36 protein-coding genes, 1 rRNA gene, 2 pseudogenes and 1 riboswitch are annotated in these 42117 nt (G+C 72.8%); of the genes and pseudogenes, 31 read left to right on the forward strand and 8 right to left on the reverse strand.

The window, feature by feature from the left end; all coding sequences use genetic code 11:
• Positions 1-97: ribosomal RNA gene (rrf, locus tag ACEZDE_RS33205) — 5S ribosomal RNA — on the forward strand; the annotation flags it as partial.
• Between the two features lie 490 nt (positions 98-587).
• On the opposite strand, the pseudogene ACEZDE_RS33210 reads toward rrf, so the two are convergent.
• Positions 588-1241, reverse strand: a pseudogene (locus ACEZDE_RS33210) (maleylpyruvate isomerase N-terminal domain-containing protein).
• A 62-nt stretch (positions 1242-1303) separates the two neighbouring features.
• Positions 1304-1389: riboswitch (ZMP/ZTP riboswitch) on the forward strand.
• 19 nt (positions 1390-1408) lie between these two features.
• Between ACEZDE_RS33210 and ACEZDE_RS33215 the strand changes: the two are divergent.
• The 3 genes from ACEZDE_RS33215 to ACEZDE_RS33225 all read left to right on the forward strand — a co-directional run bounded on the left by ACEZDE_RS33215 (position 1409) and on the right by ACEZDE_RS33225 (position 3001).
• Positions 1409-2317: a bifunctional 5,10-methylenetetrahydrofolate dehydrogenase/5,10-methenyltetrahydrofolate cyclohydrolase gene (locus ACEZDE_RS33215; protein WP_380544743.1), complete on the forward strand. Its 909-nt coding sequence runs from the start codon at positions 1409-1411 to the stop codon at positions 2315-2317.
• A gap of 88 nt (positions 2318-2405) precedes the next feature.
• Entirely contained in the window at positions 2406-2624 is a 219-nt protein-coding gene (locus ACEZDE_RS33220; protein ID WP_123494149.1) for a toxin-antitoxin system HicB family antitoxin, read from the forward strand.
• Entirely contained in the window at positions 2621-3001 is a 381-nt protein-coding gene (locus ACEZDE_RS33225) for a hypothetical protein (protein ID WP_380544746.1), read from the forward strand. Before ACEZDE_RS33220 ends, ACEZDE_RS33225 begins: the two co-directional genes overlap by 4 nt.
• Positions 3002-3074: 73 nt before the next feature.
• Here the strand turns inward: ACEZDE_RS33225 and ACEZDE_RS33230 are convergent, their stop codons facing one another.
• Positions 3075-3674, reverse strand: a complete 600-nt coding sequence (locus ACEZDE_RS33230) for a TIGR03086 family metal-binding protein (protein ID WP_380544749.1) — start codon at positions 3672-3674, stop codon at positions 3075-3077.
• 338 nt (positions 3675-4012) lie between these two features.
• Here ACEZDE_RS33230 and ACEZDE_RS33235 point away from each other — a divergent pair, with 338 nt between their 5' ends.
• Both ACEZDE_RS33235 and ACEZDE_RS33240 read left to right on the forward strand, forming a co-directional pair.
• The gene (locus ACEZDE_RS33235; RefSeq protein WP_380544835.1) at positions 4013-5323 is read left to right on the forward strand and encodes a hypothetical protein; all 1311 of its coding nucleotides are present in this window, start codon (positions 4013-4015) and stop codon (positions 5321-5323) included.
• A 313-nt stretch (positions 5324-5636) separates the two neighbouring features.
• Positions 5637-7418, forward strand: coding sequence for a phosphatidylglycerol lysyltransferase domain-containing protein (locus ACEZDE_RS33240; RefSeq protein ID WP_380544752.1), 1782 nt, complete (start codon positions 5637-5639; stop codon positions 7416-7418).
• Positions 7419-7433: 15 nt separating this feature from the next.
• Here the strand turns inward: ACEZDE_RS33240 and ACEZDE_RS33245 are convergent, their stop codons facing one another.
• Positions 7434-8582: a sensor histidine kinase gene (locus ACEZDE_RS33245; protein WP_380544755.1), complete on the reverse strand. Its 1149-nt coding sequence runs from the start codon at positions 8580-8582 to the stop codon at positions 7434-7436.
• Entirely contained in the window at positions 8579-9238 is a 660-nt protein-coding gene (locus ACEZDE_RS33250) for a response regulator (protein WP_380544758.1), read from the reverse strand. Before ACEZDE_RS33250 ends, ACEZDE_RS33245 begins: the two co-directional genes overlap by 4 nt.
• A 207-nt stretch (positions 9239-9445) precedes the next feature.
• Between ACEZDE_RS33250 and ACEZDE_RS33255 the strand changes: the two genes are divergently transcribed.
• Complete coding sequence (locus ACEZDE_RS33255) at positions 9446-10951, forward strand: DUF2079 domain-containing protein (RefSeq protein WP_380544761.1); 1506 nt, start codon at positions 9446-9448, stop codon at positions 10949-10951.
• A gap of 13 nt (positions 10952-10964) precedes the next feature.
• Here the strand turns inward: ACEZDE_RS33255 and ACEZDE_RS33260 are convergent, their stop codons facing one another.
• Complete coding sequence (locus ACEZDE_RS33260; protein WP_380544763.1) at positions 10965-13526, reverse strand: DEAD/DEAH box helicase; 2562 nt, start codon at positions 13524-13526, stop codon at positions 10965-10967.
• 143 nt (positions 13527-13669) lie between these two features.
• Between ACEZDE_RS33260 and ACEZDE_RS33265 the strand changes: the two genes are divergently transcribed.
• Together ACEZDE_RS33265 and ACEZDE_RS33270 are read left to right on the forward strand one after the other, a co-directional pair.
• Entirely contained in the window at positions 13670-14395 is a 726-nt protein-coding gene (locus tag ACEZDE_RS33265) for a molybdopterin-dependent oxidoreductase (RefSeq protein WP_380544765.1), read from the forward strand.
• Positions 14376-15029 (forward strand): cytochrome b/b6 domain-containing protein, encoded by a 654-nt coding sequence (locus ACEZDE_RS33270; protein WP_380544768.1) that lies wholly within the window; start codon positions 14376-14378, stop codon positions 15027-15029. Before ACEZDE_RS33265 ends, ACEZDE_RS33270 begins: the two co-directional genes overlap by 20 nt.
• On the opposite strand, the gene ACEZDE_RS33275 is transcribed toward ACEZDE_RS33270, so the two are convergent.
• A complete protein-coding gene (locus ACEZDE_RS33275) occupies positions 15015-15776 on the reverse strand; it encodes a TetR/AcrR family transcriptional regulator (protein WP_380544771.1) in 762 nt (253 codons plus the stop codon). The genes ACEZDE_RS33270 and ACEZDE_RS33275 overlap by 15 nt on opposite strands.
• 177 nt (positions 15777-15953) lie before the next feature.
• Here ACEZDE_RS33275 and ACEZDE_RS33280 point away from each other — a divergent pair, with 177 nt between their 5' ends.
• The 12 genes from ACEZDE_RS33280 to ACEZDE_RS33335 all read left to right on the forward strand — a co-directional run bounded on the left by ACEZDE_RS33280 (position 15954) and on the right by ACEZDE_RS33335 (position 30568).
• Complete coding sequence (locus tag ACEZDE_RS33280) at positions 15954-17621, forward strand: amidohydrolase (protein WP_380544774.1); 1668 nt, start codon at positions 15954-15956, stop codon at positions 17619-17621.
• 95 nt (positions 17622-17716) lie between these two features.
• Complete coding sequence (locus ACEZDE_RS33285; RefSeq protein ID WP_380544777.1) at positions 17717-19369, forward strand: ABC transporter substrate-binding protein; 1653 nt, start codon at positions 17717-17719, stop codon at positions 19367-19369.
• Entirely contained in the window at positions 19369-20316 is a 948-nt protein-coding gene (locus ACEZDE_RS33290) for an ABC transporter permease (protein ID WP_380544780.1), read from the forward strand. The genes ACEZDE_RS33285 and ACEZDE_RS33290 overlap by 1 nt, the downstream gene beginning before the upstream one ends.
• A complete protein-coding gene (locus tag ACEZDE_RS33295) occupies positions 20313-21257 on the forward strand; it encodes an ABC transporter permease (RefSeq protein WP_380544783.1) in 945 nt (314 codons plus the stop codon). The genes ACEZDE_RS33290 and ACEZDE_RS33295 overlap by 4 nt, the downstream gene beginning before the upstream one ends.
• Positions 21254-22243 carry an ABC transporter ATP-binding protein gene (locus ACEZDE_RS33300; RefSeq protein ID WP_380544786.1) on the forward strand — a complete coding sequence of 330 codons (990 nt, stop codon included), beginning with the start codon at positions 21254-21256 and terminating at the stop codon, positions 22241-22243. Before ACEZDE_RS33295 ends, ACEZDE_RS33300 begins: the two co-directional genes overlap by 4 nt.
• Positions 22240-23019: an ABC transporter ATP-binding protein gene (locus ACEZDE_RS33305; RefSeq protein WP_380544789.1), complete on the forward strand. Its 780-nt coding sequence runs from the start codon at positions 22240-22242 to the stop codon at positions 23017-23019. Before ACEZDE_RS33300 ends, ACEZDE_RS33305 begins: the two co-directional genes overlap by 4 nt.
• 94 nt (positions 23020-23113) lie before the next feature.
• Complete coding sequence (locus ACEZDE_RS33310; RefSeq protein ID WP_380544792.1) at positions 23114-25417, forward strand: molybdopterin-dependent oxidoreductase; 2304 nt, start codon at positions 23114-23116, stop codon at positions 25415-25417.
• Between the two features lie 148 nt (positions 25418-25565).
• Positions 25566-25838: a hypothetical protein gene (locus tag ACEZDE_RS33315; RefSeq protein ID WP_380513340.1), complete on the forward strand. Its 273-nt coding sequence runs from the start codon at positions 25566-25568 to the stop codon at positions 25836-25838.
• Between the two features lie 184 nt (positions 25839-26022).
• Complete coding sequence (glgA, locus tag ACEZDE_RS33320; RefSeq protein WP_380544838.1) at positions 26023-27195, forward strand: glycogen synthase; 1173 nt, start codon at positions 26023-26025, stop codon at positions 27193-27195.
• A gap of 32 nt (positions 27196-27227) precedes the next feature.
• Positions 27228-28445 carry a glucose-1-phosphate adenylyltransferase gene (glgC, locus tag ACEZDE_RS33325; protein WP_380544795.1) on the forward strand — a complete coding sequence of 406 codons (1218 nt, stop codon included), beginning with the start codon at positions 27228-27230 and terminating at the stop codon, positions 28443-28445.
• Between the two features lie 112 nt (positions 28446-28557).
• Entirely contained in the window at positions 28558-29112 is a 555-nt protein-coding gene (locus ACEZDE_RS33330; RefSeq protein WP_380544798.1) for a hypothetical protein, read from the forward strand.
• A 37-nt stretch (positions 29113-29149) separates the two neighbouring features.
• On the forward strand, positions 29150-30568 hold the full coding sequence (locus ACEZDE_RS33335; RefSeq protein WP_380544801.1) for a glutamate decarboxylase: 1419 nt from the start codon (positions 29150-29152) through the stop codon (positions 30566-30568).
• Between the two features lie 36 nt (positions 30569-30604).
• Here the strand turns inward: ACEZDE_RS33335 and ACEZDE_RS33340 are convergent, their stop codons facing one another.
• Complete coding sequence (locus ACEZDE_RS33340; protein WP_380544804.1) at positions 30605-31285, reverse strand: pyridoxine/pyridoxamine 5'-phosphate oxidase; 681 nt, start codon at positions 31283-31285, stop codon at positions 30605-30607.
• A 99-nt stretch (positions 31286-31384) separates the two neighbouring features.
• Here ACEZDE_RS33340 and ACEZDE_RS33345 point away from each other — a divergent pair, with 99 nt between their 5' ends.
• Positions 31385-31891, forward strand: coding sequence for a lipopolysaccharide assembly protein LapA domain-containing protein (locus ACEZDE_RS33345; RefSeq protein WP_380544807.1), 507 nt, complete (start codon positions 31385-31387; stop codon positions 31889-31891).
• Between the two features lie 7 nt (positions 31892-31898).
• Here ACEZDE_RS33345 and ACEZDE_RS33350 read toward each other — a convergent pair whose 3' ends face one another.
• Positions 31899-32540, reverse strand: a complete 642-nt coding sequence (locus ACEZDE_RS33350) for a TetR/AcrR family transcriptional regulator (RefSeq protein WP_380544810.1) — start codon at positions 32538-32540, stop codon at positions 31899-31901.
• A gap of 148 nt (positions 32541-32688) precedes the next feature.
• On the opposite strand from ACEZDE_RS33350, the gene ACEZDE_RS33355 reads away from it, so the two are divergent.
• The 9 genes and pseudogenes from ACEZDE_RS33355 to ACEZDE_RS33395 form a co-directional block, all read left to right on the forward strand.
• Entirely contained in the window at positions 32689-33585 is an 897-nt protein-coding gene (locus tag ACEZDE_RS33355) for an ABC transporter permease (RefSeq protein ID WP_380544841.1), read from the forward strand.
• Entirely contained in the window at positions 33578-34438 is an 861-nt protein-coding gene (locus ACEZDE_RS33360) for an ABC transporter ATP-binding protein (protein ID WP_380544813.1), read from the forward strand. The genes ACEZDE_RS33355 and ACEZDE_RS33360 overlap by 8 nt, the downstream gene beginning before the upstream one ends.
• Before the next feature lie 179 nt (positions 34439-34617).
• The gene (gene hpnC / locus ACEZDE_RS33365) at positions 34618-35577 is read left to right on the forward strand and encodes a squalene synthase HpnC (RefSeq protein WP_380544816.1); all 960 of its coding nucleotides are present in this window, start codon (positions 34618-34620) and stop codon (positions 35575-35577) included.
• 8 nt (positions 35578-35585) lie between these two features.
• Positions 35586-36488 (forward strand): presqualene diphosphate synthase HpnD, encoded by a 903-nt coding sequence (gene hpnD / locus ACEZDE_RS33370; protein WP_380544819.1) that lies wholly within the window; start codon positions 35586-35588, stop codon positions 36486-36488.
• A gap of 139 nt (positions 36489-36627) precedes the next feature.
• The gene (gene hpnE / locus ACEZDE_RS33375; protein WP_380544822.1) at positions 36628-38016 is read left to right on the forward strand and encodes a hydroxysqualene dehydroxylase HpnE; all 1389 of its coding nucleotides are present in this window, start codon (positions 36628-36630) and stop codon (positions 38014-38016) included.
• 21 nt (positions 38017-38037) lie between these two features.
• Positions 38038-39180 (forward strand): polyprenyl synthetase family protein, encoded by a 1143-nt coding sequence (locus ACEZDE_RS33380; RefSeq protein ID WP_380544825.1) that lies wholly within the window; start codon positions 38038-38040, stop codon positions 39178-39180.
• 4 nt (positions 39181-39184) lie between these two features.
• Positions 39185-41299, forward strand: a complete 2115-nt coding sequence (gene shc / locus ACEZDE_RS33385) for a squalene--hopene cyclase (RefSeq protein WP_380544829.1) — start codon at positions 39185-39187, stop codon at positions 41297-41299.
• A gap of 18 nt (positions 41300-41317) precedes the next feature.
• Entirely contained in the window at positions 41318-41989 is a 672-nt protein-coding gene (locus tag ACEZDE_RS33390) for a 5'-methylthioadenosine/S-adenosylhomocysteine nucleosidase family protein (RefSeq protein WP_380544832.1), read from the forward strand.
• A gap of 5 nt (positions 41990-41994) precedes the next feature.
• Positions 41995-42117, forward strand: a pseudogene (locus ACEZDE_RS33395) (flavodoxin-dependent (E)-4-hydroxy-3-methylbut-2-enyl-diphosphate synthase); the annotation flags it as partial.

The following is a 42117-nucleotide window of genomic DNA, read 5'->3' on the forward strand; positions in this document are numbered from 1 at the left end:
GGAAACGCCCGGTTACATCCCGAACCCGGAAGCTAAGCCTCACAGCGCCGATGGTACTGCAGGGGGGACCCTGTGGGAGAGTAGGACGCCGCCGAACAACCATTACAGGTAACCCCCCTGACCACACGTCAGGGGGGTTACTTGCGTTCCAGACACAAAACAGACGGGTTGGTGGGGTCGGCCCTCACCGTAGAACACCTGGCGGCGCCGTCTCGCGCCTCCGGCGCACAGCAGCAACCACAACAAGGCAGGGCCCGGGGTGGTTCGGGTTGGTGAGTATTCACTCGCCGACCCGGCGGCCAGGCACCAACCCGAGCCCCGCCCCGGCTCCCGCGTCGTTGCTGCAGTGCGCCGGAGGCGCGAGACGGACCCGACACCGCAGCAACGGCGAAGGCCGACCCCACTCTCGTATGCCGGGGGTGCGCTTTCGTTCACAGGTCGACGGCAGGCCGCCGCGCGTGGTGGGGGTTGGATTGCGGACGGCTTCGCTGTGGTGGTGACTTCCGAGCTGGCGCGGGCGGCTGGGAGACTGCGCGGGTCGCTTTCAAGGAGAGAGGGTGGCTACCTACGTAGTCCCCCCGGGAAGGTCAGCCACGGGGGGTTCCGTGCCAGCGCCAGTTGGTTAGTTGGGGTTGGCCGGGGAGGTCAGTTCGGCCGGTGGACCAGAGGAGGGTGGGCCAGGGGGCGGTGTCGGTCGGGGCGTCCGGGAAGAGGCGGTGCAGGACGCGGGTGCAGAGGTCGGACGGTGGGTTTCAGGACAGGCCCAGGCCCTTGGCGATGTCCTGGGTGTGGACCAGGGTCTCGACGATGCCCATGGCGGCGAAGCCCTCGGGGTCGGACACGCCGAAGACGTGGTGGGCCCGTGCGGTCGGCGGTGTGGTGCGGACGACTGCGGTGAGCAGCGTGCCGGTCGCCTCCAGCACCTGCATCAGCCCGGCCGGGCCGGCGGCGCGGTCGGCCCAGATGCTGTTGGCCGGGCCGCCGGGACGCTTCCGCTCCCACCCGAACGGCACATGGGTGTCCAACGGAGGTTTGGCGGGGCCGAGTTGTACGGCGTAGGCGAACAGGTCGTCGGCGAGGTGCTGCGCGGTCTCCCAGCAGTCCCAGTCCAGGGAGCCCGCCTTTGCGCTCCAGTTCGCGTCCTCGGGCGCCGTGCTCAGCGTGGCGACCGCTGATCTGACAGCGTGTGCGACGTCGTCGGCGGTGATCGGCGGGTGCGGGGTGCTGCTGGTCGTGGTCATCGAGGGGAGGGTAGCAACGGTCGGGGCCGTTCGGGCACGGGTTTTCGGCGCCGGTAGGGTGGTGGGGCGGACGTGACTGGCGCTTGGGTGGGGTACCACCGGGGAGCGATCCGCCTTCGGACAGAAGCCGTGCGCCTGGGCGATCCACCACTACCTGAGGGTTGCCCATGTCTGTTGTCGAACCGGCGTCCGCCCAGCTCATGAACGGTACGGCGCTCGCCCGCGAGACCCTGGACCGCACCGCCGAACGGGCCCGGAAACTGCTGGCGGAGACGGGTGTGCGGCCCTGCCTCGCGACCGTGCTGGTCGGTGACGACCCGGCCTCGGTCACCTATGTGGCGATGAAGCGCCGCCGCAGCGCTGCCGCGGGCATCGAGTCGCGGCATCTGCCGCTGCCGGGGCGGACCACGACGGCGGAGCTGGTCGCGGCGATCCGGGCGCTGTCGGACGATCCGACCGTGCACGGCATCCTGCTCCAGCACCCGGTGCCCGCGCACATCGACGAGCGGGCCGCGTTCGAGGCGATCGCCCCGGCCAAGGACGTCGACGGGGTGACCATGTGGTCGTTCGCCGCGATGGCCTTCGGCCGCGACGACGGGTTCGTCTCCTGCACGCCCGGCGGGATCATGCGGCTGCTGGACGCGTACGGGGTGGACCCGGCCGGGAAGCGGGCCGTAGTGGTCGGGCGCAGCCCGATCCTGGGGAAGCCGATGGGGATGCTGCTGCTGGCCCGGGACGCCACGGTCACCTACTGCCACTCGCGGACGGTCGACCTGTCCTCCGTTGTGGCGACGGCGGACATCCTGGTCGCCGCGGTCGGTCGGCCGGAGTTCATCCGGGGTGCGGACATCAAGCCGGGGGCGGTCGTCATCGACGCTGGCTACAACCCCGGCAACGTCGGGGACGTCGACGCCGCAGGCGCGGGGGAGCGGGCGGGGCTGCTGACGCCGGTTCCGGGCGGAGTGGGTCCGATGACGATCGCGGTGCTGCTGGATCAGACGGTGCTGGCGGCGGAGCGGGTGGCCGCAGTGGCGGCGTCCACGGCGGTGACGTCCACGGCGGCGGCAGCGAGGTAGCGGCGACGGCGCCCGCGCCCCGGCCGCCTCCCCCGGGTCTCACGGCGAAGGCGTCGCCTGTACAGCGCCGTCGCTGTACGCTGATGGCATGTCGAAGCACATCACCATTCGGGTGGACGAGGAGTTCCACGCCCGGCTGGCGGCGCGGGCGGCGGCCGAGGGAACGACGATCACGGCGCTGGTGACCGAGGTGGCCAAGCGCGAGCTGGACGCCGACCGTCAGCGGTCCCTGGACGCCGCCGCCGAGTTCAACACCGAGGAGAACTGGGCCTACTTCCAGGAGCGGTTCGGGCGGAAGAGCGCGTGAAGGCTGATGAGGCCTGGGCCTGGAACGTTCTGGCACACCACCTTCCCTCCGATCCGACCGTCTGGGACCCCTCGGGGATCAGTGCCGCGATAGCGCGGCACGCGAGCGACATCGTGCTGGTCGCCGACGAGGAACCGCGCGACATCTGCTGGCGGGCGGCGGCGCTGCTGCACACCCTCGCGGTGTGCCCGCCGCTCGACAGCCCGATGAACGAGTTCTACGCGGCGACGCTGACCCGCTCCTATCTCGCGATGGCGGGGATCAAGCACCTGCCCAACAGCTTCGCGCTCGCGGACCTGGTCGAGCACGCCAAGGAGCGCCGCGCGGACATCTTCGCCACGGCGGAAGCACTGCGGCAGCTCACCGACCTGAACTGAGCCCGGGACCGGCCTGGGCTCGGCACTGACCGGCCCGGACCGACGGGCCCCGGACCGGGCAGCTGTCGGGCCGTCAGGCGCTCCACTGCGGTGAGCGGCCGAGCAGGGCGAGGATCCGGTCCAGGGTCGGGCCGCCGGGCTCGGACCCGGACGCGATGGCGGGACGGAACGCCGCCCCCGGCGCGAGTCGGCTCTCGCCGTCCGGGACGAACTCGGCGATCGGGAGTGCGGCGTCCAGCAGGTCCTGGTCGAAGGCGAGCGGCGCGCCGATGGCCGCGGCCACGTCCCAGGCGTGGACGACGGTGTCGATGTAGTGGAAGCCGATCGCCTGCGCCGCCGGGAAGCGGAACCGCGGGTGGATCTCCGGCAGCCAGAGCGTGCGCTCCAGGGTCAGGTCCGCGGCGAAGGCGGCGGTGACGTCGGCGGCCGAGGCCGCGAAGACTCCGGCCGGGTCGGCGTCGACCTGGCGGTCCTCCCAGATCGAGAGGTCCTCGGACTCGCCCCGGGCGGAGGCGGCGAAGCCGTGGTTCTGGCCGGTCATATGGGCGAGCAGCCGCCCCAGCGTCCAGGCCGAGCAGGGGGTGGGCAGGTCCAGCCGGTCCGGGTCGACCTGGTCGACGACGGACTGAGCGGTAGTCAGGGCGCGCCGGTGCAGCTCTCGTATGTCGCTCACGGTGCCTGACCCTAGTCCGGCCCGGTGAACCCCGGATCACGAAGGGCGGAACTCCCGTCCCGGGACCCCGGGACGCAGAGGCCCGCCGACTGCCGTGGTCGACTCGGGGACTGTCGCCCAGTCAGGTGCGGGGACATGGTCGCGAGGTGGGCCGTAGCTCGTTCGGGTGACCGCCGAACGTGACGGGACACCGTGACCCCGGAAGAAAGATCACATGAGGTGCTTGCGATGCCGGGGCCCGCGTTGCTATGTGCGTACTGTGGGAGGCGAACCGCTGGGATGTGTCAGTCGTCCCAGTATCAGTACAGATGTACACGTCGAAGTTCGGGAGACATGCCATGGGCTCGCTGTCCCGCAGGAACGTACTCGCCGGGGGCGCCGTCGCAGCCGTCGGTGCGATGGGGATCACCGGTTGCGCGGACGGTGGGAATCAGGCCGGTGCTCCGTCCGGCGACGGGCACACGGTGGCCGGCAAGCCCGTGCACAGTGCGCCGCCGGGGGCGGCCGGGTCGCCGGTCGCGGCGAGCGCCCGGCTGATCGGTGACGGTTCGACCTCCGACAGCGGGGCGCAGCCGCACCAGCCGGTGCCGGAGAGGCTGGAGCCGGGGCAGCGTCCGCCGCAGTTCGTGGTGTTCTCCTGGGACGGGGCGGGGGAGGACAGCAAGAAGCTGTTCTCGCACTTCCGGCAGGTCGCCCAGGAGACCAAGGCGACCATGACCTTCTTCCTCTCCGGGATCTACCTGCTCCCGGAGAGCAAGCAGGACCTCTACCTGCCGCCGGGGCACAAGCCGGGCGCCTCCGACATCGGCTACCTCAAGGACGAGCACATCAGGGCGACGCTGCAGCAGGTCGGTCCGGCCTGGCTGGAGGGGCACGAGATCGGCACCCACTTCAACGGCCACTTCTGCAGCCCGAGCAGCGGCGTCGGGACCTGGTCGCCGTCGCAGTGGCGCAGCGAGATCGAGCAGGCCGTCGGCTTCGTCACCAAGTGGCGGACCCACACCGGGTTCCACGACCTGCCGGCGCTGCCCTTCGACTACTCCAAGGAGCTGATCGGCTCCCGCACCCCCTGCCTGCTCGGCCGGGACAACCTGCTGCCCACCGCCAAGGCGCTGGGCTGGCAGTACGACGCCAGCTCACCCGGCGGCAACCAGGTGTGGCCGGGCAAGCGCGGCGGACTGTGGGAGTTCCCGCTGCAGTCGATCCCGTTCCCCGGGCACAGCTTCCAGGTGCTGTCGATGGACTACAACATGCTCGCCAACCAGTCCAACGCCAACATCAACGGCGACCCGGCGCAGCGCCCGTACTGGCAGCACCAGTCGTACGCCTCGTACATGGCCGGGTTCAACCGGACGTACACCACCAACCGGGCGCCCTACTTCATCGGCAACCACTTCGAGAGCTGGAACGGCGGCATCTACATGAAGTCCGTCGAGCAGGCGCTGCGGGAGATCGCGGTCCAGCCGGACGTGCGGCTGGTGTCGTTCCGTCAGCTGGTGCAGTGGCTGGAGGCGCAGGACCCGGCGGTGCTGGCCAAGCTGCGGACGCTGGACGTCGGCCAGAAGCCGGCCGACTGGCGCGACTACACCGGCGGCAAGCCCGCTGCGCGGACCGCCCCGGCGAAGGCGCCCGCGACCGCCTCGGCCTGAGCGGTCCTAGGCCACCGGCCGCCGCCGCAGCCGCTTCCGCTGCGGCAGCCACCCCCGCGGCAGCCCCCCGCCGCAACCGCGGTTCCGCCGTGCGGGCTGCTGGGACGCGGGGGACCGCGTCCCGGTTCCCGCCGCGGTGGCGACCGGCCCCGGGTCCACCCGATTCCCGCCGACCGGCGGGGGACGGTCAGGACCCTGGGCGTACGCGGAGCCCCGCGCCCGCGGCCATCCTGGTAGTGCTGGTAAGTGAGTGCCCACCCACTCCGCACCGGCCGCCCACCCCTGTCGTGTCGGTCCCACGGAGCCGTTGCAGATGTCTCGAACCGAAGCCGAAGCCGAAACCGTGTCGCGGGTCCAGCACGTCAGCGCCCGCGCTGTCGTCTGGTACCTGCGGACGGTCGCCTGCCTGGACATCCTCGGGGCGGTGTCGGTCTCGCTGCGGGACCGGATCCGGCACCACGGCGCGGTCGACTTCTACACCCCTTACCTGCTCACCGCCGGCTTCGCCTCGGGCCTGTTCGCGCTGGTCCTGGCGGTGATGATGAACCGTCACAAGCGGGCCGCCTGGATCGCCAACGCGGTGCTCAGCACCCTGCTGACGCTGGACCTGGCGCTGTCCATGGTGCTGCACCCGGAGATCAGGCAGCACCCCTTCAACTGGCTCAGCGCGGGCGTCGGGGTGCTGTTCGCGGCGGCGCTGGTGCTCGGCCGCCGCGAGTTCCGGGCCAAGGGCGACCCGTCCAACCCCCGGCTGGCGCTCGGCGTGCTGGCCGGCGGCGGCCTGCTGACCCTGCTGGCCGGGGTGCTGCTGGTGGGCGCGACCAACACCGAGGCCGGGGCCGGTCTGCACGACCGGCTGCGCTATGTGCTGCTGCGGGTGGTCACCCTCGGCTTCGGCAGCCCGAACGCGCTCCATGTGGTGGTGCCGCGCTGGGTGGACGTGTCGATCAACGTGCTCAGCGTGGGCGTGCTGCTGCTGGTGCTGTTCGCGATGTTCCGCACCTGCCGGGGCAAGGAGTTCCTCGGCGACGAGGACGAGACCCGGCTGCGGGCGCTGCTGGAGCGGCACGGCGACCGGGACTCGCTGGGCTACTTCGCGCTGCGCCGGGACAAGTCGGTGGTGTTCTCCCCCTCCGGCAAGGCGGCGGTCGCCTACCGGGTGCTCGGCGGGGTGTCGCTGGCCTCCGGCGACCCGATCGGGGACGTGGAGGCCTGGCCCGGCGCGATCGAGCGCTGGCTGGAGCAGGCCCGCGAGCACGCCTGGGTCCCCGCCGTCACCGGGGCCAGCGAGGAGGGCGGCACGGTCTACGCCCGGCACGGCCTGGACGCGCTGGAACTGGGCGACGAGGCGATCGTCGAGGTCGCCGGGTTCAGCCTGGAGGGGCGGGCGATGCGCGGAGTGCGGCAGGCGCACAACAAGGTCCGCCGGGCCGGGTACACGGTGGCGCTGCGGCGGCACGGCGAGATCGCCGACGCCGAGATGGAGACCCTGGTCGGCCTGGCCGACCAGTGGCGCGACGGCGAGACCGAGCGCGGTTTCTCGATGGCGCTGGGACGGCTCGGCGACCCGGCCGACGGCCGCTGCCTGATGCTGGAGTGCCGGGACGGCGACGGTGGGCTGCGGGCGCTGCTCAGTTTCGTCCCCTGGGGCGAGCACGGGCTCTCCCTGGACCTGATGCGGCGGGACCGCGGGTCCGACAACGGGCTGCTGGAGTTCATGGTGATCGAGCTGCTGCAGGGTGCGGGGCAGCTGGGCATCGAGCGGGTGTCGCTGAACTTCGCGGTGTTCCGCGCGGTGTTCGAGCGCGGCTCCAAGCTGGGCGCCGGGCCGTTCCTGCGGGGCTGGCGCTCGGTACTGATGTTCTTCTCGCGGTGGTGGCAGATCGAGTCGCTCTACCGGGCCAACGCCAAGTACTGCCCGCAGTGGGAGCCGCGCTACCTGCTCTTCGAGCGGAGCCGCGACCTGCCCAGGATCGCGCTGGTCAACGCGTGCGCGGAGGGCTTCATCGCGGCGCCCCGGCTGCCCTCGCTGCTCGGACGGCGGCGGCGCGGCGCGGCGGTGGCCGAGAAGCCCGCGCTGGAGCGAGCGGCGTAGCGGCGGGCGGGGCCGCTATTCGCGGGCGGTCTGGGTCGGGATCAGCGGGAGGCTGGCGCTGACCAGGTAGCCGCCGTCCTCGGTGCGGCGGGTTTCCAGGGTGCCGCCCAGCTGCTGGGCCCGCTCGCGCAGGCCGATCAGGCCGTGGCCGCCGCTGGGCAGCAGCAGCGGTTCCGCGCCCGGCGCGGCCGGGCCGTTGCGGACCTCCACGTGCAGCCGCCCGCCGCCGGACCGCAGCCGCACCGCGACCGTCGAGCCGGGAGCGTGCTTGCGGATGTTGGTCAGCGCCTCCTGGACGGTGCGGTAGGCGGCCCGCTCCACCGGTTCCGGCCAGTGCCTGCGGGTGCCGAACTCGGTGTCCAGCACCGCGTCCAGGCCGCTGCCGGTGATCAGTCCGGGCAGGTCGGCCAGGGTCGGCTGCGGGGTCGGGCCCTGCCCGTCGCCGCCCGCCGCGCGCAGCACGCCGACCAGCTGCCGCAGTTCCTCCAGGGTGCGCACCGACAGCTGACGGATCGTCCGGGCGCTCTCGGCGGCGGCCTTCGGGTCGTCCGAGCGGACCTGCAGCACCGCGGCCTGGATCGAGATCAGGCTGACCTGGTGGGCCACCACATCGTGCATCTCCCGGGCCAGCCTGGCCCGCTCGGTGGAGAGCACGCTCTGTTCGAGCAGCTGCCGCTCCCGATGCTGACCCCGGGTCAACTCGTCCAGCCGAAACGCGAGTTCGTGCCGGGTCTGGACCAGCAGGCCGAGCGCGACCGGGGCGGCGGCGGTCATCAGCGAGTACATCGCGGCCAGCGCGGTGGTGCGGTCCCAGGCCACCCCGTCGTAGGGCCAGGGCAGGAACTGGGCCAGCGCCACCAGCACCGCCCCGGTGGCCAGCACCGGGCGCCGCCGCTCGGTGGCGGCGACGGTGTAGAGGGCCAGCATCGGCGCCAGCCAGATGTAGCCGACCTGCAGCCCCGGCAGGGTGAGCAGCAGCACCGGCACCGGCCAGCGGCGGCGGAACAGCAGCGCTGCCGCCGCCAGCAGCGAGGCGGACAGCTGCGGCGGTGAGCCCAGGTCGTCGGCGAGCAGCGCGTCCAGCACGGCGGGCAGCACCGGTGCGGTGAGCAGTACCCAGGGGCGCTGGTACCAGTGCGCGGGCCCGGCCGACGCGTCGCTCACCGGGGCGGCTCCCCGCCGTCGAGCAGTCCGGCCTGGTGCGCGAAGACCGCGGCCTGGACCCGGTTGGAGGTGCCCAGTTTGGCCAGGATCGCGCTGATGTGGTCCTTCACCGTGCCGGTGCTGAGGAACAGCCGTCCGGCGATCTCCGCGTTGGACAGGCCCTCGCCGAGCAGGGTCAGCACGTCCAGCTCACGGGTGGTCATGGTGCTCAGCCGGGCGGCGGTCTGCCGGTCGGGGCCCGCGTCCAGGTAGCCGGCGATGACGGTGTCGGTCACCGCGGGGGAGAGCACCCGGCCGCCCGCGGCCAGGGTGCGCACCGCCTGGGTGAGCTGCTCCGGGTCGGTGTCCTTGAGCAGGAAGCCGGACGCGCCGGCCCGCAGCGCCGTGCCGATGTACTCGTCGGTGTCGAAGGTGGTGAGCATCGCCACCGCGGGCGGGCGGGGGAGCGCCCGCAGCGCGCGCAGCACGGTGAGCCCGTCCACGTCCGGCATCCGGATGTCGAGCAGGACCACCTGGGGTTCGTGCGCGGTGACGGTGTCCACGGCCTCCCCGCCGGGACAGGTCGCGACGACCTCGATGTCGGGGGCCGAGCCGACGATCAGGCTCAGACCGGACCGGACGAGTGTCTCGTCGTCGACGATGACCACACGGATCAACGCGGTGACCTCTTTATCTGCGGGGTGGCTGCGGGGGTAGGACGGTGCACCTATGAGGGTACGAGAGCTGGGTAAGGGCTCGGCGTGGGGCTTGCCGGGAACCGGTCGGTGAAGGGCGCGCGTGTCGGTGGGCAGCGCAGCTGTTTGACGACCGGACGGGTGTGCAGCAGTGTGGTGCACTTCGTATACCGGAAAGAGCGCAGACCCTTGCTCGACCTACGCCCCGCCATGTCCGAGTCGGCCGCGGACCGCCGTGGCGTACCCCCGAACCGGCTGGCCTGGGGGCTCGCGGGGGTGTTCTTCGCGCTCTACTGCTGCGTGTCGGTGCTGCGCTACCGGCGGATGGTCAGCCAGGGGTACGACCTCGGCATCTTCGAGGAGGCGGTCCGCGCCTACGCCCACGGGCGGGCGCCGATCGTGGCGCTCAAGGGGCCGGGCTACAACCTGCTCGGGGACCACTTCCACCCGGTGCTGGTGCTGCTGGCGCCGTTCTACCGGGTCTTCCCCTCGGCGCTCACGCTGCTGGTGGCGCAGGCCGCGCTGATGGCGCTGGCCGTGGTCCCGCTGACCCGCTGGGCGCACGAGGTGCGCGGGCCGCGGACCGCGCTGCTGGTCGGCTGCCTGGTCGGGGCGTCCTGGGGGATCGTCAAGGCGGTCTCCGACGACTTCCACGAGATCGCCTTCGCGGTGCCGCTGCTGGCCTTCGCGGCCACCGCGCTGGGCCACCGGCGCTGGCGGGCCGCCACGCTGTGGTCGCTGCCGCTGCTGCTGGTCAAGGAGGACCAGGGGCTGACCGTCGCGGCTGTCGGCGGCTACATCGCCTGGCAGGGCTGGAAGGCGGGCGGCGGTCGGCAGGCGGGCAGGCGGGAACAGGGCGGCCGGGAACAGGGCGCCCGGGAGCGGAGCGGTCTGCGCTGGTGGGGGCTGGGGCTCGCCGTGGTCGGGCTGGCCGGGACCGCGGTCGAGGTGCTGGTGCTGCTTCCGGCGATGAACCCGCACGGCACCTTCGACTACATGAACCAGCTGCCCGGCGGCGGCGCCGGAGCCGGGCTCGGCGGCGCCGGGGGCGGGCTGCCGCACGCGCTGCTGCACCTGGGCTGGCCGCCGGTGAAGTGGCTGCTGCTGTTCCTGCTGGCCGCGCCGACCGGCTTTCTCTGCCTGCGCACGCCGCTGGCGCTGCTCTGCCTGCCCACGCTGGCCTGGCGGCTGCTGTCCGACAATCCGCACTACTGGGGGGTCAGCTACCACTACAGCGCGGTGCTGATGCCGCTGGTGTTCGCGGCGATGATCGACGCCCTGGACCGGCTGCCCGCGCGGAGCGGCAAACGCGGGCTGGCCGTCGGCGCGCTGGTCACCGCGGTCACCATCCCGCTGTATCCGCTGCACGAGGTGGTCATGCCGTCGGCCTGGAGCGTCAGTCCCCGGGTCGCCGAGGCCCGGCGGCTGCTGGCCCGAATACCCGACGGCGCCACCGTCGCCGCGTCCAACCACCTCTCCGCCCAGCTGACCCACCGTGACACGGTCAGCCTGGTCTGCCAGCCGCAGGGGCCGACGCAGACCCGGCCGCAGTGGGTCGTCGCCGACCTGACCGACCCCAGCGTCAAGGTCCCCTGCGCAGTGGCCGACACCGACCGGCTGCTCGCCGAGTACCGGGCCGACGGCTACCGGCCGGTGGTCGACCAGGACGGCTTCGTGCTGCTGCGGCGGCCCTGACCGGCCGCAGCCGCTACATCCGGTCCACCGCGGTGACCCGGAGCACCGCGCGGCCCTCCTCGTCGGAGGAGGCGAGGTCGACCTCGGCGCTGATGCCCCAGTCGTGGTCCCCGGCCGGGTCGTCGAAGACCTGCCGGACCAGCCACGCGCCCTGGACCGACTCGTCGTCGATGATCAGCATCTTCGGCCCGCGCGCGTCCGGTCCGGTGCCGAGGTCGTCGTGCTCGTCCCAGTACCCGTCCATGGCCCCGGCCCACTTCTCCTGGTCCCAGCCGCCCTCCCGTCGCCCACCACCACCCTTGTCCGACGCGCCTTGCGCGACACCTCCCTCGGCGTCCAGCTCGCCGAGGTCGAAGTAGCGCTCCAGCGCCGCGAGTTCGACTCGCCGGAACATCGCGTTGCGGACCAGCACCCGGAAGGCGCGGACGTTGGCGGTGACCGGCTGGATCTTCTCGTCCAGGGACGGGGCGACCTCCTCCTCGTCCTCCGGGTTGGCCAGCTTCTCCCACTCGTCCAGCAGGCTGGAGTCGACCTGGCGGACCAGCTCGCCGAGCCAGGAGATCAGGTCGCGCAGGTCCTCGGACTTGAGGTCGTCCGGGATGGTGTGCTCCAGCGCCTTGTAGGCGCCGGCCAGGTAGCGCAGCACCAGGCCCTCGGTCCTGGCCAGCTCGTAGAAGCCGACGTAGTCGGTGAAGGTCATCGCGCGCTCGTAGAGGTCGCGGGCGACGGTCTTGGGGCGCAGCGGGTGGTCGCCGATCCACGGGTGCACCCGGCGGTAGACCTCGTAGGCGTGGCCGAGCAGTTCCTCCAGCGGCTTGGGGTAGCTGATCTCCTGGAGCCGCTCCATCCGCTCCTCGTACTCGACGCCGTCCCGCTTCATCTCGGCGACGGCCTCGCCGCGGGCCTTGTTCTCCTGGGCGGCGACGATCTGCCGGGGGTCGTCCAGGGTGGCCTCGACCACGCTGAGCACGTCCAGCGCGTAGGAGGGGGACTCCACGTCCAGCAGGTCGAACGCGGCCAGGGCGAAGGTCGACAGCGGCTGGGTCAGCGAGAAGTCGGACTGCAGGTCGACGGTGAGCCGGACGATCCGGCCGGTCTCGTCCGGGGTGTCCAGCCGTTCGACCACGCCGCCGGCCAGCAGCGAGCGGTAGATGGCGATGGCCTCGCTGATGTGGCGGCGGCGCGACCTGGGGTCGTCGTCGTTGTCCATCAGCAGGTGCCGCATCGCCTCGAAGGCGTTGCCGGGGCGGTTGATCACCGAGAGCAGCATCAGATGGCTGACCCGGAACTTGGAGACCAGCGGCTCCGGTTGGGCCTCGATCAGTTTGGTGAAGGTCTCCTCGCCCCAGGAGATGAAGCCGTCCGGTGCTTTCTTGCGGACCACCTTGCGCCGCTTCTTGGGGTCGTCACCGGCCTTGGCCAGGGCCTTGTCGTTCTCGGTGACATGCTCAGGGGCCTGCGCGACGACCGTGCCGACGGTGTCGAACCCGGCCCGTCCGGCCCGTCCGGCGATCTGGTGGAACTCCCGGGCGCGCAGCAGCCGGACCCGCTGTCCGTCGTACTTGGACAGCGCGGTGAACAGCACGGTGCGGATCGGCACGTTGACGCCGACGCCGAGGGTGTCGGTGCCGCAGATGACCTTGAGCAGCCCGGCCTGGGCCAGCCGCTCGACCAGCCGCCGGTACTTGGGCAGCATTCCGGCGTGGTGCACGCCGATGCCGTGCCGGACGAAGCGGGACAGGTTGCGGCCGAACTTGGTGGTGAAGCGGAAGTGCCCGATCAGCGCGGCGATGGCGTCCTTCTCGGCCTTGGAGCACATGTTGATGCTCATCAGCGCCTGCGCCCGCTCCACCGCCGCGGCCTGGGTGAAGTGCACCACGTAGACCGGCGCCTGGCCGGTGCCGAGCAGCGTCTCCAGGGTGTCGTGGATGGGGGTGCGCTGGTACTCGTAGAACAGCGGCACCGGGCGGGTGACCGAGCTGACCGTGGTGGTCGGGCGGCCGGTGCGGCGCTTGAGGTCGGCCTCGAACCGGCGGACGTCGCCGAGGGTCGCCGACATCAGCAGGAACTGCGCCTGCGGCAGTTCGATCAGCGGCACCTGCCAGGCCCAGCCGCGGTCCGGTTCGGCGTAGAAGTGGAACTCGTCCATCACCACCTGGCCGACGTCGGCCTGCGCGCCGTCCCGCAGCGCGATGCTGGCCAGCACCTCGGCGGTGCAGCAGATGATCGGCGCCATCGGGTTGACGCTGGCGTCGCCGGTCATCATGCCGACGTTCTTGGTGCCGAACATCTTCACCAGGTCGAAGAACTTCTCCGAGACCAGGGCCTTGATCGGCGCGGTGTAGAAGGTGCGTTCGTTCCGGGCCAGCGCGGCGAAGTGCGCACCGGCCGCGACCAGGCTCTTTCCCGATCCGGTGGGGGTGTTCAGGATGACGTTGGACCCGGAGACGATCTCGATCAGCGCCTCCTCCTGCGCGGGGTAGAGGGTGATCCCGCGCTCCTCCGCCCAGCCCGCGAACGCGGTGAAGAGGTCGTCGGGCTGGGGGTCGGCGGGGATCAGATCAGTCAAGGTCACGGCACTATCTTGCCTGGTTCCGGCCGGTCGGGAGCCCGCGCTGCGCCGCGGAGCCGGTGCCGGGCGGCGGCAGATCATTACCGAACCCTGACAGCGGGCCGTTTTTCCTGGTCATTGCCCGTGCCTGGTGTTCCAATCGATGTATGGACAGGGACGGGGCGGCTGAGGGCAAGCCGGTGGGGCGCAGGGTCGTGCTCGGCGTGGCCGCGCTGGGCGCGGTCGGCGTGGCGGTCGGGGCGAAGGCGCAGAACTGGCTGGACGGCACGCTGGCCACGGTGAGCAGCAAGGACCCGACCGGTCTGACCGGCCTGCTGCCCGGCGGCGGGGGCTTCCGCTTCTACTCCGTCTCCGACTCCATCCCGCACCGCAGCGCCGCCGACTACCGGTTGACCGTGGACGGCCTGGTGGACAAGCCGGCCACCTACTCGCTGGCCGACCTGCTGGCGATGCCGCAGACCAAGCTGGTCAAGGACGTGCAGTGCGTCACCGGGTGGCGGGTGCCGAACACCGAGTTCACCGGGGTGCTGCTGTCCCGGCTGCTGGACGCGGCCGGGGTGAAGCCGACCGGCAAGGCGCTCCGCTTCACCTGCTTCGACGGGGTCTACAGCGAGAGCCTGACCCTGGACGAGGCCCGGCGGCCGGACATGATGGTGGCGCACCAGATGGACGGCGCCCCGGTCACCGACGCGCACGGCGGCCCGGTCCGGCTGTACGCGGCGCCCATGTACTTCTACAAGTCGGCCAAGTGGCTGTCCGGGATCACCGTCACCGACCGGGTCATGCCCGGGTACTGGGAGCACTACGGCTATGACGTCGAAGCATGGGTCGGGCGGTCCAACGGGCGCGACGATGACCCGACCTCCGGCTGAGAACCAGGAGTTGTACCGGTTCAGCACCGCCGAGCGCTGGGTGCACCGGACCAGCTCCACGCTGATGATGGTCGCGATCGTCACCGCGGCGTTCCTCTACCTGCCGATGCTGGCCGAGCTGGTGGGGCGGCGCAGGCTGCTGGTGACGGTGCACGAGTGGGCCGGGATCGCGCTGCCGGCGCCGCTGCTGGCCGGCATCTTCTTCCGCTCGCTGCGGGCCGACCTGCGCCGGTTGAACCGCTTCGGCCCGCAGGACAAGGGCTGGGCCTGGCGGGCGATGCGCTACGGCACCCGGGCGGCCGGGGCCGCCGGGAAGTTCAACGCCGGGCAGAAGCTCTACGCGGCGCTGATCGCCGGGGCGACCCTGGTGATGATGGGCACCGGGCTGCTGATGTGGTTCCCGCACCTGTCCTCGCTGACCTGGCGCACCGGGGCGACCTTCGTCCACGACTGGCTGGCGCTGCTGGTCGGGGTGCTGGTGATCGGGCACGTCCGGATGGCGATGAAGGACCCGGAGGCCCGGCACGGGATGCGGACCGGGCGGGTCTCCCCGGCCTGGGCGCGGCGCGAGCACCGGCTCTGGGCCGAGGAGGAGGCGGAGAAGCAGGCGGAGGCGGAGTCAGCCGAGGGCTGACCCCTTCCGGGCCTGTTCGGTCCGGGTTCGTTCAGTCCGGGCCTGTTCGGCCCTGGCCCGTTCGATCTTGAGCGCGACGCCGTCCAGGAAGGTGCTCAGCACCAGCTCGAAGACCTGGGCGTCGTCGCGGAACAGCTCGGTCAGCCGGGCCGCGCTCTGGTGCAGCAGCGGGTAGCGGTCCTCGGGCAGCAGCCCGTACTGGACCGACCAGGCCGCGTCGTCCTTGGCCTGCGACTCCTTGTCCAGCACCAGGAACGCCGCCGACGACTGGGTCATCGCCAGGGTGAGGTCGAGCAGCATCCGGCAGCACTCGGCCGCCTCGATCACCGGCAGGCCCGCGCCGTGCAGCATCCCGATGATCTGCTCCACGCTGGACGTCTCCACGTCGCTCGCGGTGGTGCGGACCGCCGCCAGCACCGCCAGTGCCGGGCGCTCCAGGTAGACCGCGCGGACGGCGCGGGCGGAGCCGGTGAGCGACTCCCGCCAGCGGTCCGGGCCGAGCGCGTCCACCGAGGCCAGCGCCACCGCCTCCTCGACCATGACCGTGGTCATCGCGAGGATCAGCTCGTCCTTGTCGCGGAAGTGTCGGTAGACCGCGGTGGGGTCGGCGCCCAGCTCCTTGCCCAGCCGACTGAACGTCAGCACCCCGCCGCCCTCCGGCGAGCAGAGCCGGATGGCCGCCTCGACGATGGCCTCGCGGGTGAGCGCCACCCGCCGCCTGGCCGTTGTCGTGCCCTGCTCCGCCATCGCGGCTCCTCCCGTGCGCGGCCGTGGCCGACCCTCAGCGAATTGATCCGATCGTAACCGGTGGGCCGCTGTCAATGGCATTGACAACGAGATTGTCATCGAGTGTGATTCTCACTCATCCGGCCACCGCACCGGCGCTGCCGTCCCCGCAGCCCGATCTCCCCGTACGGAGGGCACGTGCCCCGCGACCACCATTTCGCCGACCTGGTCTTCACCGGCGGCCCCGTCTACACCGTCGATCCGGCCCGCTCCTGGGCCACCGCCGTCGCCGTCAAGGACGGCCGGGTCGTGGTCGTCGGCGACGACCACGACGTGCGCCACCTGATCGGCGCGGCCACCGAGGTGGTCGACCTGGCCGGGAAGCTGCTGCTGCCCGGCTTCCAGGACGCCCACGTCCACCCGGTGCTGGCCGGGACCACGCTGCGCAGTTGCGACCTGCACGGCCTGGAGACCGCGGCCGACTACACCGCCGCCGTCGCCGAGTACGCCGCCGCCAACCCGGACCGGGCCTGGATCACCGGCGGCGGCTGGAGCATGGAGGCCTTCCCCGGCGGCACCCCGCACCGGGCCGCGCTGGACGCGGTGGTCCCGGACCGCCCGGTCGCCCTGCCGAACCGGGACGGCCACGGCCTCTGGGCCAACAGCCGGGCCCTGGAGATCGCCGGGATCACCGCGGAGACCCCCGACCCGGCCGACGGCCGGATCGAGCGCGACCCGGACGGCGCCCCCACCGGCATGCTCCAGGAGGGCGCCGCCGACCTGGTGACCCGTCACATCCCGCCGCCCACACCGCAGGAGCACTACCAGGGGCTGCTGGCCGGTCAGGCCTACCTGCACGGCTACGGCATCACCGGCTGGCAGGACGCCGCGGTCGGCACCGGATTCGGCCCCGGCGACGTCTACGGCGCCTACCTGGCCGCGGCCCAGGACGGCAGCCTCACCGCCAGGGTCCGCGCGGCCCAGTGGTGGGACCGGGACGGCGGCCTGGAACAGCTCACCCGCTTCCAGGCCCGCCGGGACGAGGCCGAGGCGCTGCGCGACGGCGCCGGACGGTTCCGGGCCGGGAGCGTCAAGATGATGCTCGACGGCGTCGCCGAGAACCACACCGCCGCGATGCTGGAGCCCTACCTGGACGGCTGCGGCTGCTCCAGCGGCGCGGCCGGGCTCGACTTCATCGACCCGGAGAAGCTCGGCGGCTACGTCAGCGAGATCGACGCGGCCGGCTTCCAGGTGCACTTCCACGCCCTCGGCGACCGCGCCGTCCGCAGTGCGCTGGACGCGGTCGAGGAGGCGCTGCGCCGCAACGGGCAGCGCGGTAACCGGCACCACCTGGCGCACCTCCAGGTGGTGCACCCGGACGACGTCCCGCGGTTCCGGGCGCTCGGCGCCACCGCCAACATGCAGCCGCTGTGGGCCTGCCACGAGCCGCAGATGGACGAGCTGACCATCCCGTTCCTGGGCGAGCGCCGCTCCGGCTGGCAGTACCCGTTCGGCTCGCTGCACCGGGCCGGGGCGATGCTCGCGGCCGGCAGCGACTGGTCGGTCAGCACCCCGGACGTGATGCTCGGCGTCCACGTCGCGGTCAACCGCCGGGCGGACGCGGACGACGAGCGGGTGCTCGGCCCGGAGGAGCGGCTCGACCTGGGCACCGCGCTCGCCGCCTACACCGCGGGCACCGCCCGGGTGAACCACCTGGACGCCGACACCGGCTCGGTGCAGACCGGCAAGTACGCCGACCTGGTCGTGCTCGACCGCGACCCGTTCGCGGGACCCGCGATGGCGATCGGCGAGACCCGGGTGCTGCGCACCTACGTCGAGGGCGCGCTGGTCCACGCCGCGCAGTGAGCACGCCGCGCAGTGACCCTCTCGCGCAGTGACCTTCCCGCGCAGTGACCCTCCGTACCGACGACGCCTGTCCTGACCCGAGGAGAAGCCCCACGATGCAGAAGAGACCCCTCGGCGCGGCACTGCTCGCCGCCGCCGCGCTCACCCTGACCTCCGCCTGCGGCAGCGGCGCCGCACACCCCGCCGCCAAGGCCGCGCCCGGCAGCAACTTCAGCACCGCCCAGATCACCACCCCGCCCGGCAAGGCGGTGTCCGCGCTGACCTGGTCCGGCGACTACCGCGCGCCCTACTCCGAGGACCCGCTGACCACCGCCGACTACCCGGAGGAGACCATCCTCGGCAACGTCTGCGAGTCGCTGCTGCGGACCGGCGCGGACTACAGCCTGAACCCCGGCCTGGCCCGCTCCTGGAAGCAGCCGGACGCCCGGCACCTGGTGCTGGAGCTGGACCCGCGGGCGAAGTTCAGCGACGGCAGGCCGGTCACCACCGCCGACGTGGTCTACAGCCTGCTGCGCAACAAGGACCCGCAGGTGGCCAGCAACTACGCGGACTCCTACGAGGACGTCAGCTCGGTCCTGGCGACCGGCCCCGAGCAGGTCACCATCACCTTCAGCAAGGACGACTACCTCTTCGTCGGCCTGCTCGGCATCCTCGGCGGCTCGGTGGTGGAGAAGGACTTCGCGGTCAAGGCCGGGCGGAAGTTTGGCACCGCCGCCACCGGCGTGATGTGCTCCGGCCCGTACACCATCGCCTCCTTCGACGGCACCAACGCCATGGTGCTGAAGCGCAACGCGAACTACTGGGACCCGAGCCGGGCGGCCAAGGCCGACCAGATCACCTTCACGTTCATCGGCGACCCCTCGGCCCTCGCCAACGCGCTCACCTCCGGCTCGCTGCAGGGCGCCTTCGACCTGCCCAGCGCGGCCCTGGACCAGCTGCGCAAGGCCACCGACGGCAAGCTGTACGTCGGCGCCGAGGGCTCCACCACGCAGAACATCGACCTGCTGGTGTCCAGCTTCACCGGCGGCCTCGCCGACGCCCGGGTGCGCCGGGCGCTGTCCATGGCGATCGACCGGCAGGGCATCGCCACCACCCTGTTCGGCGGCGCCGCCGACCCGCTCTACGCGGTGGCAGGACCCGGCTTCTGGGAGACCAGCCCGGCCAGGAGCCAGTACCAGGCGGCCTACGCGGCCCTGGTCGCCAAGCCCGACCTGGCCGGGGCGACCGCCCTGGTCAAGCAGGCAGGGGCGACCGGCAAGCAGGTCACCATCGGCTACGCGGCCGGCATCCCGACCCAGGTCCAGCTGGCCCAGGTGCTGCAGCAGACCGGGGACTCGATCGGCCTCAAGGTGAAGATCACCGGCCTGCCGGACCAGCAGTACGGCTCGCTCTTCATCGACCCCAAGGCCCGCGCCGCCTACGACGCCTTCATCACCATCAACTACATGGAGTACCCGGAGGCCGCGAACATGTACATCAGCTACGCGACCAAGGGCGGCGCGCAGAACTTCAACGGCTACAGCAACCCGGTGGTCGAGCAGAACCTCGACCGGGCCCAGGGCACCGCCGACCCGGTCGCCCGCGCCCCGTTCGTGCTCGCCGCGCAGAAGGTGATCGACCAGGACCTGCCGTGGATCCCGATCATCCAGCCGCGCGCCCTGCTGTTTCAGAACAAGGACGTCACCGGAGCGCCGCTGACCTTCTCCTACATGGACAACGCCTGGGCCGCCGCCGTGGGCGCGCCCTGATGGGCCGGCTCCTGCTGCACCGCCTCGGCGGTCTGCTCACCACCCTGCTGCTGTCCAGCGTGGTGATCTTCGGCAGCCTCTACCTGGCCCCCGGCAGCCCGGAGAACGTCCTGTTCGGCAGCCGGGCCCCGTCCGCCGCCGCGCGCGCCGCGGTCCGGCACCAGCTGCACCTGGACCGGCCGCTGCCGGTCCGCTACTGGGACTGGCTGACCGGGGTGCTGCACGGCGACCTGGGCAGCTCGATGGTCACCGGGCAGAGCGTGGCGAGCCGGGTCGGCTCGGGACTGGTCACCACCCTGCTGCTGGTGGGGATCAGCATGGTGCTGGTGGTCCTGCTCGGCCTCGGCCTCGGCACGGTCGCCGCGCTGCGCCCCGGCCGGATCGACGCCGCCGCCAACGCGGCCACCTCGCTCTCGGTGACGGTCCCGCCGTTCGTCGCCTCGACCGTGCTGATCTCGGTGTTCTCGGTCAAGCTGGGCTGGTTCCCGGCCTCCGGCATCCAGCCCGGACTGCTCGGCCGGCTGCACGGCCTGGTGCTCCCGGCCTGTGCGCTGGCCCTGGTCTCCTGCGGCTTCCTGGCCCGGGTCACCAGGAACGCGCTGCGCGAGCAGCTCGACCGCGAGCACGTGCAGACCGCGCTGGTCCGCGGCCTGCCCCGACGGGTGGTGCTGCGCGACCACGTCTTCCGCAACGCGCTGCCGCCGATCATCACCGCGGTCGGGCTGCTCACCGCCGGGCTGTTCGCCTCCACCCTGGTGGTCGAGTCGGCCTTCGCGGTGCCCGGGATCGGGCTGCTCACCATCCAGTCGGTGGCGCAGAAGGATTTCCCGGTGGTCCAGGCGGTGGCGCTGCTGCTGGTCGCCGCCTTCGTGCTCTGCAACGCGGTCAGCGACCTGGTCCAGGCGCTGATCGACCCCCGCCTGCGCACCGTCGGGAGGACCGCGTGACCACGGATCAGCTCACCGCGCCCGCCGCCGCGCCGGCCGCGCCGGAGCCCCGGCCCGGCCGGCTGCGCCGGGCCCGTACCGCGCTCGGACCCTCCGGCACGGTGGCGGCGGTGTTCCTGCTGCTGGTGCTCCTGCTGGCGCTGGCCGCCCCGCTGCTCGCCCCGTACGACCCCAACGCCCAGTCGCTGCTGGACTCCTACGCCGCGCCCTCCGGCGCGCACCTGCTCGGCGCGGACGGGATCGGCCGGGACATCCTGTCCCGGCTGGTGTTCGGCTCGCGCACCAGCCTGCTCGGCCCGGCCCTGGTGGTGGCGGTGTCACTGCTGGTCGGCATCCCGCTGGCGCTGCTCGCCGCCTGGTACGGCGGCGCCGTGGACGCGGTGGTGGCCCGGGTGTTCGACCTGGTCTACGCCCTGCCGGGGCTGCTGCTCGCGGTGTTGGCGGTGGCCCTGTTCGGGCCCGGCCTGACCCCCGCGGTGGCGGCGCTGTCGATCGCCTACATCCCCTTCCTGGCCCGGATCGTCCGGGCCGCCGCGCGGCAGCAGCGGACGAGTCCCTACGTCGACGCGCTGGCGGTGCAGGGCTTCGGGGTGGTCCGGATCACGGTCCGTCACATCCTGCGCAACATCGGCCCGGTGGTGCTCGGCCAGGCCGCCATCGCCTTCGGCTACGCGCTGCTCGACCTGGCCTCGCTGTCCTACCTGGGGCTCGCGGTCCAGGCGCCGACCTCGGACTGGGGGGTGATGGTCAGCGACACCGACGCGTTGATGAAGGGCCACTGGCTGCCGGTGGTCGCGCCCGGCGTGCTGATCGTCTGCTGCGTGCTGGCGCTGACCGTGCTGGGCGCGCGGATCAGCGGCGAGCGACCGCAGCCCTACCTGCGCCGACGGCCCCGCGCCGCGGCGGCCGTGCAGTCGTCCACGAAGGGAGCCGCGGCATGAGCACCCCGCTGCTGGAGATCTCCGGTCTGACCGTCCGCCTCGGCGCGGGCGGCCCGGACGACCGGCCGGTGCTGGACGGGGTCGACCTCAGCCTGGCGCCGGGGGAGGCGCTGGGCCTGGTCGGCGAGTCCGGCTCGGGCAAGTCGATGACCGTGCGCGCGGTCACCCGGCTGCTGCCGCCCCGGGCCGAACTCGGCGGCGGCATCCGGTTCGAGGGCCGGGACGTCGCCGCGATGGACGGCGCCGAACTGCGCGGCTACCGCGACAGCGGGGTCGGCATGGTGTTCCAGGACCCGCGCGCGCACATCAACCCGACCCGGCGGATCGGCGCCTTCCTGACCGAGGCGCTGACCCGCAACCGCGGCGTCCCGCGCCGTCAGGCCGAGCAGCGCGCGGCGGCGGTGCTGGCCGAGGTCGGCATCGACGACCCGGTCCGCAGGCTGCGGCAGTACCCGCACGAGCTGTCCGGCGGGATGCTGCAACGGGTCATGATCGCCTCGGTGCTGCTGGCCGAGCCCCGGCTGATCCTCGCCGACGAGCCCACCACCGCGCTGGACGTCACCATCCAGGCCGAGGTGGTCGGCATCCTGGACCGGCTGCGCCGGGAGCGCGGCATGGGCATGGTGTTCATCACCCACGATCTGGACCTCGCCCTCGCGGTCTGCGGCCGGGTCGCGGTGATGTACGCGGGCCGGATCGTGGAGATCCGCGACTCCGCCGAACTGCACCGGCGCGCGGCCCATCCGTACACGCTGGGGCTGCTGGGCTCGCGGCCCTCGATCGAGGCGCGGGCCGAGCGGCTGAGCGCGATCCCGGGCCGTCCGGTCTCCGCCTTCGAGGCGGGGGACGGCTGCGCGTTCGCGGCGCGGTGCGGGCACGCGCGCCCGGTCTGCGGGGAGCGGCCACCGGCCCTGGAACCGTTCCGGGGCGGCCTGGTGCGCTGCCACCGGGTCGCCGAGATCAGCCTTGAGGAGGCCACGGCATGAGCGCGGCGGCTGTCGAAGTAGCGGGTCTGGTCAAGGACTTCCGGGGGCACCGGGCGGTCGACGGGGTCGGCTTCAGCGTCGCCGCGGGCGGCTCGCTGGGCATCGTCGGGGAGTCCGGCTCCGGCAAGACCACCATCGCCCGGATGCTGGTCGGCCTGGAACGGCCCAGCGGCGGCAGCATCACCGTCCTGGGCCGGGACCGCTCGGCCCCGGCCAGGGGCTCGGCCGAGCGCGACCGGCGGGCCGGTGAGCTGCAGATCGTCTTCCAGGACCCGTACACCTCGCTGGACCCGAGCCAGAGCGCGGGCTCGGCGGTGGACGAGGTGCTGCGGCACCACACCGGGCTGAACCGCCCGGAGCGGGCGGCCCGGCTGGCCGAGCTGGTCGACCAGGTCGGCCTGACGTCACGTCAGGCAGTGGCGCTGCCACGGGACCTGTCGGGTGGTCAGCGGCAGCGGGTGGCCATCGCCAGGGCGCTGGCCGCGGAGCCTGGGGTGCTGGTGCTGGACGAGGCGGTGTCCGCGCTGGACGTCTCGATCCAGGCGCAGATCCTCAACCTGCTGGCCGACATCCGCGCCGCCACCGGCATCGCCTACCTGCTGATCTCGCACGACCTCGCGGTGGTCCGGCAGCTCTGCGACACCGTCCTGGTGCTGCGGCGCGGCCGGGTGGTGGAACAGGGCGCCTGCGACCGGGTCCTGGACGCCCCGGCCGAGGACTACACCCGGGCCCTGCGCGCGGCGGTCCCGGTGCCGGGCTGGCGCCCGGGGGCGTGACCGGGGCCTGACCCGGGGGCCCGACCGGGCCGCGGCGCCGGGCCGCCGGTCCTCGGGGTTCCCGCCGCCCGGCGCCGGGGCTACGCTCGCGGGCATGGCTGAGCTACCGATCAGTACGGCCGCGGTCGCGACCGCCGTCACCCACCGCACCTGCCCGCTCTGCGAGGCCGCCTGCGGGCTGACCGTGACCACCGGTCCCGGCCTCGACGACATCGCCGTCCGCGGCGACGCCGACGACCCGTTCAGCCGCGGCTACCTCTGCCCCAAGGGGGTGGCCCTCGGCCAGCTGCACAGCGACCCGGACCGGCTCCGCGCCCCGCTGGTCCGCCGCGGCTCCACCTGGACCGAGGTCGGCTGGGACGAGGCCCTCGCCGAGGCCGGACGGCTGCTCGCGCCGCTACTGCGCGAGCACGGCCCGGACAGCGTCGCGGTCTACCTCGGCAACCCGGTGGTGCACAACCTCGGGCTCGGCCTCTACAGCAGGGTGCTGATCCAGGCCCTGGGCACCGGCTACCGGTTCAGCGCCAGCACCGTGGACCAGATGCCCAAGCAGGTCGCCTGCGGGCTGATGTACGGCACCGAGCTGTCGGTCACCATCCCGGACCTGGACCGCACCGACTACCTGCTGGTGCTCGGGGCCAACCCGATGGTCTCCAACGGCAGCCTGCTCACCGCCCCCGACCTGCCCGGACGGCTCCGCGCGCTGCGCCGCCGGGGCGGCCGGCTGGTGGTGGTGGACCCGCGCCGGACCCGTACCGCCGACGTCGCCGACGAGCACCTGACGATCCGTCCGGGCACCGACGCGCTGCTGCTCGCCGGGATCGCCAGGACCCTGCTGGAGCAGGGCCTGGCCGACCCCGGCCAGGCCGCCCCGCACCTCAGCGGCCTGGCCGAACTACGGGAGGCGCTGCGCCCGTTCACCCCGGAGGCGGTCTCCGTCGCCACCCGGATCCCGGCCGGGACGGTGCTCCGGCTGGCCCGGGAGCTCGCGGCGGCGCCCAGCGCCGCCGTCTACGGCCGGATCGGCACCACCACCACCGCCTTCGGCACCGCCGCCAGCTGGCTGGTCGACGTGGTCAACACGCTGACCGGCAACCTGGACCGCCCCGGCGGGGTGATGTGGCCGCAGCCCGCGGCGGGCTCGCCCAACACCACCGGCCGGCCCGGCCGCGGGCGCGGGGTGCGGGTCCCCGGCTCCCGGCGGACCCGGGTCCGCGGACTCGCCAGCGTCTTCGGCGAGTTCCCGGCGGCGGCGCTGGCCGAGGAGATCGACACCCCGTCCGCGGACGGCGCCCGGCTGCGCGGCCTGGTCACCGTGGCCGGCAACCCGGTGCTGTCCACCCCCAACAGCGCCCGGCTCGGCTCGGCGCTGGCCTCGCTGGACGCCATGGTCAGCGTGGACGCCTACCTCAACGAGACCACCCGGCACGCCGACGTGGTGCTCCCGGCCGCCTCCCCGCTCGCCCGGAGCCACTACGACCTGGTGTTCACCGCCTTCTCGGTCCGGGACCAGGCGCACTACTCGCCGCCCAGCCTGCCGCTGCGCCCCGGCGACCTGGACGAGGCCGAGGTGCTGCTCCGGCTCACCTGCGCCGCGCTCGGCGGCGGCACCACCCCGGACCAGCTGGACGACCTCACCGCCGAGCAGACCGCCCGCGGCATCGCCGCCGACCCGTCCTCCCCGGCGTACCGCAGGGACCCGGCCGAGCTGCTGGCCGCCGTCGCCCACCGCACCCGGCAGGAGCGGCTGCTGGACCTGATGCTGCGCGGCGGCCCGTACGGCGACGGCTTCGGGGCCAGGCCGGAGGGGCTGAGCCTGGCCGCGCTGGAGGCCGCGCCGCACGGCCTGGACCTCGGCCCGCTGCGGCCCCGGCTGCCCGGGGTGCTGCGCACGCCCAGCGGCAAGGTCGAGCTGGCCCCGCCGCAGCTGCTGGCCGAGGCCGCCCGGCTGGCCCGGCACCTGGCCGAGCTGACCGCCGCGCCGGACGGCGGGCTGCTGCTGGTCGGGCGGCGGCAGCTGCGCTCCAACAACTCCTGGATGCACAACGTGCCGCTGCTCGCGGGCGGCAGCAACGGCTGCACCCTGCAGCTCAATCCGGCCGACGCCCAGCGGCTGGGCATCGCCGCGGGGCAGCGGGTGACGGTGCGCTCCCGGGTCGGCGAACTGGAGGCCGAGGCGGAGCTCGCGGCCGGGCTGATGCCCGGCGTGGTCAGCCTGCCGCACGGCTGGGGCCACAGCGACCCGGCGACCCGCGGCGCGACCGCGGCCCGGTCGCCCGGGGTGAACAGCAATCTGCTCACCGACGAGGAGCCGCTCGATCCGCTGTCCGGTACGGCCGTCCTGAACGGAATCCCCGTTCGGGTACAGCCCTCCGACGAGGGAATCCGAAGCGAATGAGCAGAACACGCGCCCCCGTTGGGGACCTGCTCGTACGGGTGACGGCCAGGCGGAGTACGGTGGGGGTGCTCGCGGAACAGTTGCACACCGACCTCTCCGGGCGGATAGTCTTCGCTCCACGGCCCTGGTGCCTTCCAAGGGGTGGGATATGAATCAGATTCAGCATGTGCGCAGCAGGCCGCGGGTTCCCGCGGTGCAGTGCGGCACTGGCGCGGCGAGCCGACGGCTCGACCGTCACCTCGCCGTGCTCGGCGCACCTGCGCTCCCGCAGGTGGACGTGGCGGAAGCGGTCGGCCTCATAAGGGAGCTGACGCCCCGCGGGGTCAGCGCCCCGTCGGCGCGCCCCAACCGGGGCGCCCGGATGGTGCTGCTCGCGCCGCTCAGGCGGCTCACCCGCTCGCTCTTCGGCGGCCGCAAGTAGGTCGCCGCGCTCCCGGCCATGACCCGGCGTCATGGCCGGGTTCGGCATGTCTCCGTCCGTTCACCCGAACAGCATCGATCTACCGACCGGTATCCGAAAGTATTGATCAATCATTCGGGTTCGGGGATCGAACGCCGGTTTGATGGGCAGGGTCCCAGGCGGAGGTGCACAGATGAGCCACACCATGCGGGTCGGCCTGCTGACCCGGGAGTTCCCACCCGACGTCTACGGCGGCGCCGGAGTCCACGCGGAGTTCCTGGCAAGGGAGTTGGCCGCCCTGGTGGACCTGGACGTGCACAGTTGGGCCGGTCCCGGCCTGGCCGGCGCCCCCGGGGTCAGCCGCCACGCCGCCGATCCCGCCCTGGACCGGGCCAACCCGGCGCTGCGCACGCTCTCGGTCGACCTCGCCATCGCCGCCGCCGTCGCCGACCGCGAGCTGGTGCACTCGCACACCTGGTACGCCAACCTGGCCGGCCATCTCGCCAAACTGCTGCACGGCATCCCGCACGTGCTCACCGCGCACTCGCTGGAGCCCCTGCGCCCGTGGAAGGCCGAGCAGTTGGGCGGCGGCTACGCCGTCTCCAGCTGGGTCGAGCGGACCGCGGCCGAGGCCGCGGACGCGGTGATCGCGGTCTCCGCCGGGATGCGGGCGGACCTGCTGTCCTGCTACCCGGCGCTCGACCCGGCCCGGGTGCACGTGGTGCACAACGGCATCGACACCGGCCTCTACCGGCCCGATCCGGCCACCGACGTGCTGGAACGGCTGCGGATCGACCCGTCGCTGCCGACCGCGGTCTTCGTCGGCCGGATCACCCGGCAGAAGGGTGTCCCCCATCTGCTGCGCGCCGCCATGCGGTTGGACCCCTCGGTGCAGCTGGTGCTGTGCGCGGGCGCCCCGGACACCGACGAGGTGGACCGGGAGTTCCGGTCCCTGTTCGCCGAGTTGAGCGCGGCCCGGAAGAACGTGCACTGGATCGCGGAGATGCTGCCGCGACCCGATGTGGTGCAACTGCTGTCGCACGCCGAGGTGTTCGTCTGCCCGTCGGTCTACGAGCCGCTGGGCATCGTCAACCTGGAGGCGATGGCCTGCGGCACGGCGGTGGTGGCTTCGGCGGTCGGCGGCATCCCGGAGGTGGTCGAGGACGGCCGGACCGGGCTGCTGGTGCCCTACCACGGCCGGAGCGCCGAGGACTTCGAGGCGTCCTTCGCCGAGGCCGTGGACAGCCTGGTGCTCGATCCGGTCCGCGCCGCCCGGTTCGGCGCGGCCGGGCGGGAACGCGCGGTGGCCGACTTCGGCTGGGCCGCGATCGCGGAGCGCACGGTGCAGGTCTACCGGACCGCGCTCACCGGGTCCTGAGCGCAGAACACCCGACTCGCAGGGGAGTGTGCATGGCTGGTGGCCCGTCAGTTCTCGGAATAGTCCTCGCAGGCGGAGAGGGGAAGCGGCTGATGCCGCTGACCGCGGACCGGGCGAAGCCCGCGGTCCCGTTCGGCGGGGCCTACCGTCTGATCGACTTCGTCCTGTCCAACATGGTGAACGGCGGGATCAACCGGATCTGCGTGCTCACCCAGTACAAGAGCCACAGCCTGGACCGCCACGTCTCGCAGACCTGGCGGATGACCAGCATCCGCGGCGACTACGTCACCCCGGTCCCGGCCCAGCAGCGGCTCGGCCCGCGCTGGTACCTCGGCAGCGCCGACGCCATCTACCAGTCGCTGAACCTGGTCTACGACGAGCAGCCGGACTACATCGTGGTCTTCGGTGCCGACCACGTGTACCGGATGGACCCGCAGCAGATGCTGCAACGGCACATCGAGTCGGGGGCCGGGGTGACCGTGGCCGGGATCAAGGTGCCGCGCAGCCAGGCGTCCGAGTTCGGGGTGATCACCACGGGACCCGACGGCCGCAGCGTCGCGGGCTTCCTGGAGAAGCCGGCCGATCCGCCCGGCCTGCCCGGCGACCCGGACCGGGTCTTCGCCTCCATGGGCAACTACATCTTCACCACCAAGGTGCTGCTGGACGCGCTGCAGCAGGACGCCGAGGACGAGACCTCGGTGCACGACATGGGCGGCAGCATCCTGCCGATGCTGACCGCGACCGGCCAGGCCGAGGTGTACGACTTCGACGACAACAAGGTCCCCGGCGAGACCGCGCGCGACCACGGCTACTGGCGCGACGTCGGCACCCTGGACGCCTACTACGACGCGCACATGGACCTGATCTCGGTCCAGCCGGTGTTCAACCTCTACAACCGGCACTGGCCGATCTTCAGCCACCCGCCGCAGCGGCCCCCGGCCAAGGTGGTCGCCGGCGGGATGGTCGCCGAGTCCATGGTCAGCGCCGGATGCATCGTCAGCGGCCAGGTCACCGGCTCGGTGCTGGGCCCCGGCGTGGTGGTCGAGGCCGGCGCGGTGGTCCAGGAGTCGGTGCTGATGGACGGGGTACGGGTGGGCCGGGGCGCGGTGGTCCGCAAGGCGATCCTGGACAAGAACGTGGTGGTGCCGCCGGGCGCGGTGATCGGGGTGGACCCGGTCCGCGACCGCGAGCTCTACACCATTTCGGCCGGGGGAGTGGTGGCGCTGGGGAAGGGGCGTCAGGTCCGTTGACGGACGCCGGATGCGCCGATGGAGTAGCGCGCCGGGCGGCCGTGCCGGGGCGGCCATACGTTCGAGGTATCCGCCCCGCCCGCCGCGGGGCCCACCGGAGAGGTCCTCCTCCATGCGCACGCACCGCCGCTCCCTCGCCGCCGCTTCCATCGGGCTCACCGCACTGATGCTGACCGCCGCGGGCTGCTCCAGCAGTACCTCGGACAAGCTCAGCAGCGTCGCCTCCGGCAAGGCGTCCGAACTGGCCTCGGCGGCCAAGGGGAAGGCCTCCGGTGTCGCGGGCAGCGCGCAGGCCGCCGCCTCCTCGGCCGCCGCGGCGGCCAAGGGCAAGGCCTCGAGCGCGGCCTCGGCGCTGGGCTCGGCCAAGGCCTCGGCGAGTGCCAAGGTGTCGGCGAGCGCCAACGCCGGCGCGGTCACCAAGAACGCCACCGTGGGCGGCTTCTGCTCCGCCACCGGCGGCAGCGGGCAGACCGCCAAGGGCCTGGCCGTGACCTGCGCTGCCGACGGCAGCGGCAAGAACCGCTGGAAGTCCGCCGCGGTGGCGGGCGCCAACGCCAGGGCCGGAGCCTTCTGCGCCACCGCCGGCTCCACCGCGACCGGCAGCGGCAGCACCACGCTGGTCTGCAAGGCCGGGTCCGACGGCCGCGACCGCTGGACCAAGAAGTAGCAGCACCACCCCTGTTACCGACCCGGGAAGGACCCCGATGGGACTGCACAGAGGACGACAGGCCGAGGCCGACGGCGCGGGAGGCGCGCGGGTGTCGGTCAACCCGTTCCTCGGCACGGCCAACCCGGGGCCCGGACTGGAGACCGCACCGCCCAAGCACCGGCTGCCGGACGGCCCGATGCCGGCCGAGACCGCCTACCAGGTGGTCCACGACGAGCTGATGCTGGACGGGAACGCCCGGCTCAACCTGGCCACCTTCGTCACCACCTGGATGGAGCCCCAGGCGGCGGCGCTGATGGCCGAGTCGGTCGACAAGAACATGATCGACAAGGACGAGTACCCGCAGACCGCGGAGCTGGAGCGGCGCTGCGTCGCCATGCTCGCCGACCTCTGGAACGCCCCCGACCCCGAGCACGCCGTCGGCTGCTCCACCACCGGCTCCAGCGAGGCGTGCATGCTGGCCGGGATGGCGCTGAAGCGCCGCTGGATGCGCCGCAACCCCGAGCGCTACGCCGCCGGGCACCGGCCCAACCTGGTGATGGGCGTCAACGTCCAGGTCTGCTGGGAGAAGTTCTGCAACTTCTGGGAGGTCGAGGCGCGCACCGTGCCGATGGAGGGCGAGCGCTACCACCTGGACGCGGCCTCCGCGGTGCCGCTGTGCGACGAGGACACCATCGGCGTGGTCGCCATCCTCGGCTCCACCTTCGACGGCTCCTACGAGCCGGTCTGGGACGTCTGCGCCGCGCTGGACGAGTTGCAGCAGCGCACCGGCCTGGACATCCCGGTGCACGTCGACGGGGCGTCAGGGGCGATGGTCGCGCCGTTCCTCGACCCGGAGCTGCGCTGGGACTTCCGGCAGCCCCGGGTGGCCTCGATCAACACCTCGGGCCACAAGTACGGCCTGGTCTACCCGGGCGTCGGCTGGGCGCTGTGGCGGGACCAGGAGGCGCTGCCGGAGGAGCTGGTCTTCAAGGTCAACTACCTGGGCGGCGAGATGCCGACCTTCGCGCTCAACTTCTCCCGCCCCGGTGCGGAGGTGGTCGCCCAGTACTACGCCTTCCTCCGGCTCGGCTTCGACGGCTACCGCGCGGTGCAGCAGGCCAGCCGCGACATCGCCGTCTCGCTGGCCCGGCGGATCGCCGACCTCGGCCCGTTCCGGCTGCTCAGCCAGGGGGACGAGCTGCCGGTGTTCGCCTTCACCACCAAGGACGAGGTCAAGGCGTTCGACGTGTTCGACGTGTCCCGGCGGCTGCGCGAGCGCGGCTGGCTGGTGCCCGCCTACACCTTCCCGGAGAACCGGACCGACCTGGCCGCGCTGCGGGTGGTCTGCCGCAACGGCTTCTCCGGCGACCTGGCCGACCTGCTGATCGCGGACCTGACCCGGCTGCTCCCGGAACTCCAGGAGCAGCCCGGCCCGCTGCACCGCGCCGAGGTTGCGGCCGGCTTCCACCACTGACCTGCTTGCTGCACCGGTCCGCTCGGGTCGGGGCGCTCAGGGCCAGAGCAGTCCCCGGGTCCACCCGCCGTCGGCGTCCGCCGTGTAGCGGAGCCGGGTGTGGCCGCGGCCGGGCGCGCCCTGCCAGAACTCGACCGCGGTCGGCCGGACCGTGAACAGCGCGTGCTCCGGATCGACCAGCGACGGGTCGGCGGTCGCCCGGTCGAGTGCCTCGGCGAAGGCCGGGGCCAGCAGCGCTGAGTCGGCCAGCGGCTCGCTCTGCCGGCCGACCAGGCTCGCCGCGCGCGACCCCGGGAGCCGGGAGCGGAAGTCGGCGGCGGCGGTCTCCGGGTCGGCCCGGACCACCGGGCCGCGCAGCCGGATCTGGCGGCCCTGCTCGCGCCAGTGGAAGCCCAGTGCCGCCAACGGCCGCGCGGCCAGCTGCCGGCCCTTGGCGCTGCCGGCACCGGTGGCGAAGCTCCAGCCGTCCGGGCCCGCGTCCCGCAGCGCCACCACCCGCAGGTCGGGGCAGCCGTCGCGGTCCACGGTGGCCAGGGTCATCGCGTGCGGTTCGCTGACCCGCTCGGCCACGGCCTGCCGCAGCCAGTCCAGGAACAGCGGGAACGGCGCGTCCGGCGCGGTGGCCGGATCGAACACGCCGAGCGGCGGGGCCAGCATCGGCACCCCGAACAGCAGCTCGCGGACGGTCGTGGTCGACCGCGGGTCCGGCGTGGCCATCGCTGCTCCTGGGGCTCGTGGGAAACGGCGAACATGCTAGCCGCTGCTTGGGATCCGGAAAGCGGGGAACGCGCAAGGGGAGCAGAGGATGTGAGAGCCATGGCCGTCCCTCCGGACCACCCGGACCACCCGCCTACCTCAGGGGCCGCCGCCCCCGACCCCGTCGCCGCGCCTGTCACCGATGCCGGAGCCGTCGCCGCCGAACCCACCGCTCCCGACCCCGCCGCGCCCGCACCCGCTGCTCCCGCCCCCGCTCGGACCTTCGGCTCGGGCCACAAGCGCCGTGGCCGCCCGGTGCCGCGGACCAGGACCGGGACGGCCTGGGCCGGGATCATCGCCGCGGTGGTGCTGCTGATCCTGCTGATCGTCTTCATCGCCCAGAACGCGCACCCGGTGGACGTGTCGTTCCTGATGCTGCACGGGCGGTTCCCGCTGGCCGTGGCCCTGCTCGCGGCGGTGGCGGGCGGCGCGCTGATCACCGTGGTCATCGGCAGCCTGCGGATGCTGCAACTGCGCCGCGCCGTCCCCCGGCGCTCGCGTGTGGCTGCGCCCCCGGCGGCAGCCGCGCCGCCGGTCCCGGAGAAGAAGGAGCAGTCGCAGGCGTGACGGCGGGTCAGCCGACCGGCGGCACCGCGCCCAGCGCGGTGCCGATGGAGGCGGCCAGCCGTTCCAAGTAGTCCTTGCCGATCGGCGTCCTGACCACGGCGAGCCGCCAGTACAGCGGCCCGGCGATCAGGTCCAGGGCGAGGTCGGGGTCGGTGTCGGCGGGCAGCTCGCCGCGGGCGACGGCCTTGCGGACCAGCGCGGCGCTGCTCTGCCGCTGCGCCTCGCCCAGCGCCGTGGCCAGGGTCTCGGCGATCTCCGGGTTGCGGGCGGCCTCGGCCAGCAGGTCGGGGACGATCTGGGCGGCCAGCGGGTGCCGCAGCACCCGGGCCACCACGTGGACGAACATCCGCAGGTCGTTCTGCAGCGAACCGGTGTCCGGCAGGAAGATCCCGAGTGACGCGACCTCGGAGACCACGTCGATGACCATGGGCAGCTTGGAGCGCCAGCGGCGGTAGACGGCGGTCTTGCCGACCCCGGCCCGGCGGGCGACGGCCTCGATGGAGAGGCGGCCGTAGCCGCTGACGGCCAGCTCTTCGAACACCGCGCCGCGGATCGCCTCGGTGACGTCGTCGCGCAGCACCGCCGCACCCGCCGGGGTGCGCTTGAGGGTCTGCGGCTTCCCGGGATTCGATGGCTCGCCTGTCAGCATGGAGCCATAGTAGCGTCACGACGGAACGGTTGCGTTCTCTCGTGCGAAGCCGCTAGCTTCCTCTTAACGCGACGAGACGATACCGTTCCGTCGTGTCAGTCGGGGGCGGAGTCTTGGGAGCAGCGTGTCTACGGTGTACGAGCAGCGGGTGGCCGGTGTCACCGGCCTCGGTCATGACTCGGGCCTGAGCCCGGGCGAGCTGGCGGCCAAGTACGGGCTGACCGTCAGCGGCAAGCGCCCCAGTGCCCTGGAGTACGGGCGGCAGGTGTGGGGGAGACGCCACTTCATCATGGCCTACTCCACGGCCAAGCTGAACGCGCTCTACACCACCGCCAAGCTGGGGCAGATCTGGCAGGTGATGACGCCGCTGCTGAACGCGGCCGTCTACTACCTGATCTTCGGCCTGCTGCTGGGGACCAAGCGTGACATCCCCAACTTCATCGCCTACCTCTGCACCGGCGTCTTCGTCTTCGCGTTCACCCAGTCCGCGGTGCTCTTCGGGACCCGGGCGATCGCCGACAACCTGGGCCTGATCCGGGCGCTGCACTTCCCCCGGGCCTGCATGCCGATCGCCTCCACCCTGATGCAGCTGCAGCAGCTGCTGTTCTCGATGGGTGTGCTCGGCGTGATCGTGCTGGGCACCGGGGAGCCGCTGACCATGCGCTGGCTGCTGCTGGTGCCTGTCCTGCTGCTGCAGTCGCTGTTCAATACCGGTGTGGCGATGTTCATGGCCAGGGTCGGCGCCAAGACGACCGACCTGGCGCAGCTGATGCCGTTCATCATCCGGACCTGGATGTACATGTCGGGCGTGTTCTGGGCCGTCAGCTCCATCACGACCAAGGCCCCGCACTGGGTTGGCCTGCTCATCGAGGCGAACCCGGCGCTGATCTACATCAGCCTGATGCGCTTCGCGCTGCTGGACTCCTACCCGGCCAGCAGTCTCCCGCAGCACGTCTGGCCGATGGCGATCGCCTGGGCGATCGTCATCGGTGTCGGCGGATACCTGTTCTTCTGGAAGGCTGAGGAGGAGTACGGCCGTGGCTGAGACCTCGACTGGTGACACCATGACTACGGACGCGACCCCCGGGGTGACCCCGGAGGGCGACCCGATCGCCGAGGCGCCGAAGAAGCCGGTCTCCGAGGTCCCGACGGTGATCGTGGACAACGTCCACATCGTCTACAAGATCTACGGCGGGGGCGGCGGCAAGGGCTCGGCCACCTCGGCGCTGTCCCGGATCGTCAAGCGCAAGGCATCCCCCGCGGTCACCGAGGTGCACGCGGTCCGCGGCATCAGCTTCACCGCGTACAAGGGCGAGGCGATCGGCCTGATCGGCTCCAACGGCTCGGGCAAGTCGACCACCCTGTCCGCGGTGGCCGGCCTGCTGCCGACCGCGTCCGGGTCGATCTACACCGACGGCCAGCCCTCGCTGCTGGGCGTGAACGCGGCGATGATGAGCGACCTCAGCGGCGAGCGCAACGTGGTCCTCGGCTGCCTGGCGATGGGGATGTCCTACGCCGAGGTGCGCGAGCGCTACCAGCAGATCGTCGACTTCTCCGGCATCAACGACAAGGGCGACTTCATCTCGCTGCCGATGCGCACCTACTCCTCCGGCATGGCGGCCCGGCTGCGGTTCTCCATCGCCGCGGCGAAGACCCATGACGTGCTGCTGATCGACGAGGCCCTGTCCACCGGCGACGCCTCGTTCCAGCGGCGCAGCGAGGCCCGGATCAAGGAGCTGCGGGAGGAGGCCGGGACGGTCTTCCTGGTCTCGCACAGCAGCAAGTCGATCCGGGACACCTGCGACCGGACGATCTGGCTGGAGCACGGCGTGATCCGCGCCGACGGCCCCACCGACGAGATCGTCACCGAGTACGAGAACTGGATGAAGAAGCGGTAAGAGCAGGTAAGAGCACCTGCGTCGAAAAAAGTGACGGTATGACAGCCCGTTCGCGCCACCCCGGCGACGGGTTGTCACACCCGAGTCCTAAGCTAGGAGCAAGATCCCGCGGACCCTCTCCGGGTGTGTCCGCTGTGGGCAGGCAGTGAAGATCGGTGTAGAACGGGGGGGTGGCGGTCATGACAGTGCGTCGGCAGGCTGTGCGGCCGGAGGAGTCCGGTGCTGTGCTCGACAAGGCGGACCGGGAGAACTTCCCCGTCGCCCCCTTCTTCATGCCCCCGGCGATGCGCACCGGGCTGATGGCCGTCTACGGCTTCGCCCGGCTGGTGGACGACGCCGGTGACGGCGACCTCGCGGACCCGGCCGGCACCGCCGCGACCCTGGGTGCGGAGCTCCCCGAGGACGGCGCCCCGGCGACCGCGGAGCACACCAGCACGGCCTTTCGACTGGCCCTGCTCGACGCTCTTGAGGCTGATCTCGACCGGGTGTTCGAAACCGTCCTCGGCACTCCCGGCGCCGAGCCGCCGCGGCACCCGCTGCTGGCGGCCCTGGTCCCGGTGGCGGACGTCCACGGGCTCACCCCGGACCCTTTCCGTGCCCTGATCCAGGCCAACCGGGTCGACCAGACCACGGTCCGCTACGCCGACTTCGACGCCCTGCTCGGCTACTGCGAGCTCTCCGCCAACCCGGTGGGCCTGCTGGTGCTGCAGCTGGCCGGGCTGGCCACGCCCGAGCGGGTGCGCCGCTCCGACGCGATCTGCAGCGCGCTCCAGGTGGTCGAGCACATCCAGGACGTCGCCGAGGACCGCGGCAACGGCCGGATCTACCTCCCCGCCGAGGACCTCGAACGCTTCGGCGTGGCCGAGACCGACCTCGACGCCCCGCAGGCCGGACCCGCCCTGCGCGCCCTGGTCGGCTACGAGGCGCAGCGCGCCCGCGACCTGCTGGACCAGGGCGCCCCGCTGGTGGGCTCGGTCAGCGGCCGGCTCCGGCTGCTGCTGGCCGGCTTCGCGGCCGGCGGCTACGCCGCCCTCGACGCCGTCGCGGCGGTCGACAACGATGTGCTGTCCGGGGCGCCCAAGCCCCGCAAGAGCCGCCTCCTCCGTGAGGTCGCGGCAACGCTGGTGAGAGGAAGGTGAGTCGGCGAATGGAGGGATCCCCAGGGAACGCGCTACCGGTGTCCCCGCAGGCGGCTGCGGCGTACCGGTACTGCGAGGCGGTGACCGGGGCGCAGGCCCGCAACTTCTCCTACGGGATCAGGCTGCTGCCCGCCGACAAGCGGACGGCCATGTCCGCGATCTACGCGCTGGCCCGCCGGATCGACGACATCGGCGACGGCGACTGGTCCGACGAGCGCAAGGCCGAGCACCTGGGCCGGACCAGGTCCATGCTGGACGAGGTCCGCGAGGGTGACGTCGACCCGCTGGACACCGACCCGGTGAAGCTGGCCCTGGCCGACGCCTGCTCCCGCTTCCCGATCCCGCTGGACGCCCTGGACGAGCTGATCGACGGCGTGGAGATGGACGTCCGCGGCACCGAGTACCAGACCTTCGAACAACTGCGGGTCTACTGCCGCTGCGTGGCCGGCACCGTCGGCCGGCTCTCGCTGGGCGTGTTCGGCTGCACCGACCCCAAGCGCGGCGCCGAGTTCGCCGACACCCTGGGCCTGGGCCTGCAGCTCACCAACATCCTCCGCGACGTCCGCGAGGACGCCGGCAACGGCCGCACCTACCTCCCGGCCGAGGACCTGGCCCGGTTCGGCTGCGAGCAGGGCTTCGGCGGCCGTCCCGCCCCCGGCGCCGACTTCCGCGGCCTGGTGCTGTTCGAGGCCCGCCGGGCGCAGGAGTACTTCGACGAGGGCCTGCTGCTGCTGCCGATGCTGGACCGGCGCAGCCGCGCCTGCGTCGCCGCGATGGCCGGGATCTACCACCGGCTGCTGGAGCGGATCGTGCGCGAGCCCGAGGCCGTGCTCCGCGGCCGGGTCTCCCTCCCCGCCTGGGAGAAGGCCTATGTGGCGGTCGCGGGCCTCGCCGGAGGACGTGCTTCTTGACCGTCTTCTTGACCGTTGTATCGTACAACTGTTCACTGGTGACGAGCGGTCATGGTGCGTTTGTCACACAGAGTCGCAGGGGAGTCACCAGAGGCGTCGGGGGAGCGTCGGGGGCAGGCACACGAGCAGGGAGAGGCGCATGACAGGGCGGACGGCCGTGGTCGTCGGCGGGGGGCTCGCGGGGATCACCGCGGCGCTCCGCCTCGCGGACGCGGGAATGGCGGTCACCCTGGCCGAGGCACGGCCGCGGCTGGGCGGCCTCGCCTTCTCCTTCAAGCGCGGGGACCTCTGGGTCGACAACGGCCAGCACGTCTTCCTGCGCTGCTGCACGGCCTACATCGGCCTGCTGGAGCGGCTCGGGGTGATGGACCGGGTACGGATCCAGCCCCGGCTCGACGTCCCGGTGCGGGACGTCAGGACCGGGCGGACCGGGGCGCTGCGCCGGGCCGGGCTGCCGGTGCCGCTGCACCTGGTGAAGAGTCTGGCGCTGTACCCGCACATGGGCCTGGCCGACAAGGCCGCCACCGGCCGCGCCGCGCTGGCGCTGCGCGGCCTCGACCTGGACGACCCGGCTCTGGACCAGGAGTCCTTCGGCGACTGGCTGCGCCGGCACGGGCAGTCCGCGCGGGCGGTGGAGTCGCTCTGGGACCTGGTCGGGGTGGCCACCCTGAACGCCGTGGCCGACGAGTCCTCGTTGGCGCTGGCGGCGATGGTGTTCAAGACCGGGCTGCTGAGCGACCCGGGCGCCTCCGACATCGGCTTCGCCACGGTCCCGCTGGGCGCGCTGCACGACGAGGCCGCGCGCGCGGTGCTGGAACGCGCCGGGGTGCGGGTGCTGCTGCGCACCCGGGTGAGCGCGATCGAGGCCTCGTCCCCGCGCGGCCACAGCGTGCTGCTGGAGGGCGAGCGGCTGGACGGCGGCGCCGAGCGGATCGAGGACGTCGACGCGCTGGTGCTCGCGGTGGCCCAGGACGCCGCGCACGACCTGCTGCCGCCGGGCAGCCTGGAGCATCCGGAGCGGCTGCTCGAACTCGACTACGCGCCGATCCTCAACGTCCACGTGGTCTACGACCGCACGGTGCTGGAGCAACCCTTCCTGGCCGCGCTCGGCTCGCCGATCCAGTGGGTGTTCGACCGGACCCCGCACTCCGGGCTGACCGGCCCCGGCCAGTACCTGGCGCTGTCCCAGTCCGCGGTGCGGGACGAGATCGACCTCCCGGTCGCGGAACTGAGACGCCGTTACCTCCCGGAACTGGAAAGGCTGCTGCCGGCGTCGAAGGGGGCGGCGGTGACCGAGTTCTTCGTGACCAGGGAGCGCACCGCGACCTTCGCGCCCACCCCGGGGTCCGCAAGGTTGCGGCCTTCCGCCCGTACTCTCGGTCCCGGCCTCTACCTGGCCGGGGCCTGGACCGCCACCGGCTGGCCCGCGACCATGGAGGGCGCTGTGCGCAGCGGTGAAACCGCAGCTCAGGCCGCCCTCGCCGACACAGCGAAGCTGGCTGACGCCCTGGCGACCGCCACCGACTGACGGACCGTAGACAGGTTGGTTATGACAGCGACAGCAGCGCCCCTGACGAACGACCAGAACGGAGAGGGAGCAAGCGTGGTTTCGAGCCCTGAAGAGACTCGTCCGGCGCGGCCGGCCGAGCCGTCGGTGGATGTGGCGTCCCTGCTCGAACGAGGACGAACCCTCTGTACTCCCGTCCTCCGGGAGGCCATCGGACGACTGGCACCGCCCATGGACCGGGTCTCCGCCTACCACTTCGGCTGGACCGACGCCGAGGGGCGTCCCACCGAGGGCGACGGCGGCAAGGCGGTCCGCCCGGCGCTGGCGCTGCTCTCGGCGCAGGCGGCCGGGGCCCCGGCCGAGACCGGCATCCCCGGCGGCGTCGCGGTCGAGCTGGTGCACAACTTCTCGCTGCTGCACGACGACCTGATGGACGGCGACGAGCAGCGCCGGCACCGGGCCACGGTGTGGACGGTGTTCGGCCCGGCCCAGGCGATCCTGGTCGGCGACGCGATGTTCGCGCTGGCCAACGAAGTGCTGCTGGAGGCCGGCGACAACGGCGGCGCCACCGCGACCGACGCCGGCCGCGCGGTGCAGCGGCTCACCCTGGCCACCCGCAAGCTGATCGACGGCCAGGCCCAGGACCTCTCGTTCGAGCACCGGGACCGGGTCAGCGTCGAGGAGTGCCTGGAGATGGAGGGCAACAAGACCGGCGCCCTGCTCGCCGCCTCCGCCTCGGTCGGCGCGGTCCTGGCCGGGATCGACGACGCCGGCGCCGACGCGCTGGAGCGCTACGGCTACCACCTGGGGCTGGCCTTCCAGGCGGTGGACGACCTGCTGGGGATCTGGGGCGCCACCGAGGTCACCGGCAAGCCCAACTTCGGCGACCTGCGCCAGCGCAAGAAGTCGCTCCCGGTCTCGGCCGCGCTGGCCGAGGGCGGCAAGGCCTCGCTCCGGCTGGCCGACCTGCTGGCCGACCCGGAGGGGCGCGGCCACGAGGACGAGGAACAACTCGCGGTCCGCGCGGCTTTGATCGAAGAGGCGGGCGGTCGTGCCTGGACCGCCGAGGAGGCGCGCCGCCAGCACCGGACGGCGCTGGCCGCCCTCGACGAGGTGCCCATGCCCGCCGTCGTTCGGGAGCAGTTCGCAGCGCTCGCCGAATTCGTCGTGGTCAGGGAGAGGTGACGAGATGACAGCAACCGCGGACGGACGGCTCGGCCCACAGTACGAAGCAGAGCCGACCGCGGAGAGCGGTACCGCCGACGAGGGGGAGAGCCCGGAGTCGGAGTCAGCGCAGGCCGGCCCGCAGCCCGGCCCGGACGTCCGGGCGCTCGCCGCGGAGACGCTGGAGCGGGCGACCGCGCACCTGCTCGGCCTGCAGGACGCCGAGGGCTGGTGGAAGGGCAACCTGGAGACCAACGTCACCATGGACGCCGAGGACCTGCTGCTGCGTCAGTTCCTGGAGATCAGGACCGAGGAGCAGACCCGCGCCACCGCCGACTGGATCCGCTCGCAGCAGCAGCCGGACGGCACCTGGGCCACCTTCTACGGCGGCCCGGCCGAGCTGTCCACCACGGTCGAGGCGTATGTCGCGCTCAAGCTGGCCGGCGACGACCCGGAGGCCCCGCACATGCGCCGGGCCGCGGCGTACGTCCGGCAGAGCGGCGGGATCGCCGCGACCCGGGTGTTCACCCGGATCTGGCTGGCGCTGTTCGGCTGGTGGCCCTGGGACCGGCTGCCGGAGCTGCCGCCCGAGGTGATCTTCCTCCCGCGCGGCTTCCCGCTGAACATCTACTCGTTCGGCTGCTGGGCCCGGCAGACCATCGTGCCGCTGACCGTGGTCTCCGCGCACCGCCCGGTCCGGCCGGCCCCGTTCGCCCTGGACGAGCTGCACGCCGACCCGGCCGACCCGTACCCGGCGCGGCCGTTCGCCGCCCCCTACACCTGGGACGGCCTGTTCGAGCGGCTGGACCGGGTGCTGCACCTCTACCACCGGATGCCGGTGAGGCCGGTCCGCCGGATGGCGCTGAGCCAGGCCGCCAAGTGGATCGTGGACCGGCAGGAGGCCGACGGCTGCTGGGGCGGTATCCAGCCGCCCGCGGTGTACTCGCTGATCGCGCTGCACCTGCTCGGCTACCCGCTGGACCACCCGGTGATGGAAGCGGGGCTGGCCGCGTTCGAGCGCTTCACCGTGCACACCGACGAGGGCCACCGCTGGATCGAGGCCTGCCAGTCCCCGGTCTGGGACACCTGCCTGGCCGTGGTCGCGCTGGCCGACGCCGGCCTGGCCAAGGACCACCCGGCGCTGGTCAAGGCCACCGACTGGATGCTCGGCGAGGAGATCACCAGCCCCGGCGACTGGGCCGTGCAGCGGCCCGACCTCAGCCCCGGCGGCTGGGCCTTCGAGTTCGAGAACGACAACTACCCGGACGTGGACGACACCGCCGAGGTGGTGCTGGCGCTGCGCCGGGTGGAGCACCCGGAGCCGGAGCGGGTGGACGGCGCGGTGCGCCGCGGCGTCGGCTGGACCATGGGCATGCAGTCCAAGAACGGCGCCTGGGCCGCGTTCGACGTCGACAACACCAGCAGCCTGCCCAACAAGCTGCCGTTCTGCGACTTCGGCGAGGTGGTCGACCCGCCGTCGGCCGACGTCACCGCCCATGTGGTGGAGATGCTCGCCGCGGTCGGCCGGGCCGCCGACCCCCGGGTCCGCCGCGGCGTCGACTGGCTGCTGCGGGAGCAGGAGGAGGACGGCTCCTGGTTCGGCCGCTGGGGCACCAACTACATCTACGGGGTCGGCTCGGTCGTCCCCGCCCTGGTCGCGGCCGGGCTCCCGGCCTCGCACAGCGCGGTCCGCCGCGCCGTGGACTGGCTGGAGCAGCACCAGAACGCGGACGGTGGCTGGGGCGAGGACATGCGCTCCTACAGCGACCGCAGCTGGGCCGGGCGCGGCACCTCGACCGCCTCGCAGACCGCCTGGGCGCTGATGGCGCTGCTCGCGGCGGGCGAGACCGGCGAGGTGGTGGACCGCGGCGTGGGCTGGCTGGCCGCCACCCAGCTGCCCGAGGGCACCTGGGACGAGCCGGAGTTCACCGGGACCGGCTTCCCGTGGGACTTCTCCATCAACTACAACCTCTACCGGCTGGTCTTCCCGGTCACCGCACTCGGCCGGTACCTGCACGGAACCCCGGAGCTGGGCGGCGGCGTCCCTGCTGACGGGCAGAGTGCCCGGGGCCCGCTCACCGCTGAGCTGCCGCCCCCGGCGCGGCTGCTGCCGTCGCTGACCGGGCGGCGGTCGCGATGAGGCAGGAGCGCCGCTGACATGAGTACGGAGCCTCCCAGAGCCGACGGCTCCGGACCGGCCGGGCCGGGACCGCTGCTGCTCGCCTGCGCGCTGACGGCCGAACAGGCCGCCCTGCGCGCGGGCGTGCGCGCGGCCTCCGCGCAGGGGACGCTGCTGCTGCGGACCGGGATGGGTCAGCAGCGGGCCCGACGCTCCGTCAGCGGCGCCCTGGCGCAGGGGGCGCAGACACCCGGCGCGTTCCTGTTCGCGGGCTTCGGAGCTGCGGTGGGACCGGGAATAAGGCCGGGAGACGTCCTGGTTGCCACTGAGGTGCGCGATGCCGACAGTGGATCGATCGACCTCCCGTGCCCGGACGCACTCGCCGGGGCACTGCGCCGTGCCGGACTGACCGTGCACACCGGCCCGCTGTTCAGCTCGGACCGGGTGGTGCGCGGCGACCGCCGCGCGGCCCTGCACGCCGAGGGCGTGCTGGGCGTGGAGATGGAGACCGCCGGCGCGCTGACCGCCCTCGCCGGGGGGATCCCGGCGGCGGCCGTGCGGGTCGTGGTCGACACCCCCGAGCACGAACTGCTGCGCCCCGGCATCCTGCTCCACGGACTGCGCGCCTGGCGCGCCCTGCGCACCGCTGCTCCCGTTCTCGCCGGTTGGCATGTTGGCACCACTGTTGGCACCACTGAAAGGCTCGGGTAACACCCATGACCGCGATCTCGCTCGGAATGCCGTCCGCTCCGCTCAAGCCGCTTGCTGTGCGGCGGAAGAGTCGTCAGATCATGGTGGGCAGTGTCGCCGTGGGTGGGGATGCGCCGGTGTCGGTGCAG

The sequence above is a fragment of the Streptacidiphilus cavernicola genome, from assembly GCF_042510955.1.
GTDB classification, from domain to species: domain Bacteria; phylum Actinomycetota; class Actinomycetes; order Streptomycetales; family Streptomycetaceae; genus Streptacidiphilus; species Streptacidiphilus cavernicola.

What these genes read in the sequence shown, in the direction of transcription:
- glgA (WP_380544838.1), top strand. Translation starts at nt 26,023, where the DNA reads ATGCGGGTCGGCCTGCTGACCCGGGAGTTCCCACCCGACGTCTACGGC.
- hpnC (WP_380544816.1), top strand. Translation starts at nt 34,618, where the DNA reads ATGACAGTGCGTCGGCAGGCTGTGCGGCCGGAGGAGTCCGGTGCTGTG.
- ACEZDE_RS33285 (WP_380544777.1), top strand. Translation starts at nt 17,717, where the DNA reads ATGCAGAAGAGACCCCTCGGCGCGGCACTGCTCGCCGCCGCCGCGCTC.
- ACEZDE_RS33305 (WP_380544789.1), top strand. Translation starts at nt 22,240, where the DNA reads ATGAGCGCGGCGGCTGTCGAAGTAGCGGGTCTGGTCAAGGACTTCCGG.
- ACEZDE_RS33380 (WP_380544825.1), top strand. Translation starts at nt 38,038, where the DNA reads ATGACAGCGACAGCAGCGCCCCTGACGAACGACCAGAACGGAGAGGGA.
- ACEZDE_RS33275 (WP_380544771.1), bottom strand. Translation starts at nt 15,776, where the DNA reads ATGGCGGAGCAGGGCACGACAACGGCCAGGCGGCGGGTGGCGCTCACC.
- ACEZDE_RS33340 (WP_380544804.1), bottom strand. Translation starts at nt 31,285, where the DNA reads ATGGCCACGCCGGACCCGCGGTCGACCACGACCGTCCGCGAGCTGCTG.
- ACEZDE_RS33330 (WP_380544798.1), top strand. Translation starts at nt 28,558, where the DNA reads ATGCGCACGCACCGCCGCTCCCTCGCCGCCGCTTCCATCGGGCTCACC.
- shc (WP_380544829.1), top strand. Translation starts at nt 39,185, where the DNA reads ATGACAGCAACCGCGGACGGACGGCTCGGCCCACAGTACGAAGCAGAG.
- ACEZDE_RS33290 (WP_380544780.1), top strand. Translation starts at nt 19,369, where the DNA reads ATGGGCCGGCTCCTGCTGCACCGCCTCGGCGGTCTGCTCACCACCCTG.
- ACEZDE_RS33345 (WP_380544807.1), top strand. Translation starts at nt 31,385, where the DNA reads ATGGCCGTCCCTCCGGACCACCCGGACCACCCGCCTACCTCAGGGGCC.
- glgC (WP_380544795.1), top strand. Translation starts at nt 27,228, where the DNA reads ATGGCTGGTGGCCCGTCAGTTCTCGGAATAGTCCTCGCAGGCGGAGAG.
- hpnD (WP_380544819.1), top strand. Translation starts at nt 35,586, where the DNA reads ATGGAGGGATCCCCAGGGAACGCGCTACCGGTGTCCCCGCAGGCGGCT.
- ACEZDE_RS33235 (WP_380544835.1), top strand. Translation starts at nt 4,013, where the DNA reads ATGGGCTCGCTGTCCCGCAGGAACGTACTCGCCGGGGGCGCCGTCGCA.
- ACEZDE_RS33215 (WP_380544743.1), top strand. Translation starts at nt 1,409, where the DNA reads ATGTCTGTTGTCGAACCGGCGTCCGCCCAGCTCATGAACGGTACGGCG.
- ACEZDE_RS33270 (WP_380544768.1), top strand. Translation starts at nt 14,376, where the DNA reads ATGACCCGACCTCCGGCTGAGAACCAGGAGTTGTACCGGTTCAGCACC.
- ACEZDE_RS33300 (WP_380544786.1), top strand. Translation starts at nt 21,254, where the DNA reads ATGAGCACCCCGCTGCTGGAGATCTCCGGTCTGACCGTCCGCCTCGGC.
- ACEZDE_RS33390 (WP_380544832.1), top strand. Translation starts at nt 41,318, where the DNA reads ATGAGTACGGAGCCTCCCAGAGCCGACGGCTCCGGACCGGCCGGGCCG.
- ACEZDE_RS33350 (WP_380544810.1), bottom strand. Translation starts at nt 32,540, where the DNA reads ATGCTGACAGGCGAGCCATCGAATCCCGGGAAGCCGCAGACCCTCAAG.
- ACEZDE_RS33220 (WP_123494149.1), top strand. Translation starts at nt 2,406, where the DNA reads ATGTCGAAGCACATCACCATTCGGGTGGACGAGGAGTTCCACGCCCGG.
- ACEZDE_RS33315 (WP_380513340.1), top strand. Translation starts at nt 25,566, where the DNA reads ATGAATCAGATTCAGCATGTGCGCAGCAGGCCGCGGGTTCCCGCGGTG.
- ACEZDE_RS33310 (WP_380544792.1), top strand. Translation starts at nt 23,114, where the DNA reads ATGGCTGAGCTACCGATCAGTACGGCCGCGGTCGCGACCGCCGTCACC.
- ACEZDE_RS33240 (WP_380544752.1), top strand. Translation starts at nt 5,637, where the DNA reads ATGTCTCGAACCGAAGCCGAAGCCGAAACCGTGTCGCGGGTCCAGCAC.
- ACEZDE_RS33265 (WP_380544765.1), top strand. Translation starts at nt 13,670, where the DNA reads ATGGACAGGGACGGGGCGGCTGAGGGCAAGCCGGTGGGGCGCAGGGTC.
- ACEZDE_RS33335 (WP_380544801.1), top strand. Translation starts at nt 29,150, where the DNA reads ATGGGACTGCACAGAGGACGACAGGCCGAGGCCGACGGCGCGGGAGGC.
- hpnE (WP_380544822.1), top strand. Translation starts at nt 36,628, where the DNA reads ATGACAGGGCGGACGGCCGTGGTCGTCGGCGGGGGGCTCGCGGGGATC.